The organism is Bacillus sp. AF62, from assembly GCF_050312695.1.
Classification (GTDB): domain Bacteria; phylum Bacillota; class Bacilli; order Bacillales; family Bacillaceae_G; genus Bacillus_A; species Bacillus_A cereus.
Genome location: NZ_JBNPJZ010000071.1, coordinates 1 through 46,586, shown reverse-complemented (window position 1 = coordinate 46,586; position 46,586 = coordinate 1). Strand labels below are relative to the sequence as shown.

Sequence of the window (46,586 nt, the reverse complement as noted above, 5' to 3'; positions counted from 1 at the left end):
CATCTCAAAGATAAAGGGCTGGAACAGCCACGTTGGTATGGTCAAAATCGCTATCTATTGCATGTTCAGCTAGTTTTGCTGATTCATAACATTGCATATTTATTTTAGTTTTGCAACACCCTCTTTCTTGTTAACCTGAGTAATTTATACACCTCTTTTAATCTATTACACTCCTCCATTTAAATATAAAGGTGACTTCTCGTTCAAATAATAAAGTGAAACTTTAATCCGTCCGATTCCCACCTAACTTCTTTGCTTTCATTGAATTTTTGAGCGGGAGTCTTACTCCCCAAAAATAGTTGGATATATTATGCAATATTGCATTTGATAATCATTTTCATTGTAACTATAATGATTACAGGGTTACTATTAATCCAATATTCTACATGGAGGTTTTATTATGTTTAAAAAAATTATTGTATCTTCTATGGCGCTTACTATGTTCGGTGGAGCTGCAACTATGCTAGAGGCACCTACTGCTCAAGCAGCTTCTAATAACTCAACGTCATCCTCTTACTTTGATGTCACTCCTGAAGAGGCCGTGGCTTTTTATCAATCTCAAGACTATAAAAAATTAAAAGTATTTTTGGATGACTTTGAAGCTAGAAACCCTTATACTCCAGGTGGAGGGTACGCTCAAGGGAGTGTACGTATGCAAAAATTCAACGATGCTCTTAGAGATGCCAAATTAACAAATGTCTACCAAGAATTTATTAGAATCTCATACTACAATCATTATCCAGAACCAAAATAATAACAACGGATTAAATGTTTATTATTTCTATAACTTAGCCTAATTTTAAATGTATAACCTAAAAATAATTACTAAAAACCACTCATATAAGAGTGGTTTTTCTATTTCCCCATATAATTTAGCGGAATGTTACATCACCTTTATTTTAATATCTTTTATAGTAGACATTCTCTAGTTGACACAATCTAGTAGGTTAGCAATGGGAATATCAAAATATATTTATAATTATTTTCTGTTTAATAGCAAAAAACGAACACCCTCTCACAATTAGATAAGGTGCTCGTTTTCATTTTTATCGGTAATTCTCAATTCACTTTAGCTTCTTTCCAATAAGTAAAGATTAAATTAACTTAAAAACAAAGCGTTTTACATTTAATTCATAGATCTTACTGAAACTTGGAATTGCCCCTTAGAACCATCATCATTTGAAACGTAAATTTTATATGTTCCATTCGGTAATGGAGATAAAGCATTCCGTACATTTGTAACATTAATTTGTTGTTCTCCAGGTTTTATATAACCACCAACAATTAGCTCTGTATTTGGACCTTTTACACTATATCCCATTGTATTTTGACCATTATTTTTCATAGAGAAGCTTAAGTCAGTACTCCCATCATATATGAAAGAAGTTACAGCCTCACCACTATAATCCATTGTTTGAGTTAATAATAAGTCTGCAGAAACGTGTTCAACTACATGAATTGGATCATTCGTTTTGTGCACTTCTTCAGCATAAGTATTATTCCCTAACACACCAAGTGTTAATGCTGAAACTACTCCACAACTAAGCGCTAGTTTATTTAACTTCATTTTAAGTTCCCCCTTGATGTTTGTATTCTATTACCATCATACATCCTTTTCCAAGTGCGTTTTTATGTAATAATTCATATCTATAAACCTATATATCTTAACTTTTCACCTTAATAGTTATTGAGAAACCCACATAGATAAAGCTACAATATTACGCTTCATAAAAAACTTATAAATTTTAAAGTCTTTTTCTAACAAAGTTTTATACGATTAAGTACCAAAATACTCAAATAAATAGCATTTCTATTTCAGATAAAATGTACTAATAAAATTTTTCTAAAATTTCACTTTGTAATTTGATATGTTCCATGTTAATATAACGAAGGCTACAAAACAGGCGTCACCATACATATCATTTTCACAGAATATTCATACTTAAAGAACCTTATTTTATCAGTAACTCAATCCCAATTTTACCTATACAAAAGTTAGTTTATAATTTCATATGCACATAAATTTAAATAGATTTCTTCTATTTTCCTTATCAATTTTAATACGAGTAATATAACAGTATTTTTCAAGTACCCTTCCTTTTTTAGATAAAAAGTCTACTAATACTAAACATCTATGTCCAACTCATACATAATTCTACTTACAAACTATTGGAGATGCAAAACTATGGGAATTTCTACTCTTTTATTAAATACCTTTATTATAATAATTTGTATCCTTAGCTATCACGTATTTTGGCTAGAGTTTAAAGAAAAAACAACATGTAATAATATATTATTTTCTATCCTTTCCTCCATTGCTATTATTTTTTGTATGACTTTTCCTTTTCATTTACATGTGGGATTTATTTATGATTTACGTTTTATTCCTATAATATTAGTTTTTCTATATGGAAATACAAAAAACATTGTTTTTATAGGAATTTTATATCTTTCTTATCGGTTTTACTTAGGCGGAAATGGCGTTCTTCCATCATTTATTATCTTCACTATTATTTTTGGTATAACAATGCTCTTTCGTTACTTATTACCTATGTATGTTAAAGAAAAAAAAGTATTATTAAGCTTACTCCTTATTTTAGTATGTACAACTTCACTTTCTATTTGCGGTATTGTAACTCAAATACATACAGGAGGGAAAATAGACTCTACTCTCATAGAATTTTTATTAAATTACATAATCATTAATATTTTCACAGTATTATTATCAGTTTATTTAATAGAGGGAATGATCGAGAAATATAAAATGAAAGAAAAGCTACAACGGGCTGAAAAATTTTATATAGCTAGCGAACTAGCAGCGTCAATTGCACACGAAATCCACAATCCACTAACCACGGTACATGGATTCACTCAATTATTAAATGAAAAACATGCCTCTAAGCTATCTCAGGATCAATACTTAGAAATCATGTTAATTGAAATGCAGCAAATACAATCTACTATTAATAACTATTTATCTTTAACCAAACCACAGAACACCCTAAAAGAGAAAATAGATATTAATCACATTTTAAATCAGGTGAAAGATACTATTTCACCACTCGCTCTATCATACAAAGTTGAAATCAAACAAAATAGTACAGATTCCTTTTATATAAATGGGGACCCCGAAAAATTCAAACTCTGTCTAAACAACATCATCCAAAACGGAATTGAGGCTATAAAAATGGTGGATTATTACAAATAAATATACAAAAAGTAAAAGGAAATATCATAATTGATATTATTGATTCAGGAATTGGGATGTCATCTCAACAAATAAAACGAATTGCTTTGCCATTCTATTCAACAACAGAAAAAGGAACTGGGCTTGGTACTATGATTGCTTATAGTATTATTAAAGAATTAAACGGAGATATAGAGATAGAGAGTAACTTAGGTAAAGGGACACGCTTTTCTATTAGTATCCCTTACTAATGCGATAAAAATTTTCTGTTTAATTAATTACATAAATGAATTTTAAGAATCCCGCTAGCGCTAGCTTACTTATTAATTATCTTAAATTCATGTGTATTAATTAAAAATAATAAGGATCAGAGCTTATCTATTGTTACAGATATACTCTGATCCTTTAGTTTAATTCAATTAAAAACACTTAATATTTATAACTTTTCTTACATCGTGATGAAATACTAGTTCATCGACTTTATCTCATTTACTGATTAGATTGGTTTAATGTAAATATAACATCTCTCGACACTTAATTTGTTATTATCATTATAGACATTTCCTACAGTTGTTTTTCCATTAAAGTACAGACCTTGTGCCATTCATTGAAAAAGACAACTCCCTTTTTACTACTTCACTTCCACCGTATAATTCCCTGTCCCCCCGCCATACTGATACACATGTAAATAATACTTCCCTGGATACGTGTAGTAACTACCTACTAGTTTATTCCCTTGCTGCTGAGCATACGTAACATAATTATTTAAATCTGCTTCAGAATAAAGTACCCAGTTCATTCCGATATTATTTTCATTCGTTACGTTAATTTGAAGGTTTTTAGCAGTCTCCACATTAATTTCAAAGAAATCACTTGTATCGCCATTTCCTAAACTAGCACGTAAGACTTGATTTAACTGCAGTTTGTTTGCTGTTTGGAATGAGTTATTCGGTTCTTTTTCTACACTGTTATCTTCTTTCTTTTGAACAGTTACAGTCGCTGTAGCAGTATTAGTTGCTCCTTTATCGTCTGTTACCGTTAATTTCGTTGTATACGTTCCTTCTTTTGTATATACGTGAGTTGGATTTTGCTCATTACTTACTGCTCCATCACCAAACTCCCATTTATACGAAGTAATTTTCCCGTCTTCATCTTTTGATCCGTCGCTTTTAAATGAAATTGCTTCATTTACATTTCCACTATACGGACCGTTTATAACTGCAACTGGTGCTTTATTCTCTGCACCTTCTTCTGTATTAATACCGTGGAACACAACATCATATTCAAATTGTCCTGATGCATTCACGCGATAATTTACGAAGTATGCTGTTACTGTTTTATAGCCTGTCCATTCCTTTGCACTTAAACGTTTTAACGTATCATTAACGTTTTGTGTAATTGTTTTCCAATCTTCATATTCTCCTTTTGCTGCGGTTCCTGTATATGTACCTTGTAGTGTGAATGTATTAAAGAACTGTGATTTATTTTTCTTCACTGATACATTTTTCAATTTTGCTTCCGCCGTTATTTCTGCCGCAATATCTGAAACTGGCTTTGATGCATGATTCGCTAAATAATCGTCTGATACTAATGGCACATTATATTTCTCACGATTATCAACTAGCATTTGCATATAGTCTTGATATTCTTTATTTAAATTCACATCTTTACTTAATGTAGAGCGATATGCATCATATGCTGTTACATCATTTTTCCTAATAAGATCATGTATTTTATCGAACATATCATATCTCTTATTGTACATATAAGATTGTAAAGCAAAGGAATAATTATAGAAATCCCACGTTCCATACTTTGCATTTAACGTTCGCTCTGCCGTATAACGCTCCGCTGGGTTTGAAGATAATCCTCCTATAATACTCTTTCTCGGTACAACATTATCCGTTCTCGTTGCCCCTGCAAAAAATTCAGCATTCCCTTCTTCAAACCAAGATAATCTTTCATTTTCATATATTTTCCCTTGTCCCCATAACCCTGGTACTTCATATCTACCTTGTAAATAATGCGTGAACTCGTGTCTTAATAATTCTTCTAAACTATAAATACTTTCTTCTGGCGTACGCTCATAAGTAAAGAACGTACCTGTTCCTTCTATATAAAGACCACCGTTATTCGTTTCATAACCGTACAATTGACGATTAAATTGATATTCTGCTGGGCTATTATAAATAGCCATCGTTAGTACATCATCAGGATTTCCTTTTTCTAAAGGTTGATCACTTTCAACCGTACGATGGAATTGTGCCTTCACTTCTTTTGCCGCCCAATATAAACGTTTTACTTTTTCTTCTGTCACTTTATCTCCAGCTTTTAAAACAATTGCTCCATCATCAAACGTATACGTTTTTGGCAAATATTTTTTCTTTCCATCTTCTCTTATTTGATCTAAATTCACCTCTTTACCATTTGCATCTTTTCCGCCATAATTCGTTGCGATTTGCTCAGCAGCTACGAAATATTGCTCCCCTAAATACGGATAAATTTTCATCGCATCTGTTACAACTTGTAACCCTTTCGTTCCTGTACTATGGAACGTACCGAGTCTACCTGTATAATAAATGCCATTATTAATAAGCCAACCGTTTTTTGCTGTAATCGTTCCCATTAATGCAAAACGACTTAGTTCATTAATATAACTATCTATTTTCTGATACCATACTGTATCTTTCGGTGCTTTCCTCGTATCGTACAAATACGATTGAATGTCGTAATCAACACCTTGCATAATATCGTAAATAGCATTTCCAGCTGAAAGATTATCTACTAATGTAGAAAAATTATCATTATATTGTTTAAAAATTTTTGCAGCTGATGTTATCGTTTCCACATCACTCGAAGCGTTTCCTATTAACTTTCCGTATGATGATACCACTCTATTTTGCTCTAATGTACCCAGCTTGAAATTTGAATTGTTAGCTATCGCTTTTAATGCAGGTAAGCATTTATCATGATAACTCCGTTCATTTAATTTACTAAGTTCCGAATTATAAAATCCTAAATAAAATCCTGAACGTAATACCTCCACTAATGTCTCAATCCCTTTTGAATCATCCTTCGTATAGGCTTGTCCTTGCTGCTTCAATTTATCAATAATCGCCTGCATCCTACTATCATTTTGATAGAATGCTAGACTGTCTGTATTAAACTGAAATAGCCCCGTAATTTGCTCCCAATCAATTGTTACAAGTAAATCTACTAACTGCTGATTGCTTAATTGATTTAATTCAGCAATTGTATAAGTTTTCGCTACAGCTAATTGCTTACTTTCTTTTTTCACCTCAGGTGGTCTTTGTGATAAATCGGCAAATTGTAGCCTTTTCTCAAAAGACTTGCTTTCGAGCACTTTCGATGAATGAGCTAATTCTTGTACTGGTAGTTGTACACCGACTGGCTCCATTTTGAGCACATTTCGATAAGAAACTTGCTCTCCCTTAGTATCTTCTGCCAAACTGCCCCCTTGAAAACTCCCTAACATTAAACTAGCAAAACTTACCCCTACTAACATTTTCTTTGAATAGCCTTTCATACTCTCCCCTACCTTACATTTTTAGTGTCCCGCTCCATTATTTTACTATTTTTACTTTTTGTCCTGTATTGAGAAAAAATAAGGTAACGTTCACACATATATTCATTTCATGTAAAGTTAACGCTTGACTTTCCGTGCATTTTATATCAAAAAAGATAGATAATAGCAAAATTCCTGCTACATCTATCCTCGTTTTCAACACTATGATTTTAACTTTATAAACGTAACTTCCGGTAATGTTTGCATATGCTGAATAAACTCATTCTTTTCTTCTGACGATATATTTTTCAGTTGCATCCCTACCTTATAAACAGTTTCTGTACCTTGCTGTGAAGCTTCCACCTCATATGAGAGTATTGGGATGCCTTTCACTTGTAGTGTTTCTAATATTTGTTGTATCGCTTCATGTTTATTTACAAACATTTGCACTGTTATATTTTGTGGAAATAAAAATTGTACCTTAAAAATACGACTTACAATTTCTAAACCAATTAAAACGAGAATCGTCGCTCCAATGCCTACTACATACATTCCCGCTCCAATTGCTAATCCTATGCCGGCAGTAGCCCATAAACCAGCCGCGGTCGTTAATCCTTTCACCGCCTGTTTTTGAATAATAATTGTGCCTGCACCTAAAAAGCCAACTCCACTAACGACTTGTGCTGCAATCCGACTTGGGTCTAGAGACATATGCTCTTCATACACAATATCTGAAAAGGCATATTTCGAAACAACCATTATTAACGCACTTCCTACCGCTACGAGGAAATGAGTCTTTAATCCAGCTTCTTTCGATCGAATTTCTCTTTCAATACCAATCATTGCTCCTAACAAGCCAGCAACACCGATTCGTATAATAAAATCAAAATCTACACTCACGGGCACTTCCCCCTTTCATTCATTATAGATAGATAAAACAAAAATTATCACAAACATCCATTTATCGATACGAAAGAATACCACTAAAATAAACTTAATACTCCGACCGTTTTATGTTAATATTTTAAATATTAACATAAAATAAATAACTTCTAATTTTAAACCTCCACTAATTTTCTAAAAAAACAAAGGTGAATTACATGAAATTAGGTTGAGAAAGTTTAGAAAACGCTTTCACTTTGTGTCATAATTTTTTATAAAAACTACATAACTAAAGGAGCTTACTAACAATGAACGTCTCGTTACTTACACCTACTACTGATTTACAAGAAGAATACTTAGATTTCTATAACGAATGGAAAGATAGCGGTGAAACAATGATCCCGTGGGTTATCACAAAAAATCCTGCCAACTTCCCAGCTATGGTTCAAGAACTTCTCGATGCGCATAACGGAATAAATATCCCTGAAACTTGGGTACCAGACTCTACATATTGGCTTGTTACAGATGAAAATAAAATTGTGGGAGCTGTTAATATACGTCATAGTTTAACTGAACATCTATTTAACGCTGGCGGTCATATCGGTTATGGCATTCGCCCTTCTGAAAGAAGAAAAGGTTATGCTACGAAGTTACTAGCATTATCATTAGAAAAAACGAAGGAATTAGACATCACGAAAGTACTTGTCGTTTGCGACGCAGTAAATACCGCTTCTGAAAAAACGATTTTACATAACGGCGGGATTCGTGATGATGATTTCACTGAGGAAGATGGGAATATAGTAAGAAGATATTGGATTGAGCTATGAATGATCAAAAATAAGCGAGAAAGTGATTATACACTTTCTCGCTTATTTTACACTGCTTCTATTTCAAACTGCACTGTAATACCACTTGGATCTACTACCGCAAACCCATTTGTAGTTTCATTTATTTCATGTTGTTTTTCTATTAATCTTTCTTTCACTTCATCTAATGCTTCTTTATGCGGTAGTACAATCGTATACACCTTTAGTCCAGTTGCATGTACTGGCGGGTGTGGATTGTTTACTCCGTTCCACGTATTTGCACCAATATGGTGATGATATCCCCCTGCTGAAATAAATAAGCAATCCTCTTCACGCTGTTGTACTTCAAAACCTACTGTTTTCACATAAAATTCATGTGATTTCTCTACATCAGCTATTCTTAAATGTACGTGCCCAACGACAGTATTAGCAGGCAAACCATCAAACTCATAATCAACGAATGTTGCCAATTCTTTTAAATCAAGTGGTGTACTTCCTCCTGGCCCTTCTCCCCATCGATCGCGCGGACGGTCTGCATAAATTTCAATACCATTCCCCTCTAAATCTTGCAAATAAAAAGCTTCGCTATATGTATGATCACTTGCACTATTAAACCTTGAAATTGGTAAAATTTCATTTGAATACGTATAACGCCCTTCTTGCTCAGCCGGGCTGTCAATTACATTCTTATTACGAAGAACCCCAAATAGCGCAGAAGCAAAAGCTTCACGAGTCGGAACTAAAAAGGCTACATGATATATACCAGTCGTACGCGGTTCTTGCAGTACCCCGTCCTCTAACTTTTCAAGAACAAGTAACGCGTTCTTTCCACCTTTTCCAGATAAATATGCTTTATTCCCCTCTTGCTTAATTACCTCTAATCCTACAACATTCTCATAAAAAGCAATTTGACGCTCTAAATCTTTCACTTTAAATTCAACATGACCAATACGTGTTTTCGGATGAATTTGTACCATGAATAACTTCATCTCCTTATCCCTATATTTTCCCATTACATATAACCGTTACTATGAAGGATACAACTAAAATCATCCTATGTAAATAAGAAAAGTCAGAATTTACATACATTTTTATTTTCATAATAAAAAAGCCACCTTTTCTAACTTTTAGAAAAGGTGGCTTTATAACTCTTATCTCATTTTATGTACTTCAGCAACTAGCTTTCCACCCTGAATGCCCATATAAAGCTTCACAGGTGCATCATTCGTATTTTCAAATACTAAATCTAAATATGGATATGCAATTGTAGCATCTCTTCCTTGTGGAACATAACCTACCGTTTTAGAATGTGTAGTTCTCTCCACCATTTTCAGGCCAGCTTGATCTGCTGCATTGTATAAAGTTGAAGATGTTTGACAAACACCACCGCCATATCCATCTACTAATTTACCATCAACTATTTCTTTCCCTAATTGATATCCTTTATCTGGTGTCGTATCACCGATTAATGAATTAAAAGAGAAACGGTCTCCTTTTGCTAACACAACTCCATTTATGCTCGCTGCTGACAAACGAATATTCTCAATACGGCCACCTGTTGAACCACCTAAGTTCGTTTCATATCTACCAATTACCGTACCATTTCCTTGCGCATCACTTAATGTTGCGACTGGTTTTTTCTCCACAATCGGCAACTGATACGTAGCATCCCACATACCAACGTTTAACAATTTATCTACTAATTCTTTTTCCATTAATTCATAAGAAGGTTTTCCTTCTTGCCAACTTCCATCAGGTGCTATACGTGAAGGAACCATTTTTTTGTCGACGCTTTTTCCAACCTCACCAACAACCTTTGTTACAGACTTTTTAAATTTCGCTTCATCTTCAAAATAGCCTAAACCAGATAAATCTAATTTTTTCACTTCAGTACCAGTTCGACCATCAACTAAACTAATAGTATCTTGCACTTCTGCTTTAGCCTCTACAGTGTGCCCACCAATATCACTTACCAATGCAACATCACTTACTTTTGCACCACAGCCACTCACTACAGCTACACATAACACCCCAACTAATATACCCTTTACTTTACGGAACAATATACTCTCTCCCTTTCCCCAACATCACTATTATGTATTTATTTCATTTTTATGTATGTTTTGTTACAATCATTTTACAATATGTTTATAAAATGTTACAAGTTATTTTTCACTCTATATAAATTACTCTTTTCTTTTATAAATGTCTATACATATTTACATAAAAGTTTGAGTTTGATAGAATTGTAACTTTTATGTAAACTCTCTCTTTTATCCAGTATATACCATCAGACAAAAGAAATACAAATCAAAAACCCTCAAGCTATTTTTTATAAAGTGAAACTTTAATCAGTGGGGTCTTACTGCCCGTTAATGCGGAATAAAGAGAAATCTCGTCAACATAAATAGGTATTTGCCGTGCCACCGCTCCGCTTTTGCACATACATTATGGTGAATTCAACCTATTTTAAAGAAATGGAGGATGTTATTATGTATCCCTACAATCCATATGATCCATATAATCAATATGCGTACCAACAACCACAGTATGACTTACAAGCACAATATCAATCTTATATAGATCAAGCAGAGCAAACGAATCCATATGACCAAAATAGACAATTCCAACTTCCAATCTCTTTTCCTGGCACTGGAAATCGTCAATTAGAAAGACGCGTAAATGAGCTTGAACAAAGAGTACGTCAACTAGAAAATACAGTTGAGCGCCATACACGTAGACTAAACCGCTTAAACCAACGTTTACGTACAGTAGAAAACAGACTAAACATTCCATTCGCAGCATTAGAAGACGGATTTTAATCGAGAAAATAAAAATTATATAAGGAAGGGGCTCCCCCTTCCTTATATAAATTGACGAAAGTTTTTTCCATCTCTATACTGATAAGAGTTAATGAAATGAAACAAGGTGATAAATATGGATTTTGAAATAAATTATCTTTCCTTTTATGTTGTACAAGTAGAAGGAAAAGGTGAAGCAGTTGATAAACGCTACAAACATTTTCAAACTTTAGACGCTGAAGAATATGAAGATAGCTCCTTAAAAGAATTTTTGAATGGTGAGTTATTAAAAATATCGAAGCGAAAAGTAGAACGTCATGCAAAAACAGAACAAGCCCCAACAAAAATTGGTCGCTTTATTGTAGAGGAGGGGCACGAACTTGATTCAAACCCTCATTACAACCTTTTTAATCGTATTCGCTTTGCAGAAACAAAGGACAACTTTAAAGATATGAGCGAACCTCTCGTTTATACATATCTTGACACAAGCGCTGTACGCGGTGGTGTATTTTTAATTGCTCAGGCAAAACTACGCAAATACTTTGATGACCCATTCGTATTCGTAATGAAATGCGACTTCGAACCAAAGGTTGCTTCTATTTCTGATGAATCCACACTGATTCGTAACGTTGAAATGGCCATCACAACAAAGAATATGAAATCTATCCAGTATCCATACATGCCTGAAGAAGGTATGGTTGAAGTAGGCGAACTAAAAATACACCAAGCATCACATGCCCGCTACTTTGAAGACTTCTTAAAATTCGTCGAATATGAACGCTCTATGCCTGAAATTATGAAAACACAAGTAATGGACATGGTATACGACCAAATTGAAGATGTATTTGAAGAAGGTACGGAAGAACGCGAACAATTCGACCAAGCGATGGAAGTATGGGCTGCCAGTCCGAAACGCGAAATTATGGAACAATTTTCAACCGAAGAAGTAATGGAAGCAACTGCCCAAATCGTCGAGCACGCTCCTGAAGTGGAATTAAAACTAAAAGCAGATCATATCTCTGTGAAGGCGTTACTTGCTGATTTCGGGGATCAAATACATATTGCGAAGGTAAATGACCGATACGTATTAATGATTGAGGCTGATACACTTACGTTTGAGAAAGGCTTCTCTCCTATTGAATTCCTGAAGCCGGATGAGTTGCAAGATGTGATTGAGCGGATTGAGAATAAGCAGCAATATTCTTATGATCCGAACGGGATTGAATAAATCCTTCCATATAACTATTTTTACCGAGCGCTTTTAATAAGCGCTCTTTTATTATGGACATATTTTATAGTTATATAAAAAACCGATTCTACTAAGAATCATTTTTTCTGCTTTATAACAAAAATATTTATTTTCAATCCAAGATAACACTTGTTGCAGAATCCAGTAAATTCCTTCCTTGTTGTACAAGCGTATTTCCATTAGAGTAGTCACTATGTATGTTGGTAAAATGAAAACTTCACTTCACTACCTCAAATTTATTATACTCGTAAAAAGATAATTGAAAACGATATTCCGGATGCTCTCTCACCCAATCGTAGGCTTCTTCTAAAATTCCCATTTTGTTTTGTAGGTCATTAAGTTCACTACATTTGTCCTTTTTCTGTTTGCACAGAGGGCAGAATCCATTTACTATGTCGGCACTTGTCGCCCTAATAGTTTTACTTTTTAAGTCAACTACTAAACGAAGAAGAAGAGAATACTCAGCTTTTGTAGTCACCGTCATTTCAGCAACCCCATCCTCATTCCAAAAGACACCGTTTAATTCCATCTGTACGGTGACATCTTTAATATCCAAGTCTATCACTATCACACCTCCCTTGTATAAAACTCATATTTTACTCTTCGATTTTAACCTTTAATACACCACGCTTTAAAGATATATTAAGCTTTTTCCAATTCTTCTTCTTTGCTATGAAAGGAAGTATAATTACTGCTGATAGCGTGGCAAATATTATCCCCAAAACTAAAACTGTTACAATGTTAAAGATTGCTTCCATTTAACTCTACCCTCTTTCATTTCTATGGGCTCTAATTTTATGAATGTATTTAAAAATTCTTACCACCCCTTAATTTTCAAAGCAATTATAATGGCCCAATCACAACAAATCAATTCCTATTTAATATGAATACTTTATTCATCCATCAGTATAATGATGTTAAATTTATGTAGCTAGAAATAGAGGAGAATGTCATTTAACCTCTACATTCTCCTCCATCTCAGCCAAATACCTAATCTGTCGTTCCGCTTTTCTCACTGCCGTACGAAAATGTTTTTTCAGGAGTTCTACTGTATTTTCACTTATATAATATCTTTCCGTTATACTTTCCCACGTGTCACTACTTTCAAATGTACTCCATTCAAAAGGGCGTTCTGTATTTTTCTTTAGTTCTTTAAACACCCATTTCCGCATCTTTTTTTTCGCTTTTTCTGTTAGTTTTCCGTTTTTTACAAGTTCAAGTTCACCATGTCTTTTGTATCGCTTATTAATATCTCTCTCGCTATACACTTTAAGAAGTATATTTGCTGTATTTTCGGCATCTGCTAAAGCACGGTGCTGTTTCCCTTCCCACGTTAAAGCGAGCTGTTCTACCGCAAATTGTAAACTTGGCGTATGTTCAAACAATTCCTCATATGCTTGGAAAACAAATTTTTGCAAATCAATTCTACTTTCTTTTTCTATAATGGGGCATTCAACACCATGTAATGTACAATCATGAGATAGAAAGCGATAATCTTCTTTTCCCCATGAAACAAATATAGAATCTTCTCCGATAAACTGAATAAATTTCTCTATAATTTGAGGGAATTTGTCTACAGCCATTAAATCTTTCTTCGTAATACCGGTTAATTTTGTTGTATGACGAGTTAATCGTGCACTTGGTTTTACTAACTCCGAAAATTCTTCAATTATCTTCATTGTACCTATTTCTATTTTTACAGCTCCGATATCAACTATTTCTGACGGATCTTCTGATTTATACGGTCTGAAATTCCTCTCAATATCAAACACAATGAAATGTGTAGCGTTTTTCAATTTATTTACCTCTTTCTAAATTCCTTTTTCACACAAACACTCTATTTTCAGTATTTATTTATTCATGTACTTTATACAAAAATCCTTCGAATAAATAAATGAAAATTCAGTCTTATTATGATATGTAAGTAGGAGGACATCTATAAAAATGCAAAAAAAAAGAAGGGCGAGCCCTTCTTTTTTCAAAAATTACTTCTTGTTTACGTTAGTAGCTTGAGGTCCACGGTTACCTTGTTCTACTTCGAAAGTAACTTCTTGACCTTCTTCTAAAGTTTTGAAGCCTTCGCCTTGGATAGCTGAGAAATGAACGAATACGTCTTCTCCGCCTTCAACTTCGATGAAACCGAAACCTTTTTCTGAGTTAAACCATTTTACTTTACCGTTTTGCATGAAAAAAATCCTCCTACAATGTACCTATATGTACATATTCATTTTCAACCACCTTACAATAATAAGCCAGATATTAAAAAACTGCAACCCCTGAGGAGATTTAACATTGCTATCCTCCTCGGAAGTTACAGCTCATTTAAATCTCTATATTATTAAAAGTAAAATGGTTTAAACATACTATATCATATCAATATAATAAAAGTAAAGTTTTTTCTTAAATTATTTTTTGTTCCCACTGCATTGCTTTTAATTCACCTGATCCAGCTACTACATAACCATCTTTTTGATTAACAATGCGCCATCCGTGCCCTTTAACTGAATCACATACTGTAACAATACCTTCGTCAAGAAGTACACGGCACACACTACTAATACCCGCCTTATTTTGTGTTGAAGTTGTATATAAGACATGTTGGTCTACACTTAAGTCTAAATAACTACTTGCTTTCTGCTCACTTTGACATGTATGCCAATATATTTTTTCACTCGCAATACTGTCATCTATTTTACAATAAGAAATATTCCCGCTAACTCCCTTGCACGATCCACTTGCCGCTACTAAATAAGAATTGTGTAAAGTCAACGCAGAGATCATTTGATTCATCGTAATTTTAATCCTCTTTAATTTACGTGTCTTCAAATCAAAGAGCCAAACACCACCATACTTAGCATGTATTTTCGTACCAATAAATAAGTAATGTTTATATAAAAATAATGATCGAATAGACGGTGCCGCACTGCCATACTCAAGAAACGGATGAATAGTCTCCCATGTCGAACCGAAATTATTAGAAAGATACAGCGTTTTTTCTCCATGAGCAACAACAGTTCCTTGTACATTGCTACATACATTCCAACTTGTTGCTTTTGTTGGAAAACGCTGAATTGTCCAGTTCTCTCCACTATTCATACTACGAATAAAAATCCCTTCGTCACCTACACCATAAACTACATTATCTTCGCTATGTAAATCCCTAATTCGTTTTTGAAAACCATTTAAAATTCGTTTCCATTCTCCGTCTTGTTCAACAAATAAGCCATTATATGTAGTAGCTAACAACAGTTTTCCATCTCTTAACTTTGTAATAGCAGTTGCACTTAACATCGTCTCCACGTTGACACTCCCATTCTTAGAACTTCTCAGCAAATGCAATTGCAAAATTACTGCATTTTTCAACATCCTCTTGATCTTCTGGAGCTAATTCAATTTTCAGCCCTTCTTGTACAAGCTCTGCACCTCGTTCTACAAGGCGTTCTTCAAATATCGTTACCGCTTCACAAAACAGTTCATACGCCGTATCACCTGATCCGAATACCGCTACCTTTTTCCCAGCTAAATCTATATTTTCTAAGTCCTCATGAAAATCTTCTGCTTCAAATGGTAATTCACCATCGCCCCACGTATAAGATCCTAAAATGATTCCATCATAAGCTAATAATTCTTCAGCATCCATGCCTTCCATCTCTTGCAACACTACTTCATGATCAAAAGCATCTAAACTAACTTTAATTAAATCAGCAATACTCTCTGTATTTCCTGACATACTTGCATAAGCTATTAAAATTTTTGCCACTTTGGCATCCCCCTCTAACAATAAATGATTCTCATTCTCATTATATTAATAATGAGAATCAATTTCAATTGATTTTTTCTACTTTTATTTACATTTCACATTACTTATTTCAAATAAAGTGAAACTTTAATGAGTCCTCACCAATCAGGATTTTTCAGACAGCCCACAAATAGAGGAATAAATAAAAAAAGCACAGATGACTATACAATCATCTGTGCTTTTTTATTACTTTTTAAAAATACCAAAAGGCTTCCCTACTGGTAAAACAACTTTTCCGAAGTGTGTGTTTAACACTGCTGCTGCTGAACCATAGAAAGATAATAATGAAATAAGAAGTTCAGAATATGCTGCTAAATTATGCATTGCGTGCGGCATAACACCTAAAGTACTTAATGAAAGACCAATAAATAAGAAATCAATAAGGACGAAGATCATAAATAATACTTTATGTGTTTCCATTGCACCAATCGTCATAAAGATTGTGAAAATCAAATATCCGATAAAGGCTACACCAAGCTGTTTTGAATCTGCAACTTGTGCTAATTTTTCGCCAAATACTCCAAGTTGAATTAACCAAGTCATTCCAACACCTAACCAAAATAGGCCGTACGCACCAAATGCTGTCGTACCGAATGTATTGTTATGCTTTGCATCGTGAATGCAAGCAAAGATTTGTGCAAATCCTCCTAAAAAGATTGCCCATGGTAATACAAGTGAAACGCCATCTGTTAAGCCTAACTTTTGAGATGATGCTACAAGTGTTACCATCGCTAATCCAAATAGACCAATTCCAGATGGATCCGCTGTTGTCATTTTCACATGATGTGTAGTAGTTTGATTGCTCATATAAACCTCCTGATTATAAACATACTCGAATACAATACTTAAATCAGAAGCCTATGTCAATGGTTTTTTTTGTATGTTGTCAGACGTTATATTTTATAATAATTAAATATATTTCCGACCACTTCATAAGGTTTTATATTCACTTTTTCCAACTCGTTTATCGGTAGCCATAACGGAATATAACTCCCTCTACCTTCCCGCTGAAATTCCTCACCTGTTCCGCTTCCGAACACTCCGCCTGTAATATAGGCGCCATAATAATATTCATTTCCTTTATATTTTAACTTTGCAATAAGGTGCTCCACTTGTATATATACCCCTAATTCTTCGTATACCTCTCTTTTCGTTGCTTCTTCAGGCGTTTCACCTTCCTCAATCCCTCCGCCAGGAAAAACATAATATGTTTCCTCTTCTCGAATACGTTTTATAAGAGCGATTTTTCCTTCCTGTACAATGATGGCCGCCCCGCGATTTCTTATCATTTTATTACCTCAATACGAATCGCAACTGTTCCCCACTCTTTTTCTTGTTCTTTCGTATATATTTTGTATGTACTTTCTAACATTTCCTCTAAACTATCATTTTCACAATCCAATAATTTTTTATCAATTTGTTCATACATAGATTTAAAGCTCTCGTATCGCTTTATTTCCGTTACTTTTACCGTCATCATTTCTGTTGTCGTAAGATTCGTAAATACGATTTCATCGTCTTTGTTTATTAGTTGACGTTTTTTATCGTATAGGCGTACTTCATATACTTTTTTCCCTGATTGAATTGACTGAAACGGTTTATTATATAAACCCATTTCGTATCGCATATATCCCACTCCCTTTTGTTCATTTCACCTATTAATACAGTTCACATTACTACATCTTGCATATAATATTCCATACGTATCGCTTAATTGAGAAAGGAGGCTGAAGAAGCATGTTATATTTAAATCAAAAACCTGAATATAATAAATATGATATTGGTGATTATACTTATAGTAAAGTAGGGCCAACCATTTTTTCTTGGAACGATGAAACAAAATTAAAAATAGGTAAGTTTTGTTCATTAGCAGAAGAAGTCGTTTTCATACTTGGCGGTGAACATCGCGCAGACTGGATAACGACTTATCCATTTAATGCACTTTTTGATGAAGGAGCACATATTACTGGTCACCCTTCTTCAAAAGGTGATATCGTAGTCGGCAATGATGTATGGATTGGTTATCAATCCTGTATTTTATCTGGTGTTACAATTGGTAACGGGGCCATTATCGGCGCCAGGAGCGTTGTTACAAAAGACGTACCCCCGTATGCAATTGTAGCTGGTAATCCTGCAAAATTTGTTCGATATCGTTTCCCACAAGAAACGATTGACAAACTAGAGAATCTCGCATGGTGGGACTGGGACATTTCTGTTATAAAAGGAGCCATTCCATTACTACTCTCCGACAAAATCGACGAATTTTTCACCTCGCCTGAAAATGAATCTATATGATTAAAACAAAAAGAGCATCCAATTATTTTTCAGGATGCTCTTTCTGTTTTTATTTTTTATGTCCATGCAAATGATTACACGGAGAACATTGAAATGGAATCTTATCTAAGCAATTAAAGTTTGTTTCGCAAATTTGTTCAATCGTTGGAACAAATGGAATAACAACTATGTTACTTTCTACTATTTGTGTAACAGGTGGCAATACTGTGCCTACTTGATGTTCAAAACGAATACTCGCTTGATTTATATAATTTCCTGAACCATTTGGCGCGCTCTGTACTGCTACTTGGAACGAAACTGTCCTTGCTTCACCAGGATTTAAACTTCCGATAAGAAACCCTACTGCCGGGCTTACATTCGGCACTGGCGTATTATCAACCGTTACACTTCCAGGAACAAATCGAACACTACTATCTAACATATCTTGAAAACGAATATTTTGCATTACAGTATCACCCGTATTTGTGATGACTGTCGTAAACGTAATGACATCTCCAATTGTTGCTACCTGTAAATCTGCCGTTTTTACGACTGTCGTTGAGACATTTTGAGGAATAAACGGGATAACAACTGTATTACTATCACCTTCAACTACTACTGGCGGCTCATTCGGATTTACAGTTGCGAGCCCATTCGCTGTAGCGGTATTTGTAACTAAATTATTTACTTGCCCTCCTGTTATTACAACTTGGAAATTAATAATTGCTGCATCATTTGGCTGAAAATCACCTAACGGAATACCAGTATTCGGATTAGCAAATGGAAGAGGTACATCATTTACCGTTACCGTACCATTTATAAATAGCGTATTCGGATCAATGATATCTGTTAACACAATATTGGTCACAGGAACTGTACTATCATTTATAACAGCGATTCCGTAAGTGACAACATCCCCTATCATTGCTACTTCAAAGTTTGCTCCTTTTGCAACAAATAAGATTGCAGTATTTACCGTTACAATAACTGTATTGCTCGTGTCCATCACTGTAACTGGCGGCTCTCCTGGTACTAAAATATATTCTGCTAACGCTCCAGCAACGTTTACTACTGTTCCACCATCCGGAAAACTTGTAATCGTAGCTTCATATGTTACAAGTGCCGTCTCACCAATTGGTATATCAGGTATCGTAAATCCAATCTGCGGATTTAACCCCGGTTGCGGAACCCCATTTATCGTTACACTATTTGGAACGAAATCAGCTTCCTGAGATAGCACATCGATAAATTGAACATTCATTGCATCAGCAGTACCAGTATTTAATATACGAACAGTATACGTTACCGTTTCTCCTACACCAACAACTGAATGGTCTACTTCTTTTAGCATATCTAAGCTGCCTCTATTTACCGGCGTAACCGTCGTATTACTTGAATTTGTAATTGTAGACGGAGGTTCTCCTGGAATCAATTCAAAATCACCCGTTACTCTTGCTGTATTCATAATGCTACTAGAAGGCGGAACTGCGATTACATTTACTTCAAATGTAATTAATACACTATCCCCTACTGCAAGATCAGGCAATGCAAAGCCTACAAATGGATCTAAACCTACTTGCGGAATCCCATTTATTTGTACACTTCCAGGAACGAATTCTAAACTAGGTGATGGAACATCGATAAACTGAACATTCGTTGCTGTTACCGTTCCCGTATTTGTAACTTGCACACTATACGTTAACGTATCTCCTAATCGTGTCGCTTCTTTATTTATAGATTTTATAACGCTGAATCGTCCTCTATTCACTCTAGTTATCGTCGTATTACTCGGCTCTGTTACTACAACTGGTGGTTCTCCTGGCACTAAAGTAAAGCTTCCTGTTATATTTGCAACGTTCGTAATTGTTCCTGATGACGGGATGTTTGTAACTGTCGCTTGAAACGTCACTATAACTGTTTCACCTACCGGTATATCTCCAACTCCAAATCCAGTAATTGGATTTAAGTTTGGTTGCGAGGCTCCATTTATCGTTACACTATTTGGTACAAATGACGCCCCTGCTGAAATGGTATCAACAAACTGAACAGCATTAGCTGTTACTGTTCCTGTATTCGTTATTTGAACCGTATACGTTAATATATCTCCAACGAGAGTAGCAACCCTATTTACTTGTTTAATAACATTAAATTGCCCTCTATTTACAGTTGTAAGTGTTGTATTGCTCGGCTCTGTTACTATAACTGGTGGTTCTCCTGGTACTAATACAAAACTTCCAGTTACATTTGCCGTATTGGCAATTGTTCCGTTTGATGGCGCACTAACAACGGTTACTTGGAAGATGACTTCTACACTTTCACCTGGATTTATATCTGGAAGCGGGAATCCGTTATTCGGATTGAATCCAGGTTGTAACACACCATCTATCGTTACACTGTTCGGCACGAATGCTATAGAGGAAGGTAATACATCACTATATTGAACATTCGTTGCTGGCACTGTTCCTGTATTTTGAACTACTGTTGTATATGTGATTGTATCGCCTACTGCAACAACCGGCTGACTCACTGATTTTAAAACATTCAAACCAGGCTCATTGATTTCTGTTAATGTCGTATTACTTGTCGTTGTTTCCGTAATAGGCGGTTCTGTTTCACTTACAGCAAATGTAGCTGTAACGTCTACAAAATTAACAATCGTTCCACCTTCTGGTATGCTTGTAACCACTTCCTGATATGTGACAAGTACAAAATCATCGACTGGTATATCTGGAACTGTAAAACCAATGAAAGGATCTAATCCTGGTGCTGGTACCCCGTTTATGCTCACACTTCCTGGTACAAATGCTACACCCGCGGAAGTAGTATCGATAAATTGAACATTCGTCGCTGGCACTGTTCCGAAATTAAAAATCAATACATCATACGTTAATATTTCTCCTACCGTCGCTACTTCTTTATCTACTAGTTTCAATGGAAAAATAAACGCTATATTAATTGTCGTAACGACTAAATTTGTTAATATCGTTTCCGTAATCGGTGGTTCCTGCGGATTTGGTTGTGAAGTAAATGTAACATCTGCATCATTTAATATGACTTCATTATCTGGAATTTCTGTAATCGTCACTTGGAATGTGACCTCAATACTTCCACCAGCGATTAATAATGGAGTAACTGTAAATCCTATTTCTGGATTTAAACCAAGTTGCTGCACTCCACCTATCGTTACACTATTGTCAACAAACGTCGTTCCTTCTGGTATGACATCTTGGAAGAACACATCTGTAACAGGGATAATTCCTACGTTTGAAATGAGCACAGTATACGTTAATACATCCCCAACGGCCCCAGTTGCAACATCAACTGTTTTTGTTGCAGTTACTTCACCAGGAGGAGGTAACGGTATTGTAACTACCGTTGTATTACTTGAATTCGTTGTTGTTACAGGTGGCTGTAAAGGATTTAATAAGAAAGTGGCTGTAGCAGATGCTGTATTTAATACTGCTCCACGTGTAGACGGTGCAACTACCGTAACTTGGAACGTTACTGTCAATGATGTTCCAGCTGCAATATTAGGAAGCGGGAAACCAACATTTGGGTCAAATCCAGGTTGTGGCGTTCCATTTATCGTTACACTATTTGCTACAAAAGTTGTTTCTAAAGCAATTGAATCAAGGAAAGAGACATTCGTTGCTGTTACTGTACCGTTATTTCGAATGACAACAGAATACGTGTAAGTTTCTCCAAGTGATGCTTGTTGTACAGATGAAGATTTTTGTATATTTAACTGTGCTGTGTTTACTTGCGTCACTACAAAATTACTATTTGTAACAGTCGTTATTGGAGGGTTTGCTGGATTTATAAGAAAACTTGCAGTAACGTTCGATTGGTTTCTTATATTTCCACCGCTCGGAACACTCGTCACTGTAACTTGAAACGTAATCGTAGCCGTTTGCCCGACCGGAATATTTGGTACCGGGAAACCTAGCATAGGATCCGCGCCTTGCTGTACGACTCCATTTATCGTCACACTATTTGCTACAAAGGCAGTACCAGACGGAATTGGATCTTGAAAAACAATATTCGTTGCAGGAACAGTTCCTGTATTTTGAATAAGAATCGTATACGTTAACGTATCTCCTACACCGGCTTGTGGTGTATTTACACTCTTCATTACATTAAGTGATCCTACATTCACTCGCGTCACAACAATATTACTAATCGTTACAATTGTAATTGGTGGCTGGAGAGGACTTACCTGGAAATCAGCAGTGACATTCGCATTATTCGGAAGAACTCTATTTGGTGGTACACTCGTGATTGTCACTTGAAAAGTGACCGTCACCGTACCTCCTACTGGAATATTAGCAAGTGGAAATCCAGTTGTCGGGTTTAAACCTGGTTGAGGTGTCCCGTTTATTGTTACACTATTCGCTACAAAAGTGGTTCCAACTGGAATCGGATCAAGGAATGATACATTTGTCGCTGTCACCGTTCCACTATTTTGTATACGAACTGTATACGTTAACGTATCTCCTACACCGGCTTCAGTAGCACTTACACTTTTCATTACATTTAACCCTGAAGAATTCACGATCGTCATAACAGTATTACTTGGTACTGTTACAGTAATCGGTGGCTCTGTTGGATTTACAAGGAAATCTCCAGTTACATTCGCATTATTTACAACATTATTTCCTTGGGGAATTTCATCAATTAATACTTCAAATGTAACAATAACACTGGCGCCAGTAGGCAAATTATTTAATGGGAATCCAAGTTCTGGATCTGCCCCTTCTTGTAAAACACCATTCACAACTACACTATTTTCAATAAATAATGTCCCTTGGGGAATTGAATCTTGGAAAAATACATTCGTAGCTGGTACACTACCTGCATTTATGACTTCTATTGTATATACTAAAATATCCCCTACTGTTGCAACATCCGCATTCACTGATTTCACAACTTCAAAGTTCCCTGATTGTACAGTTGTATTCACAATGTTACTCGGAACATTGATTGTTACTGGTGGTTCACTCGGATTCACTTGAAAGCTTGCTGTTACATTTGCTTGATTTAAAATATCTTCATTTTCTGGATTCTGTACAATTACTACGTCAAATGTGACTACAACCGTTTGAGCCGCAGGAATATTCGGAAGAGAGAATCCTGTATTCGGATTTAGTCCATTTTGCTGTACTCCATTAATTGTTACAGAATTTGCAACAAATGAAACAGCAGAAGAAATAGGGTCTTGGAAAAATACACTTGTTAACGGAACGTTCCCTGTATTTTGGACGGCAATTGTGTACGTTAAAGTATCCCCTACCGCCGCTTGCGTTGTATTTACTTCTTTTATTACATTTAAACCGCCTGTATTAACTTGTGTCACAACTGTATTCGTTTGTCTATTAATTGTTATCGGTGGCTGATTCGGAATAACGACGAAATTAGCAGATACATTTCCGCGATTCGCAATCGTACCTCCCGATGGTGTAGATGTTACTCGTACTTGAAATGTAACAGTCCTACTTCCGCCAGGAGATATATTAGCTACTGTAAACCCAGTCGCTGGATTTACCCCAGGTTGTGAAACCCCATCCACAGTCACACTATTTGCGATAAATGTCGTTCCAATTGGGATCGGATCTTGAAAAATAACGTTCGTTGCAAGTACATTTCCTGTATTTTGAATTGTTACCGTGTACGTAAGAACGTCGTTAACCGTTGCAAAAGCTTTATCCACTGTTTTTCTCGTTGTTATATCAGCTATATTAATTGTCGTAACTACAGTATTACTTGTCGCTTGCCCTGAAACTGGTTGTTGACCAGGCACTGGAGTAAAGTTAAATGTTACACTCGCACGGTTTGGAATTGGATTGACAAGAGGGTTCGATGTTACTCGTACTTGAAAGCGCACTACAGTCGTTTGCGATGCATTAATACTTCCAAGATTAATACTACTTGCTGGATTCGCTCCTGGACGCGCTACTCCATTTACCGTAACGCTATTTGCGACAAATGTTGTTCCAGCAGGGATACTATCAACAAAAATAACATTGTTCGCAGTGACGTTTCCATTATTTGTGACATTAACTGTGTACGTTAATACATCATTAAGCGTTGCCGTCTGTAAATCTACAGATTTCTGCATACTTATAGTTGCTTGATTCACTGTCGTTTGTACTGTGTTTGAAGAAGACGTACTTGTAATAGGAGGACTACCAACGAAGGGACGGAATTGATATGACACCATTGCACGATTTAAAATAGGATTGAGATTCGGGAATGATGTTATTCGAACTTGAAATGTAACAATTCTTTGCGTGTTATTTGGGATTGTGCCTAAATTAATTCCATTAGCAGGGTTTGCATTCGGCTGTGTTACTCCCCCTACCGTAACACTACCTGCAACAAACGTCGTTCCGTTCGGAATACTATCACGTAATACAACGTTTTCTGCACTTCCTGTTCCTGTATTTGGGACCGTAATTGTATAAGTGAGAGTATCCCCTACCCCCGCGACTGTTCTATTAACTGATTTAACAGGATTAATAATTGGACCTGTTGCATCAATTTGAACACCAAAACCAGCTGCAGCGTATCCATCTCCATTTGTAACAAATCGAACCGTTGCTGATGTTTGACTGTTTACTAAAGATGAGGAGGCATCTACATTCGTAATATCCCACCCCTGTCTTCGGACGGCCAAAGCTACCCCTAACGGCTGATTCAAATCTCCAAACGTGCCGCTCGTATCTAAATTTCCACTGTCATTACAAATTTGTGACTGAAAGAAATTATTCGCAGGATTTCTCGGTCCGAATAATGCAACTGTAGCATTTGCATTCGGCCCAAAGCGAAGTTGATCTCCAACAATGTTAGAATCACCTTCTTGAGCAGTTACGAGCACTCTTCCTGTAACAGCTCCTGTTGCCGGCGTAGCAAAACCTGAAATTGTAGCATCAACTGGTGGGGATGAAGCATCGATAATTTCTTGACCTGCATATACTGACAAATTTCGAAGTGGTAAACTTGCATTTTGATACACAACCTCAAGCGTCCATCCAGCTGAACGACTGATTGTTGGGTCCGCTGAAGTTCTTGCAGCTGGCACAGCACCCGTTGTATATGTGCCTGCCCCACCTGCACTAACAAGATTCGTTACATTGGCAGAGCGAGCATAATAAAACTGATTTCCTACTGAACCTTGCTGCGCGGTAGCAGGATCTGGCGTAACAGAAAACGTCCCTGCTGGCGTTGTAAATGTAATGTTATCATTTAAAAATGGTAACACATCTTCCGTATCAGTCCGGAAAGTACCAGCCCAAACTAATTCTGCATATAATACACTGCTTCCCGCTGGAAGATTTAAAATTGCACTTGAAGAATTCAATTGCCATTCATCTGTTGTCCCTGCTGGGAACCCTGGTACTTGCAATGCTGTATTTACTGTCGTAAACACAGCAAGTGTACCAAAAATATTACCTGGTGCAGGTGATGTAGGGCTAAGTCCCAGCGTATTCCCAGTAAACGTGACGGCACCAGGTACTGTTGTCGTAAACCTATTTATAAAAGGCACACAATCATCTCATTTCAATTATAGTAAAAAGTGCTCTATACTATAAAATGTAGACAAACTATACAATGTACGTTGTCCAACAAAATTCCGCACATATGAGAGGGGTTTATAAAACTATGCGCTACGTTATCATAACAGGAACTTCACAAGGTTTAGGTGAGGCAATCGCTACGCAATTATTAGAAAAAAATACAACTGTCATCTCTATTTCTAGAAGAGAAAATAAAGAGCTTACGAAACTTGCAGAACAATATAACAGCAATTGCATTTTTCATTCCCTAGATCTTCAAGATGTACATAACTTAGAAACTAACTTTAAAGAGATCATTTCATCTATTAAAAAAGACAATGTATTCTCTATTCATTTAATTAATAATGCGGGTACAGTTGCACCTATGAAGCCAATCGAAAAAGCTGAAAGCGAACAATTCATTACGAACGTTCACATTAATTTACTTGCACCTATGATTCTTACATCTACATTTATGAAACATACAAAAGACTGGAAAGTAGATAAACGCGTTATTAACATTTCATCTGGTGCAGGAAAAAATCCTTACTTTGGCTGGGGCGCTTATTGTACAACGAAAGCTGGTGTAAATATGTTTACACAGTGCGTAGCAACTGAAGAAGTAGAAAAAGAATATCCAGTAAAAATCGTCGCTTTTGCACCTGGTGTTGTTGATACTAATATGCAATCACAAATTCGTGAAACAAATAAAGAAGATTTCATAAACTTGGACCGCTTCATTGCATTAAAAGAAGAAGGAAAACTATTATCACCTGAATATGTTGCGAAAGCTATTCGTAACTTACTAGAAACTGAGGACTTCCCTCAAGGCGAGATTATTAGAATTGATGAATAACAAAAAGGTGTGCTAAAATAGCACACCTTTTTGTTTTACTTCTCTAAAAATATAAGCACAGACTCCGCAATTTTCTCATAACCAATTTCTTGATAAATTTTATTCGATATCGGATTCGCTAAATCAGTATATAACGTAGTCGTCTTGTACCCTTCATCTAACATACGTTGACTAAGTGCCGCTACACAATTAGATGCGTATCCCTTTTTCCTTGCTTCTTTCGGCGTGTATACGAAATTAACTGTTATATTATTTTTAGTTGGTCTCGTTTTTGCAGCTACAGAAACAAGTTTCCTATCTACTTCCAAACCAAACAGTCGATTTGTAGTTATTAATGTATGCGCAGTTTGTTTTGCTTCTTCTTTCGTAGTAGGAAGCTTTACGTCTTCACAAAATTGATATATCCACTGTTCTATTAATGGTAATTCATCATTATTTACCGCCCGGAAAAGTCCGTTCGCATTACACTTCTTCTTTACTCTGTTCAGCTCATACACCCCTTGCTCCATTGCAACATTCATTTTCTTATTTTCTAATACCGCAATCTCTTCCGCTAATTTCTGTACAATTTTCTTATTACCGATCAATCCAGGAATATCTGGATATACTTTCGTTAACTCTTTTGCAAGTTCCTCAATAGCTACTCCCGAAATTTCAGAAGTTGCAACAATGATTTGTTTCTTCTCTTCTGTTTGCAGAAATACAACCGCAATCTCTTCTCCTTGTTTCGCTATCCCCATAAATATTGGTTGTTGGATCATTTGTAATACACCTAATATGAGATTGTTTTCCTGCTCATTCTTTTCTAGAAATGGTGTAACATCTTCTTTAAAATGAAAAATCTCTTCATATACATGTAATTGAATCATCGACAATCTCTTCTCTCTATTTATATTTTAATTAAGTATTGGCGATTAATTCATTAAATCCCTCTTTTACGATTCAATAATATTCAAAACTAATGTATTTAAAGCATTTTCAGCTTGTAAAATTCTCTGTCTTTCCTTTTCAAATACATCTTCTTCTTTTCGAAATGACTCTTTTCGATTTTTAATCATACGATTCATTTCTTTTTTACTCGGTCCACCGTATACATTTCTTTTTTGAATAAAAGCTTCTGGCGATATAATTTCTTTCCACTCTTTTTCTAATAAATTTATTTTAAAATGTTCTTGCAAGTACATATTTATCTCTTTGAAGTGTAATTCATGTAGTTCTTTTTTCTGCTCCAATGACATATTTGCAATAGCACTTGCTGCATGATGAGCATGCCGAAATGGAATTTCATAGTTTTTTGTTAAAACATCGGCGAAATCCGTTATCGTTATTGCATGTTTATAGGAACGACTTTTTAACGTTTCTTCTTCTACTTTCATCGTTCGGATCACTGCATTCATCATACAAAAAACACGAATTGCCTTTTCAATTCCTTTATATAAATATGGCTGCAAGTCATCTTCCGTATCGACAATATCACCAAATGGTGTATTATGAATCATTTGAAATACTGTAAATGATTCTCCTAAAGCACTACTCGTAATTGCACGAGCGTGTTCAATTGAAACCGGATTTCGTTTTTGCGGCATTATACTACTGATTTGTACATATGGCTTTGCAACAGTAATACCGTCATATTCTTTCGTTGCTAACAACAAAAAGTCATGAATCCATCTACTCGTATTCGTCATCATTACCATAAGTAGCGAGCTAACTTCTAATAAATAATCCGCTCCGGCAACAGCATCATATGAGTTCTCAATTACAGTTGTAAATCCAAGTAGATGAGCAACTCGTTCTCGTTTAATCGGGAAACTTGTTGTAGAGAGTGCAGCTGCCCCCATTGGAGACTGATTTAAAAGCTGGTACGTTTTTTTCATTCGTTCTAAATCTCTTTGCATCGTATCGTAAATTGCTAAAGTATAATGACCAAATGTTGTTGGCTGTGCCGGTTGTGTATGTGTATAAGCTGGCATGATCGTTTCCTTATGATCATCAGTAAGTTGCAGTACACTTTCTTGCAATAGCAAATGATGTTCCATTAATCGTAATATATACCGCCTTAAACTCATGCGATACATCGTTACACCCATATCATTTCTACTTCTACCAATATGCATATTACTTACAAAATCGCATTTCGCTTCTTGAGAAATTAAATGTTCGATTAAAAAAAAGAGGTCTTCATGCTGCTCTGTATATACCAATTTACCTTTTGGTATTCGCTCTACTTTTCTAAGTGCGTTTAATATAACTTTAGCTTCTTCTATTTTCATTAAACTTTCTTCAGTCAGCATCGTAATGTGTGCTTTATGCACTTGAAACATATCTTTCAATAAGTAATTTCGTTGAAAATCAAATACATGTTGTAATACACAATCCACATATGTTTTTCCAGGGAAATCAGCGCCTTCACTCTTTATAAACTCTTCCTTACTCTGTTTCATCACCTTTTCCCCTCTCGCCTAAGTATTACTACCCATCATACCCAGAGATAGAAAAAAAGTGCCTGTACATAAAAATAAACTCGGTGCTCTCTGCACCGAGTTTATTTAATAAAAGTCGCATCATACTTATCGCTTTGCAACACTTGGAAATGTAAGTTTGCTAAATGTTTCCGTATTTCTGCACTATCGTCTTCATTTAAATTGTTCGCCAAAAACACAATTTCTGTACAGTTTCCACGTTTATCCATAGCGTAAACCGCTTTTGTAACCGTCCATGGTGTGTAACCATTCTTTTGTCCAGCATGTCTAAATGTTTTACGGTATTTCTTAGCACTCATGTCTGTTTCAACGATATTTGCCCACACTTTTTCTTCAGCTTCTGTCAAGCCACCTTTATGGTTTGCCTTTTGAAGTAATACCATATAATCATTTGCAGAAGCTGCTGGTAATCTATCTGACCAAATTTTGTCGTAACGTTCCTCTAAATAAAGCGGAATTTCCTTCTGTAATAATGGTCCCTTCTTCTTTAAGCGTTCATGAATAATCATCGAATATTCACGATATTGCTCTTGAGACATTTCTTTTAACTTTTTCTCTATTTTATATTTTGGAACATGTAATTCTTTATGCAAATATCCCGGGATATACAAAGATGAAACGATTGGAAATAGTGGTTGATGTGCAGGAAGTGATAAACTTTGTAAATTTCGATTGATGTTATCTAATCCTAACAATTCCATTAAGTATTCAGCATTTGCATTCGAACTAAACTTAACCATTCCTTTTGCCACTTCTTCTAAAGAAACCGCTCCTTCAGTTATCTTGCCCGTCTTCTCCAAATACTTTTGCCATCTATCTTGTGCACCACCATCTGTATTCGGCACATAATAGCGATTCACATCGTTAATCGACACGAAACTAGACGAATCAATTTTCCCTTCAGTAACTTGTTTCGTATATTCAAGCGCCACAATTAATTTCATCGTACTAGCAACTGGCAATACAACATTTGGGTTTACAGAATAAACAACTTTATCATTTCTCTTTACTAGAAGCGCACTATTTTTTTCATCTTTATGTTCTTCAATAAAAGATGCAATATACTGTGCATCATCATTATTTGAACTCCACACTTTTTTCACTAAAAAGTTACCCGATATTAGCAAAACAAAAATACCCACAATTACTGCGCATACTATAGTTTTTTTCAAGTAAAATTCCTCTCCTATTGTCTAACTCTTCTCTATTTATCATTAAAAAACAAAATAATGGAGATGGTCATTTAAATAACCATCTCCATTATTTTAACTTGTATGCTCCTATTATGTCTACGTCATAAATTTCACAAAATCCTCAAGAAACTTTTTATAATGTAACGACCAACCAATTCGCACCCAATTTTTTAATGCTTTTGCATCAGGTTGAGGTCGAAAATCAGCAATACTCTCTCCTTTTGCAATTCCAGCTGTATCTACATCGACACGACGATATACATAGTCTAAAAGGGATGGATTTGCCGCAACCATCATTGTAACGACGTCATGTACTGGGCTTCCTTTTATTTTCGGATTTAACTTTCTATAAGCTTTATAATAATACGTAAATATCGGCTCGATTAACTTATTAAAACTCGTTTTAGAGTGTTTCGTAATATATTTTACCATTTCCGGCGTAATAATTGCTTCAGATGTAACGTTAAGTGGTACTAATGTCACATTTTTAGCATTTTGCATAACTAATTGCGACGCAATCGGATCACCATGAAAATTCGCCTCTGCGACTGGTGTTACATTGCCAGGCATTAAGAAAGCACCGCCCATTATATAATATTCTTTCACATACTTCATCATCGGCTTTTCTAAAATAAATGCCGTCGCTAGTGTTGTTGATCTACCAGCATCGACTATTATTAATTCCCCTTTATATTTTTCAAGAAGATCAAAAAATGCACAAAAAGGCTTTATATTTGGCGAAAAAGTTTTTGGAGGTTTAATTGGCCCTAAACCGTCTGCCCCATGAATTTCTGGATAATACGTTGTAACATCTCCGGATAAAGGAATTTTCGCACCATTAATAACAGGTATATCTTCCCGTCCTGCCATTTGCAATAAATATGCGGCATTACTTGTCGCCTTTTCTTGTGTTACATTTCCATATCCCGTTACTACCCCAACAATATCAATATTAGGATGCAACAATCCATACATAATTGCTAAAGAGTCATCAATGCCTGGGTCTCCTAAAAATAACACTTTTTTCATCGACCTCAACTCCATCCCCTCAGTTGTTATTAATTTATGAATAAACGTGGATATACAGAATAAAAAAGAACAAATTCATACGAAAAAACGCAGTCTTATAAGGACTACGTTCTTCAGCTAACCTATACTGTTTTTTTTACAGCACTCATACTTCCAATAACATAAGCGATAAACGCAAAACAAATTGGGAAGACAACTGTATGTATACCGAACGGATTTGGATAGAAAAGATGAATACACATATATGAACCTACTCCAACGAAAATGGAAGCAAGCGCTCCTGTAGCATTTCCTTTTCTCCAATATAACCCTAATACGATTGGCCAAATGAATGCTGCTTCTAATCCACCGAAAGAAAATAAATTTAGCCATATTAAAAAATCTGGTGGTTTAATCGCCGCTGCATAAACGAGTAGCCCTACAATACCAGTAATCCACAAACTTCCTTTTTTTATCGTACTGTCTGCTGCATCTTTATTTATGTAATTTACGTATATATCTTTAATAATTGACGAGCTTACAAGTAATAATAAAGAGTTTACTGTAGACATAATCGCCGCCATTGGTGCAGCTAAGAAAACTCCAGCTAACCAAGGTGGCAACACTTCCATCGCGAGTAGCGGCATTACTTTATCTGGTACCGTTATACCTGGAAGTACTACTCTTGCAAATACACCTGTTAAATGCATACCAATCATAATTGTACCAACGACAACTGTTCCAATTATTAAAGCTTGGTGCATAGCTTTTGAATTTTTATAAGACATGGCACGCACGCTAATTTGCGGTAAACCTACAACGCCAATTCCAATTAAAATCCAAAATGATGTAACATATGATTTCGTTAAACTGCCATCTGCTCCGAATGGTGTAATTAAATTTGGATTAATTTGAACAAGTTCCTGCATAATCTTTTCAATTCCACCACCAGCAATGACAGTAGCAATTAAAATGATTGTCGTTCCAACTAACATAATGATTCCTAATAATGTATCTGATAGCGCGACTGCACGAAATCCACCAATTAATACGTACACAAGTACAGAAAAAGTAAATAAAAATAGTGCTGTTGTATACGATAGACCCGTTAGTGACTCGATTAATCGTCCACCGCCGACCCACTGGGCTACTGTCGCTGAAAATAAAAAGATAATAATACATAACGCAGAGAGTATAACAACTGCTTTATTATTGTATCTCCCTTTTAAATAATCGATAAGAGTAATTGCTTCCATCTTCCTAGCAATAATTGCAAACTTTTTACCGATAACCGTTAAAACGATATATCCTGTTACAACTTGAATCGCAGATAATAGTACCCATCCAAGCCCCATATTGTAAGCAATACCGGGACCACCAATAAAGCTACTTGCACTACCGTACGTAGCAATCATTGTCATCGCTAATAATAAACCGCCTAACTCACGCCCACCAAGAAAATATTCTTGTAAAAATTTATTATGTGCTGTTGCTTGCACGCGTCTTGAAGCATATACACCAATTAAAAATACAACGATAAACGAAATTATCATTGGAATGATTACATACCAATTCATCTATTATTCCTCACTTTTTTCTTCCTCATCGAGTGAAATATCTTGAAATACAAAACGAACAACTAAACTAAGTAAAATAACCATAACGATAAATCCAACGATACAGCTATAAAAAAACCATGCGGGAAAACCTAATACATATGTATATTCACTCGGATCTTTACTACCAAGCCCATAAGCAAATCCGTACCATATTATAAAATTAATAATAGCAAGTCCAAGACCAATTAACGCTTCTCTATGGGCTATTCGAAAGCGTGGATCATCATGATAATCTTTCATTTTTCCCCCTCCTCTCACGATGTATTATTGTACCATTGTTCTTCTAGTTTTTCCTACTAGAAAGCAAAAACAAGCAGGATTTTTTATAATCATATAGAAGCTTCTCTTACATTACATATTTTTTACAATTGTAACACAAATGAAATTTGAATTTTCAGTATTTATTAATTATGATTTTAATTAGAGGCTTTCCATCTAGTTTCCACATCCTTGATTTCGGAATAAGCGCCGTCTCGTACTGCGTTTACATTATATTTTCAAGGGGGTTATACAATGAGTCAACTAGCTGTAAATCTTCATGAAAAGGTAGAAAAGTTTCTTCAAGGTACAAAAAAGTTATATGTGAATGGATCTTTCATTGAAAGCGCTTCCGGTAAAACATTTAAAACACCTAACCCAGCAACTGGTGAAACACTTGCCGTCGTTTCTGAAGCTGGTCGCGAAGATATTCATAAAGCTGTAGTCGCAGCTCGTATGGCTTTTGACGAAGGTCCTTGGTCTCGTATGAGCACTGCTGAGCGAAGCCGTCTCATGTACAAGTTAGCTGATCTAATGGAAGAACATAAAGAAGAGCTTGCACAGCTTGAAACATTAGATAACGGAAAGCCAATCCGTGAAACAATGGCAGCAGACATACCACTCGCAATTGAACATATGCGCTATTATGCCGGCTGGGCCACGAAAATCGTTGGTCAAACAATCCCTGTTTCCGGTGATTACTTTAACTATACACGCCATGAAGCTGTTGGTGTCGTTGGTCAAATTATCCCTTGGAACTTCCCGCTTCTTATGGCAATGTGGAAAATGGGGGCAGCGCTTGCTACAGGATGTACAATCGTATTAAAACCTGCAGAACAAACTCCACTATCTGCTCTATACTTAGCTGAATTAATTGAAGAAGCTGGATTCCCGAAAGGTGTTATTAATATCGTACCTGGATTCGGTGAATCAGCTGGACAAGCTCTCGTTAATCATCCACTCGTTGATAAAATTGCATTTACCGGCTCTACTCCTGTCGGTAAACAAATTATGCGACAAGCATCCGAATCATTAAAACGCGTTACACTTGAATTAGGCGGTAAATCACCAAATATCATCTTGCCAGATGCTGATTTATCTCGCGCGATTCCTGGTGCACTTTCTGGTGTTATGTTTAACCAAGGACAAGTATGCTCTGCTGGGTCACGCTTATTTGTTCCGAAGAAAATGTATGATAATGTCATGGCTGATCTCGTCCTCTATTCTAAAAAACTAAATCAAGGTGTCGGTCTTAACCCTGAAACAACAATTGGTCCTCTCGTTTCTGAAGAACAACAAAAACGTGTAATGGGCTACATTGAAAAAGGGATTGAAGAAGGAGCTGAAGTACTATGCGGAGGAAGTAATCCATTCGATCAAGGCTACTTCGTTTCTCCTACAGTATTCGCTGACGTAAATGATGAAATGACGATCGCAAAAGAAGAAATTTTCGGTCCAGTTATTTCTGCAATACCATTTAACGATATTGATGAAGTAATTGAACGTGCAAATAAATCACAATTCGGCTTAGCAGCTGGTGTGTGGACAGAAAATGTTAAAACAGCACACTATGTTGCAAGTAAAGTACGTGCTGGTACAGTATGGGTAAACTGTTATAACGTCTTTGATGCAGCATCTCCATTTGGAGGATTTAAACAATCCGGTCTTGGTCGTGAAATGGGATCTTATGCATTAAATAACTATACAGAAGTGAAGAGCGTTTGGCTTAACTTAAATTAATGAGAAAGAACCTGACCTATCCGGTCAGGTTCTTTTCATTATGTATTCCTTTAAACTTGCAGTCCTCCGCTCACATTTAATACTTCTCCTGTAATATAGGATGCGTATTCTGATGCTAAAAAAGCTGCTGCGTTTGCAATATCTTCTGGCGTTCCAATTCTACCAACTGGAATCGCGCCAACCATCTTTTCTTTCACTTTATCTGGTATCGTTTTTGTCATATCTGTATCCATAAACCCTGGACAAATCGCATTACACGTAATACCGAAACTTCCAACTTCTTTCGCTGCCGTTTTCGTTAAACCTACAACGCCTGCCTTCGTAGCCGCATAATTTGCTTGACCTATGTTTCCTTCTCTACTAATTGAAGATATATTAATAATGCGTCCATACCCTTGTTGTCTCATGTAAAGAAGCGCTGGTTGCATACAATAAAAAACACCAGTTAAGTTCACTTGTAATACTTGTTCCCAAGCAGACTTCTCCATTTTATGTAACATTGCATCTCTTGTAATCCCGGCGTTATTCACCAAAATATGTAATGTACCGAATTTTTGAACCGCATATTCAATTAACGACTTCGCTTCATTTTGATTACTCACATCACATCGATATGAGCATACTTCATATCCTTCATCTGATAATTCACGTGTCGTTTTTTGTAGCTTCTCTTCATTTACATCGCTAATTAATACTTTCGCCCCCAGCTTTGCATAAACCCTTGCAATCTCTTTTCCAATTCCCTGTGCAGCTCCTGTTACAACAGCTGTTTTCCCATATAAAAACTCCATTCCTATCCCCCATTTCTATTACTTATACTGTATATTTCGGCTTTTTACTTTCCAATTCCTCTTTGTATAAAAAAGTCTATTTGTGTCAAACTAACTTTGCAACGTCGCATAAAGTGCAAGGAGATTATGTCGAATGAACAAAAAGAATTTCAAACAAAGCAAAGCAACTGATGGCATTGATGTTGAGTTCTCTCGCGAACTCGCTGACCACAATGACTTAGAAGCAAACGCACGTGCAAATGCCGCTGATGCACGTCAAAAACGCCAATCAACCGAAAAATAAGGTACATCACAACCTTATTCTTTTCAAAAGGGACCTACTACCCAACAAAATAAACCGAGAGACATCTCTCGGTTTATTTTCTATATTTTTTTGCATAATGAGCCAAAGTAAGCAACGGATATATATGAGCATAACTATGATAACAAATATAAAACCCACCTGGTAAACCTGTTCCAGTAGGATATTTTTCATTTATATAAGGGTTGGAGAGCAAATATGAAATACCTTTTCGAATGACTGGCGTTTCTTTATCATAGTAAGAAATGAGGGCATCTAACGCCCATGCTGTTTGGGATGGTGTACTAAATGGTAAAGTAACGAACCTTTTCTCCACACTACTGTGGCAAGATTCTCCCCAGCCACCATCTTCATGCTGTATATGTTCAAGCCATAAAGCGGCTCGTTTTAATGATGGGTTGCTAGATGGAGTTCCTAGTGACCGTAAACCAGTCATAACCGCCCACGTACCATATATATAACAAATCCCCCATTTCCCATACCATGATCCATTTTCCTCTTGTGCATTCGTTAACCAATTTATCGCACTTTGTTTTTGTTTCTCAGGCAATTCGTTTTGTCCATACGTCCCGAAAAACTCTAGCACTCTCCCTGTAATATCTGGTGTAGAAGGATCTGTAATCATATCACTCGCATTTTCGATTGGTAAATTTGCTAATATACGGCTCGTTACCCCTTTTTCAAAAGCTCCCCAACCACCATCATTATTTTGCAATCCTTTAACCCAATTAACCGCTCGCTTCCAAGCATTGTCTACATTTTCGTTCCCTCTACTTCGCGCCAATGCTCTTAACACAGCAGTTGTATCATCAATATCTGGAATCGTCGTATTCACATCCGAAAAGCCCCAACCACCTGGGAAGAGATCCGGTGCATGTACACTCCAATCTACTTTCTTTGTTTGCTGTTTTCTTAGTAAATACGCTGATGCATTTTGAATCACTTTACTTGCTTTCGGAACTTGAGCTTCTTGCAAAGCATAACTGAGTAAAGCTGTATCCCATATAGTTGACGGAGAGTTTTGCAAATGGCTCCCTCTTTCCATCTTCCATATATAAGATGTAATTCCCATTATAGCCTTCTCAATAATTGGTGATTGAATAGAATGTCCTAATGCAAGTAAAGCATAAATCATATAAAACGAAGCAGTTGCGTAACTATATAATGTTCCATTTTCATCAATACGCTCTTTCATAAAACGTTCTACTTCCTCATATCCTTTATGATGCAAAGAAAGTGGATACGTTATAATTTTCTTCACGTCACTTGCTAACGTTTGAAAAACTGGAGACCGATCCTCTCGAAACCATTCTCCGCCCCCGCCTGCAATGTGATTTAAATTTGGCAATAACTTTTTCCCTACTCGAAACCTTTTATTTAAGCACAGCATCATCGGAATTAAATGGATACGTGCTGAGCTACTCAATTCAAATATACTGAGGGGGGAATCATTCTGTAGAAACATGATTGGTGTTGGTAAATGGAAGAGTGAAGGATATTCATATTCTCCATGAATTGCTAATAAAAACTTCGTCATAAAATGAGCACGCGCCACGCCTCCGCGTTCCTTAATAAAATTTTCCGCTCGCTTCATATTCGCATCTTCTTTTGTATATTTTTTCGATGCAAGTAAGGCGGCATAAGATTGAATGGTAGCTGATAAATTACCTCCCACTTCATCTTCATACAATTTCCATGTTCCTTCATTTGTTTGAAGTGATGCTAATCTTTTTACAAACGGTTCTATCTCTTTATCTCTACCTAATAATTTTAATAAAAAAATCATATGGCAATCTGTTAATGGAGCTCCTTCAAAACAAAATCTCCACGTACCATCTTGCCGTTGCATCGATTGAAGTGCAGTTGCTCTTCTCGCTATTTCTTCATGCACTTTTTCATATAATAACAAGTTATTCACCCACCCTTTCGAAATCCGTATAACGATATTCAAAAAGGTAGCTGAATATGTATAAAAACAAAGAAAAGCAGAACATATAAAATGTTCCGCTCATAAACAATATCCTACTCCGACAATAATCCCTAATAAAGCACCAACTACTACTTCATACGGTGTATGCCCAACAAGTTCATTTAACTTCTTATATTCTGTTTGTCTACCGTGAAAAAACTCATTCAATATTTTTGCTTGTTTACTTACTGCAAGCCTTACTCCTGAAGCATCATACATAACAATAATGGCAAAAATAGTAGCAACCGCAAACATCGAGCTTTCCACACCTTCTACTACCCCAACTCCTGTAGCAAGTGCTGTAACAGTTGAAGCATGAGAACTCGGCATCCCACCTGAAGCGAAAAACTTTGCAAAATCAAATTCACCCGTTTTGACTAATTTAAAGACTACTTTCGTTAATTGTGCTAAAAACCATGAAATTACAGCGGCCATAAGCGGATCATTATGTAAAATTGTTTCCACGTTCTCAGCTCCCTACTAGCTATGATGGAAATCCTATATAGTATCAGTATAAAGAAAAATGCGTAGAAAATACTACGCATTATGATACTTTTGCTGATTTATTTTTTATAAATTTCGGTTGTTTCTGCACTAAAAACTTTGTCTTCGCTACCGAGAATATAAATAAAGCAACCCATATACAGAAAAATGCAATCATATGTGTAGATGTGAAATGTTCACCAAATACAAATACACCTAAAATTAAGCTAATTGTTGGCGCAATATATTGTAAAAATCCCACCATATAAAGCGGAATAAGTTGTGCTCCTTTTGCAAAATAAAATAGTGGTAATGCCGTTACAATACCTGCTCCTATTAAAAGTAACGTTGATAACATTGAAATAGATCCAAATGAGCCGAAACCATGTGCTCCTGTCATAACAAGATAAATGATTGCAAACGGCGTCACTAACATCGTTTCCATCGTAAGTCCAATTGTGGCATCATAGTTTAACAGTTTTTTCGTTAATCCGTATAATCCAAATGAAAAGGCAAGTGAAAGAGAAACCCACGGAATAGATCCGAAACGTACTGTTAAAATGACAACCCCTACTCCTGCTAAACCAACTGCAACATATTGCCAAAAGTTTAACTTTTCCTTTAAAACGACTGTACCAAGTAAAATACTAATAAGCGGATTAATATAATAGCCAAGACTCGCTTCAATAACATGATTATGATTAACGGCCCATATGTAAACAAACCAGTTTCCGCTAATCAAGACTGAAGCTATTGTTAATGACATTAATAATTTAGGTCGTTTAAAAAGATTCACAAATTCCCCAATAAACTGGCGAAACCTCTTCGTAACACCTAATACAAGTAACATAAAAACAAATGCCCAAACGATGCGGTGTGCTAATATTTCATCTGCTGGAACTTCCTCAACCCATTTCCAATAAATCGGTAGAATTCCCCACATCGTATAAGCACCAGCCGCATATAGTATCCCTTTTTTTTGCTCTGCTGATTGACTCCCCATCTTCCTTTTTCTCCTCTTCTCATTTTTTCTCCATTATACGGTCTCACATGCTCACTTTACCAATAATCAATCTGCATTTCTTTCGACATTTCTCATACAACGAATAATAAACATACCGTTATTACAACAAGTAACGGTATGCCGAAAACAAATTTCTTTTTATGAGTTTTATGATGAAACATATACATACCGATCCAAGCTCCAACTGCTCCCCCAGCTGCCGCTGATAAAAACAGCGTACTTTCTGGCGTTCTCCACTGTTTCTTCTTTGCTTTTCGTTTATCAAGCCCCATAAGGCTAAAAGCTATAACGTTAATAATAAGAAAATAAATCCATTTCATCGCTTTCTCTCCTTATGAAAAATTCGCTTAATGGTAACACGAAAAAACGCCGGAAACAACTGAAGAACTCTTTTTATCAAACTAGTTTCATTCCTTTTTCTTAATTAGTTACCTTCATATTTACAAAACCAACTAAAATCGCAATTAAAGCATTTAAATAGAAAAATGTTATGAGCAGAATCTTATATTTCATTACATTCACCCACTACCATATCATCAAAAAAACTGCTCTCAATCACTTTCTCCTCAAAATGAAGAACTACAATTAGCCCTACATATAAAGAAACCAAATTTAGAAACCATTCCCCATTCTCATCTTTCTTAGCTAAGCATTTAAATATCTCTTGAAATTGCATACGCTCGTCTGCAGCAACAATCGGACGCACACCAAAATATTTCAATACGAGATTCAGCTTCAACTGCACGGATAATGATAAAATATATTTTAATAGCTTCGTATACTCTGTACTATCTTTTTGACTATACAACTTCACAAGCTTTGGATGTAAATTCGAAATCGATAATTCCTCGTCAGTCACTCTAGTTACTTCTATCGTTTCAATCATCTTTTTCATATCCATCACATTCACCCCTTCTGAAAAAATTCTAAAGCCAAAGAGTACTTAATTCAAAATGTGCAATAATTGTGCGTTTCTCGTCTCTCGTTCTTCCTCACTGACTAAATCATACTTTTTTAGAAGGTGAAAAATATCATTTAATAATTTCTGCGAATGATTACCTTGTAAAAAACTCTTTAACTCTTTAAAGATCCCTTCAGGTAAAGAATTCTTTTGACTTTCGAGCTTATTCATCACATCTTCAATAGAATGATCAATGTTACACGCCATACTAAACTTCCCCCTCTATCCTCTATAAATAATATCCTCAGCTAACGATGTAAACACTTCTCCAACAAGAGAATCTTCATCATATACAGATGAACCGCTATTTTCTTCACGTTTTGCAAAAGGTACTTGTGCGATTACTTCTGTTTGCAATTGTTCTGCTAACATTTCGCCACCGCCTTTTCCGAAGAGATAATTTTTCGATCCATCTTGCTCTTCATAATAAGCCATATTTTCCACAATACCTAAAATCTCATGCTTCGTATGTTTTGCCATTACACCGACTCTTGAAGCAACGAATGAAGCTACATTGTGCGGAGTTGTAACAATTATTTCTTTCGCTTGCGGAATCATCGCTGCAACATCAATCGCAACATCTCCTGTACCTGGTGGTAAATCAAGTAATAAATAATCTAATTCTCCCCAGTGCGTATTCGCAAGGAAATTTTGAATCCATTTATTTAGCATCGGACCGCGCCACATAACTGGGTTATTTCCTTCTGTAAAAAATCCCATCGACATGATTTTAACACCGTGACTAATGACTGGAATTACCGTTTGATCAATCATCGTTGGTTTCGTATTCGTTTCCATCATAGCTGGAATACTAAAACCATATATATCCGCATCTAATATCTCCACTTTTTTCCCCATACGAGCTAGTGCAGTTGCAAGATTAATTGTCACCGTTGATTTTCCAACTCCGCCTTTTCCGCTCGTTACAGTAATAAAACGTACTCCTGAATCCGGGCGAAGCATGCTCGGCATACCAGTTTCTGTTCTAGTATTTTTCTTTAACTTCTCTGTTAAAGCTGCACGTTCTTCTTGTGTCATAGAACCAAATGTTATCTCCACTTTAGAAGCACCAATTGCGTGAAGTGATTCTTCAATATCTTGTTGAATTTTTGCTTTTAACGGACAACCTTGGATTGTTAGTACTACTTCAAGTTTAACCTCTGTTCCGTTCATTTGTATATTTCTAACCATATTTAATTCTACAACACTTTTGTGTAACTCTGGATCCTCTACATGTTTTAATGCATTCATTATTTGTTCTTGAGTAAGCATGGAACTCATCCCTTCTCTTATTCTAATTTATATACAACATCTTCTTGGCGCTTCATCTGGTGAAAAAGCTTATTACCCGCCGCTAACGGGCGGGATTAATGCGACTATATCTCCAGCCTTTATCATCTCTTCATTCATTACAAACTCCTCATTAACAGCCACCATCACTTTATCCAGCGATTGTAAACAATAGCTGACTTTGAGCCATTCTTTTAATTGCTGCACTGTCATTTCTTGCTTTTCTGAAATTACTAATCGATCCGATCCAACTTCCTCACGCAAATTTGCAAATAATAAAATTGTAATCATTTTCTCATTCTTCCTTCTTTGGTTTTCCTTCTGGATATGGTGTGTTTTCAAGTTGATCTCCAATCCACATCGTTCCATCTTCCCAAAATTCTTTTTTCCAAATTGGAACAATTCGTTTTATACGTTCAATCGCGTACTCATTCGCTTCATAAGCTACTTTACGATGCGGTGATGAAACTGCAATGACTACCGCAATATCCATTATTTCTAGCCGCCCTACACGGTGCGTAATTGCTACTTTTGCATCCGGCCATCTTTCACTAATCTCTTCACCAATTCTCATAAGTTGTTTTACTGCCATCGGTTTATATGCTTCATACTCTAAATGTAGCGTTCGTTTTCCTTTTGTTAATTCTCTCACCGTACCAATGAACGTTGTAATCGCACCTGCTTCCCTTCTTGCGACTTTATTCGTTACTTCTTCAACTAAAATCGGATTATCTACAATTTCAAATAGCGCTTGTCTCATTAGAACCACCTCTCACTTTATGAAATGTCCAAGGCCATTCACTACCTTCGTTATCTTCTAATAATAGAACATCAACAAACATATCTTTTTTATATCCTCTTGTCCCGCCCGGCAATACGATAAACGCATTTGATTCTGCCAATGAAGAAACTGAGCTAGATTTATCAAACCCTGATGGATAAGCGATTAATTTCCCCTCATCATATTGCAATTTTGCTCGTACAAATCTTGTAAATGGATTCGGTTTTAGAAAATCTTCTCCTAATAACGCTTTTTCTCTTTTTAAATGTACTTTTTCACTAAACATATACGTCCGAATACACGGTCTTACGAATAATTCAAACCCTACGTAACAAGCGGATGGATTTCCTGATAAACCAAATAATAACTTGCCATTTAATTGTGCTACAGTCGTAACACTTCCTGGTCGCATTGCAACTTTATTAAAAAGAACAGATGCACCTAACTTTTCGTAAATAGCTGGTAAATAATCATAATCTCCTACTGATACACCGCCCGTTGTAATTAACATATCTACTTGGCCAAGCGCTTCTTTCACAGCTGTAAAACACGTATTAAAATCATCACTAAACTTCCCAAAATATTTTACTCTGCCGCCCGCTCTTCGAATTTGAGACAATATCATATACGTATTACTGTTTCGGATTTTCCCTGGCTGTAATGAATCATCGACATCAAGCAATTCACTCCCAGTCGCTAACAGTCCAATTACAGGCTTTCTCGCAACTGGCACTTCACTATAACCGAATGTAGCAAGAAGAGCTGAAATACCTGGATTAATGTACGATCCTTTCTTTGCAAGAACCGTTCCTTTACGAGCATCTTCACCTTGAAAAGAAATATTGTCGCCCGTTTTGAATGATCGCTTCACTTCCATATAATTGTTGCCATTCTTCTCATATTGACGAGTCAGCTCTAACATAACAACCGCATCACACTCATTCGGAATTTGTGCTCCCGTCATAATTCGAACTGCTTGAAACGGACCTACTTTCTCATGGAATAGCGATCCTGCACCAATTTCACCCACTACTTCAAATACAATTGGCGTTTCATAACTTGCTAAATTAGTATCTTCTGCTCGAATAGCAAATCCGTCATACGGCGAACGATTAAATGACGGTACATCATGGTCAGCTACTAAATCCTCCGCTAATATACGTCCATAAGCTAATTCAATTGGTAATAGCTCCTTTAAGCCTTTATCAGCAAATCCCATCACTTTACGAACAGCTTCTTCAACCGTAATTGGCACTCTTCTTTCCATTGTTGACACCCTCTCTATTAACCGAATACGCGATAATATAGTTGTTTCGCTTTCGAAATATCATTTGTACCATGAATAAAAACACGACCATCTCGAAAAACAACCACGCGGTAATCATCGAATTGGCAAGATAGTAAATACGGATTCCGATCTACTTTCCCCAGTTTTTGTAATACTTTTTCTATATCATCAAAATTGTATTTCCTATTGTCTACTGTTCTAATTTGAACTGTATTTCTTCCGCATAAAACAGCTACTTTCGTTTGATTTTCGTATGATAAATAAGGATAAGTTCGATTCAAACCGCATGAGAGACAAGTGTCTGTTTTTATTTTCCCTAATTTTATAAAATGATTTTGATTACTCCATATATCAAACATGAAAAATGTTTTTCTAATTGCTGAGAAATCTTCCACTAAAATTTTGAGTGCTTCTGCCACTTGATATGCTGCGACGATTTGAACAGTCGGGCTAATAATTCCAGCGGTATCACATGTCACACCTGTAACAGGAATATTTTTCAGCATACAATGTAAACACGGTGTCTCTTGCGGAATAATTGTATAACTCATACCATACGATCCAACACAAGAACCATATACCCAAGGAATATTATGTTTTTGTGATAAATCATTTATTACAAATCGAATATCAAAATTATCTGTTGCATCAATGATTACATCTACATTTTTTAATAGACCTTCCATATTTTCTGAAGTTGCATCCATTACGAAAGCATGTATTTGTACTTCCGAATTAATTTGTTCTAACCGATTTTTTGCAGCAATTGCTTTCGGCATTTTCTCTCTCGCATCTTGTTCAGAGTACAATTGTTGCCTTTGTAAATTACTCCATTCAACGTAGTCACGATCAATAATCGTCAACTTGCCAACACCTGCACGTACGAAACTTTCGGCACTTGCACTTCCTAATGCGCCTGCCCCTACAATTAACACATGTTTATTTCGAATTTTTTCTTGTCCTTTACTCCCAATTGGTTTGAACAACTGTTGTCGTGAATACCGATCAGCCATTACATACCCTTCCTCTCAAGAACTCTATTTCATATCAGAATGTTGTTTCTGATAACAAGCAAAGTAAGCAAAACCAACAAACCCAGCTCCTCCAATTACATTTCCGATAAAAACAGGAACAAAATTTTTAGCCAAATCCATCCACGTTAGATGACCAGCAAAAATAACAGCGGAAATGACAAACATATTTGCTACTACTTGCTGAAATCCAATCACTACAAATGCCATAATTGGAATCCAAATTCCGATGATTTTTCCGACAAAATCACTCGTCCCGTAAGCGAGCCAAAGAGCAAGACAAACGAGCCAATTACAACCAATTGCTAAAATTAAAGTTCTTCCAAATGATTCATGTAACTTCCCTTCCGCTATCGCTACCGTTTTATTTAAATACTCTCCCTCTGTTAATCCGCCAAGATGCCCAAAGCAATACGCAACGAAAATTGCCCCAATAAAATTCATGAGAGTAATCCAAACCCAGTTATTCAGTACACTTATCAATGTAATTTTCTTTGCATAAAGCGCCATAGACAGTGACATCATATTTCCCGTAATTAATTCTCCTCCTGCTAATACTACGAGCATGAGTCCAACAGGAAATACTGCTCCTCCTAAAACATTCACTAGACTTCCCCAGCGCTCAGGTAAATTCCCTAAAACTCGAATGTTAAGTAAAAAACCTATCGCAATAAACGCTCCTCCTAAAAAACCGAGAATAAGCATCGCTGGCAATGTCTGTCTTACTTTTTGAACACCGGCCTCAATGACAAGCTCAGCAATTTGTTCCGGCTTATAAAATGCCATTACCCATTCCTCCATTTTCTCCAAATAAAAAAGCAGCTTCAAAAAACCTCCTCAAAATAAAGGTTTTTGAATGCTGCTTAATTTCTCTGCACATCTTTTACAGAGATATCAATCATCACTTTTACTATAAAATAGAAAATCCACAACTCTTGTAAATTTTCCATTTTTCACTATGAAGCTAGCTTTATATATTAACCACCGATATGTGACATTTCAATTTTAGGTATTGTTTTCTTATTTGTATGATTTAAGCGTTCATCTGAATAACGATCTTCCCTATTATTCCATATATCGCGTACTACATCTGTAATGTCCTCATCTGTATGTTCAGAACGAAGCAATTCTCTTAAATCATTTCCTTTAGAAGCAAATAAGCAAGTATATAATTTTCCTTCTGCAGAAATACGAGCTCTCGTACATGATGAGCAAAAAGATTCTGTTACTGATGAAATAATACCTATTTCCTCATCGCTTCCTATATAACGATACCTAGTAGCCACTTCACCAGAATAATTTGCTTCTATCCGTTCTAACGGCATAACTTGATGAATCGTATCTACTATTTCTTGTTTAGAACCTGTTTAAAATCTTTTTAATAAAATCGCTACACCTGCCAATAAGCAACTCTGTCTGCTATTTTCAAGTGT

General features: G+C 35.9%; 42 protein-coding genes and 3 pseudogenes. 10 read left to right on the top strand and 35 right to left on the bottom strand.

Annotated features, from left to right (window positions below; all coding sequences use genetic code 11):
- Positions 1-108 (top strand): annotated as a pseudogene (locus ACQRBL_RS17260) (ISNCY family transposase); the annotation flags it as partial.
- Positions 109-400: 292 nt separating this feature from the next.
- Complete coding sequence (locus ACQRBL_RS17255; protein WP_023522681.1) at positions 401-754, top strand: hypothetical protein; 354 nt, start codon at positions 401-403, stop codon at positions 752-754.
- A gap of 372 nt (positions 755-1,126) precedes the next feature.
- Here ACQRBL_RS17255 and ACQRBL_RS17250 read toward each other — a convergent pair whose 3' ends face one another.
- Entirely contained in the window at positions 1,127-1,567 is a 441-nt protein-coding gene (locus ACQRBL_RS17250; RefSeq protein ID WP_023522682.1) for a hypothetical protein, read from the bottom strand.
- A gap of 618 nt (positions 1,568-2,185) precedes the next feature.
- Here ACQRBL_RS17250 and ACQRBL_RS17245 point away from each other — a divergent pair.
- Positions 2,186-3,438 (top strand): annotated as a pseudogene (locus ACQRBL_RS17245) (ATP-binding protein).
- Positions 3,439-3,818: 380 nt separating this feature from the next.
- Here ACQRBL_RS17245 and colA read toward each other — a convergent pair.
- Positions 3,819-6,734 carry a collagenase ColA gene (gene colA / locus ACQRBL_RS17240; RefSeq protein WP_065484771.1) on the bottom strand — a complete coding sequence of 972 codons (2,916 nt, stop codon included), beginning with the start codon at positions 6,732-6,734 and terminating at the stop codon, positions 3,819-3,821.
- A gap of 201 nt (positions 6,735-6,935) precedes the next feature.
- Positions 6,936-7,613 (bottom strand): MgtC/SapB family protein, encoded by a 678-nt coding sequence (locus ACQRBL_RS17235; protein ID WP_000109724.1) that lies wholly within the window; start codon positions 7,611-7,613, stop codon positions 6,936-6,938.
- A 290-nt stretch (positions 7,614-7,903) separates the two neighbouring features.
- On the opposite strand from ACQRBL_RS17235, the gene ACQRBL_RS17230 reads away from it, so the two are divergent.
- On the top strand, positions 7,904-8,422 hold the full coding sequence (locus ACQRBL_RS17230; RefSeq protein ID WP_063548278.1) for a GNAT family N-acetyltransferase: 519 nt from the start codon (positions 7,904-7,906) through the stop codon (positions 8,420-8,422).
- A 47-nt stretch (positions 8,423-8,469) separates the two neighbouring features.
- Here the strand turns inward: ACQRBL_RS17230 and ACQRBL_RS17225 are convergent, their stop codons facing one another.
- Positions 8,470-9,378 (bottom strand): VOC family protein, encoded by a 909-nt coding sequence (locus ACQRBL_RS17225; protein ID WP_023522684.1) that lies wholly within the window; start codon positions 9,376-9,378, stop codon positions 8,470-8,472.
- A gap of 174 nt (positions 9,379-9,552) precedes the next feature.
- On the bottom strand, positions 9,553-10,464 hold the full coding sequence (locus ACQRBL_RS17220; RefSeq protein WP_000488980.1) for a VanW family protein: 912 nt from the start codon (positions 10,462-10,464) through the stop codon (positions 9,553-9,555).
- A 429-nt stretch (positions 10,465-10,893) separates the two neighbouring features.
- On the opposite strand from ACQRBL_RS17220, the gene ACQRBL_RS17215 reads away from it, so the two are divergent.
- A complete protein-coding gene (locus tag ACQRBL_RS17215; protein ID WP_000283711.1) occupies positions 10,894-11,223 on the top strand; it encodes a hypothetical protein in 330 nt (109 codons plus the stop codon).
- Between the two features lie 115 nt (positions 11,224-11,338).
- A complete protein-coding gene (locus ACQRBL_RS17210) occupies positions 11,339-12,430 on the top strand; it encodes a DUF3900 domain-containing protein (RefSeq protein WP_000345035.1) in 1,092 nt (363 codons plus the stop codon).
- A gap of 238 nt (positions 12,431-12,668) precedes the next feature.
- Here the strand turns inward: ACQRBL_RS17210 and ACQRBL_RS17205 are convergent, their stop codons facing one another.
- The 9 genes from ACQRBL_RS17205 to ACQRBL_RS17165 all read right to left on the bottom strand — a co-directional run bounded on the left by ACQRBL_RS17205 (position 12,669) and on the right by ACQRBL_RS17165 (position 17,877).
- A complete protein-coding gene (locus ACQRBL_RS17205) occupies positions 12,669-13,016 on the bottom strand; it encodes a hypothetical protein (RefSeq protein ID WP_000566112.1) in 348 nt (115 codons plus the stop codon).
- Positions 13,017-13,047: 31 nt separating this feature from the next.
- Positions 13,048-13,209, bottom strand: coding sequence for a hypothetical protein (locus ACQRBL_RS17200; RefSeq protein WP_000387293.1), 162 nt, complete (start codon positions 13,207-13,209; stop codon positions 13,048-13,050).
- A gap of 192 nt (positions 13,210-13,401) precedes the next feature.
- A complete protein-coding gene (locus ACQRBL_RS17195) occupies positions 13,402-14,247 on the bottom strand; it encodes an exonuclease (protein ID WP_016512466.1) in 846 nt (281 codons plus the stop codon).
- 189 nt (positions 14,248-14,436) lie between these two features.
- Positions 14,437-14,637, bottom strand: coding sequence for a cold shock-like protein CspB (cspB, locus tag ACQRBL_RS17190; protein ID WP_001179150.1), 201 nt, complete (start codon positions 14,635-14,637; stop codon positions 14,437-14,439).
- A 214-nt stretch (positions 14,638-14,851) separates the two neighbouring features.
- Positions 14,852-15,751 carry a WD40/YVTN/BNR-like repeat-containing protein gene (locus ACQRBL_RS17185; protein ID WP_000449499.1) on the bottom strand — a complete coding sequence of 300 codons (900 nt, stop codon included), beginning with the start codon at positions 15,749-15,751 and terminating at the stop codon, positions 14,852-14,854.
- Between the two features lie 16 nt (positions 15,752-15,767).
- Positions 15,768-16,211, bottom strand: coding sequence for a flavodoxin (locus tag ACQRBL_RS17180; protein ID WP_001062759.1), 444 nt, complete (start codon positions 16,209-16,211; stop codon positions 15,768-15,770).
- A gap of 225 nt (positions 16,212-16,436) precedes the next feature.
- The gene (locus ACQRBL_RS17175) at positions 16,437-17,057 is read right to left on the bottom strand and encodes an acetate uptake transporter (protein ID WP_000070945.1); all 621 of its coding nucleotides are present in this window, start codon (positions 17,055-17,057) and stop codon (positions 16,437-16,439) included.
- 86 nt (positions 17,058-17,143) lie between these two features.
- Positions 17,144-17,539: an NUDIX hydrolase gene (locus ACQRBL_RS17170; protein WP_000620832.1), complete on the bottom strand. Its 396-nt coding sequence runs from the start codon at positions 17,537-17,539 to the stop codon at positions 17,144-17,146.
- The gene (locus tag ACQRBL_RS17165; protein WP_001268359.1) at positions 17,536-17,877 is read right to left on the bottom strand and encodes an ASCH domain-containing protein; all 342 of its coding nucleotides are present in this window, start codon (positions 17,875-17,877) and stop codon (positions 17,536-17,538) included. Before ACQRBL_RS17165 ends, ACQRBL_RS17170 begins: the two co-directional genes overlap by 4 nt.
- Before the next feature lie 110 nt (positions 17,878-17,987).
- On the opposite strand from ACQRBL_RS17165, the gene ACQRBL_RS17160 reads away from it, so the two are divergent.
- Entirely contained in the window at positions 17,988-18,545 is a 558-nt protein-coding gene (locus tag ACQRBL_RS17160) for a CatB-related O-acetyltransferase (protein ID WP_000966308.1), read from the top strand.
- A gap of 49 nt (positions 18,546-18,594) precedes the next feature.
- Here ACQRBL_RS17160 and ACQRBL_RS17155 read toward each other — a convergent pair whose 3' ends face one another.
- Positions 18,595-26,067: a DUF7507 domain-containing protein gene (locus tag ACQRBL_RS17155; protein ID WP_411996474.1), complete on the bottom strand. Its 7,473-nt coding sequence runs from the start codon at positions 26,065-26,067 to the stop codon at positions 18,595-18,597.
- A gap of 116 nt (positions 26,068-26,183) precedes the next feature.
- On the opposite strand from ACQRBL_RS17155, the gene ACQRBL_RS17150 reads away from it, so the two are divergent.
- On the top strand, positions 26,184-26,933 hold the full coding sequence (locus ACQRBL_RS17150; protein WP_063548294.1) for a (S)-benzoin forming benzil reductase: 750 nt from the start codon (positions 26,184-26,186) through the stop codon (positions 26,931-26,933).
- A 35-nt stretch (positions 26,934-26,968) separates the two neighbouring features.
- On the opposite strand, the gene ACQRBL_RS17145 is transcribed toward ACQRBL_RS17150, so the two are convergent.
- From ACQRBL_RS17145 to ACQRBL_RS17120, 6 genes are all read right to left on the bottom strand, one after another.
- The gene (locus tag ACQRBL_RS17145; protein ID WP_023522690.1) at positions 26,969-27,802 is read right to left on the bottom strand and encodes a GNAT family N-acetyltransferase; all 834 of its coding nucleotides are present in this window, start codon (positions 27,800-27,802) and stop codon (positions 26,969-26,971) included.
- 66 nt (positions 27,803-27,868) lie between these two features.
- The gene (argH, locus tag ACQRBL_RS17140; RefSeq protein ID WP_097920559.1) at positions 27,869-29,377 is read right to left on the bottom strand and encodes an argininosuccinate lyase; all 1,509 of its coding nucleotides are present in this window, start codon (positions 29,375-29,377) and stop codon (positions 27,869-27,871) included.
- A 101-nt stretch (positions 29,378-29,478) separates the two neighbouring features.
- Positions 29,479-30,588, bottom strand: coding sequence for a serine hydrolase (locus ACQRBL_RS17135; protein WP_000751368.1), 1,110 nt, complete (start codon positions 30,586-30,588; stop codon positions 29,479-29,481).
- A 117-nt stretch (positions 30,589-30,705) separates the two neighbouring features.
- Complete coding sequence (locus ACQRBL_RS17130) at positions 30,706-31,638, bottom strand: nucleoside hydrolase (protein WP_411996473.1); 933 nt, start codon at positions 31,636-31,638, stop codon at positions 30,706-30,708.
- 122 nt (positions 31,639-31,760) lie between these two features.
- Positions 31,761-33,194: a sodium/pantothenate symporter gene (panF, locus tag ACQRBL_RS17125; RefSeq protein ID WP_001104824.1), complete on the bottom strand. Its 1,434-nt coding sequence runs from the start codon at positions 33,192-33,194 to the stop codon at positions 31,761-31,763.
- Between the two features lie 3 nt (positions 33,195-33,197).
- Positions 33,198-33,476 carry a YhdT family protein gene (locus ACQRBL_RS17120; protein ID WP_000656237.1) on the bottom strand — a complete coding sequence of 93 codons (279 nt, stop codon included), beginning with the start codon at positions 33,474-33,476 and terminating at the stop codon, positions 33,198-33,200.
- A gap of 273 nt (positions 33,477-33,749) precedes the next feature.
- Here ACQRBL_RS17120 and dhaS point away from each other — a divergent pair, with 273 nt between their 5' ends.
- Positions 33,750-35,234 (top strand): aldehyde dehydrogenase DhaS, encoded by a 1,485-nt coding sequence (gene dhaS / locus ACQRBL_RS17115; protein ID WP_000080279.1) that lies wholly within the window; start codon positions 33,750-33,752, stop codon positions 35,232-35,234.
- Positions 35,235-35,284: 50 nt separating this feature from the next.
- Here the strand turns inward: dhaS and fabG are convergent, their stop codons facing one another.
- Complete coding sequence (gene fabG, locus ACQRBL_RS17110) at positions 35,285-36,025, bottom strand: 3-oxoacyl-ACP reductase FabG (protein ID WP_000395352.1); 741 nt, start codon at positions 36,023-36,025, stop codon at positions 35,285-35,287.
- A 133-nt stretch (positions 36,026-36,158) separates the two neighbouring features.
- Here fabG and ACQRBL_RS17105 point away from each other — a divergent pair, with 133 nt between their 5' ends.
- Complete coding sequence (locus tag ACQRBL_RS17105) at positions 36,159-36,308, top strand: YfhD family protein (protein ID WP_001035815.1); 150 nt, start codon at positions 36,159-36,161, stop codon at positions 36,306-36,308.
- 73 nt (positions 36,309-36,381) lie between these two features.
- On the opposite strand, the gene ACQRBL_RS17100 is transcribed toward ACQRBL_RS17105, so the two are convergent.
- The 13 genes and pseudogenes from ACQRBL_RS17100 to ACQRBL_RS17040 all read right to left on the bottom strand — a co-directional run.
- Positions 36,382-38,235 carry a terpene cyclase/mutase family protein gene (locus ACQRBL_RS17100; RefSeq protein ID WP_023522693.1) on the bottom strand — a complete coding sequence of 618 codons (1,854 nt, stop codon included), beginning with the start codon at positions 38,233-38,235 and terminating at the stop codon, positions 36,382-36,384.
- 99 nt (positions 38,236-38,334) lie between these two features.
- The gene (locus ACQRBL_RS17095) at positions 38,335-38,760 is read right to left on the bottom strand and encodes a divergent PAP2 family protein (RefSeq protein WP_000447822.1); all 426 of its coding nucleotides are present in this window, start codon (positions 38,758-38,760) and stop codon (positions 38,335-38,337) included.
- Positions 38,761-38,839: 79 nt separating this feature from the next.
- Positions 38,840-39,781 (bottom strand): EamA family transporter RarD, encoded by a 942-nt coding sequence (rarD, locus tag ACQRBL_RS17090; RefSeq protein ID WP_097920560.1) that lies wholly within the window; start codon positions 39,779-39,781, stop codon positions 38,840-38,842.
- A 92-nt stretch (positions 39,782-39,873) separates the two neighbouring features.
- Positions 39,874-40,122, bottom strand: coding sequence for a DUF1294 domain-containing protein (locus ACQRBL_RS17085; protein ID WP_000871349.1), 249 nt, complete (start codon positions 40,120-40,122; stop codon positions 39,874-39,876).
- Positions 40,123-40,304: 182 nt separating this feature from the next.
- A complete protein-coding gene (locus tag ACQRBL_RS17080) occupies positions 40,305-40,703 on the bottom strand; it encodes a hypothetical protein (protein WP_000367304.1) in 399 nt (132 codons plus the stop codon).
- Positions 40,704-40,745: 42 nt separating this feature from the next.
- The gene (locus tag ACQRBL_RS17075) at positions 40,746-40,970 is read right to left on the bottom strand and encodes a hypothetical protein (protein ID WP_000752378.1); all 225 of its coding nucleotides are present in this window, start codon (positions 40,968-40,970) and stop codon (positions 40,746-40,748) included.
- Positions 40,971-40,985: 15 nt separating this feature from the next.
- Positions 40,986-42,035 carry a P-loop NTPase gene (locus ACQRBL_RS17070; RefSeq protein ID WP_411996472.1) on the bottom strand — a complete coding sequence of 350 codons (1,050 nt, stop codon included), beginning with the start codon at positions 42,033-42,035 and terminating at the stop codon, positions 40,986-40,988.
- 72 nt (positions 42,036-42,107) lie between these two features.
- Positions 42,108-42,344, bottom strand: a complete 237-nt coding sequence (moaD, locus tag ACQRBL_RS17065; protein ID WP_000628502.1) for a molybdopterin converting factor subunit 1 — start codon at positions 42,342-42,344, stop codon at positions 42,108-42,110.
- Between the two features lie 4 nt (positions 42,345-42,348).
- The gene (gene moaE / locus ACQRBL_RS17060) at positions 42,349-42,813 is read right to left on the bottom strand and encodes a molybdopterin synthase catalytic subunit MoaE (protein WP_001248111.1); all 465 of its coding nucleotides are present in this window, start codon (positions 42,811-42,813) and stop codon (positions 42,349-42,351) included.
- Positions 42,794-44,101, bottom strand: a complete 1,308-nt coding sequence (locus tag ACQRBL_RS17055) for a molybdopterin molybdotransferase MoeA (RefSeq protein WP_063548302.1) — start codon at positions 44,099-44,101, stop codon at positions 42,794-42,796. Before ACQRBL_RS17055 ends, moaE begins: the two co-directional genes overlap by 20 nt.
- Before the next feature lie 17 nt (positions 44,102-44,118).
- Positions 44,119-45,135 carry a molybdopterin-synthase adenylyltransferase MoeB gene (locus ACQRBL_RS17050; RefSeq protein ID WP_097920561.1) on the bottom strand — a complete coding sequence of 339 codons (1,017 nt, stop codon included), beginning with the start codon at positions 45,133-45,135 and terminating at the stop codon, positions 44,119-44,121.
- 24 nt (positions 45,136-45,159) lie between these two features.
- Positions 45,160-45,939 carry a formate/nitrite transporter family protein gene (locus ACQRBL_RS17045; protein WP_063548304.1) on the bottom strand — a complete coding sequence of 260 codons (780 nt, stop codon included), beginning with the start codon at positions 45,937-45,939 and terminating at the stop codon, positions 45,160-45,162.
- Positions 45,940-46,130: 191 nt separating this feature from the next.
- A pseudogene (locus ACQRBL_RS17040) lies at positions 46,131-46,514 on the bottom strand (GTP 3',8-cyclase MoaA); the annotation flags it as partial.
- Positions 46,515-46,586: the final 72 nt, after the last annotated feature.

Bases quoted from the DNA above. Each gene is read 5' to 3' on its own strand.
- ACQRBL_RS17230 (WP_063548278.1), top strand. From the start codon at position 7,904: ATGAACGTCTCGTTACTTACACCTACTACTGATTTACAAGAAGAATAC.
- ACQRBL_RS17165 (WP_001268359.1), bottom strand. From the start codon at position 17,877: ATGCGATACGAAATGGGTTTATATAATAAACCGTTTCAGTCAATTCAA.
- panF (WP_001104824.1), bottom strand. From the start codon at position 33,194: ATGAATTGGTATGTAATCATTCCAATGATAATTTCGTTTATCGTTGTA.
- ACQRBL_RS17105 (WP_001035815.1), top strand. From the start codon at position 36,159: ATGAACAAAAAGAATTTCAAACAAAGCAAAGCAACTGATGGCATTGAT.
- rarD (WP_097920560.1), bottom strand. From the start codon at position 39,781: ATGGGGAGTCAATCAGCAGAGCAAAAAAAAGGGATACTATATGCGGCT.
- ACQRBL_RS17225 (WP_023522684.1), bottom strand. From the start codon at position 9,378: ATGGTACAAATTCATCCGAAAACACGTATTGGTCATGTTGAATTTAAA.
- ACQRBL_RS17130 (WP_411996473.1), bottom strand. From the start codon at position 31,638: ATGAAAAAAGTGTTATTTTTAGGAGACCCAGGCATTGATGACTCTTTA.
- ACQRBL_RS17210 (WP_000345035.1), top strand. From the start codon at position 11,339: ATGGATTTTGAAATAAATTATCTTTCCTTTTATGTTGTACAAGTAGAA.
- ACQRBL_RS17080 (WP_000367304.1), bottom strand. From the start codon at position 40,703: ATGGATATGAAAAAGATGATTGAAACGATAGAAGTAACTAGAGTGACT.
- ACQRBL_RS17045 (WP_063548304.1), bottom strand. From the start codon at position 45,939: ATGGCATTTTATAAGCCGGAACAAATTGCTGAGCTTGTCATTGAGGCC.
- ACQRBL_RS17215 (WP_000283711.1), top strand. From the start codon at position 10,894: ATGTATCCCTACAATCCATATGATCCATATAATCAATATGCGTACCAA.
- ACQRBL_RS17150 (WP_063548294.1), top strand. From the start codon at position 26,184: ATGCGCTACGTTATCATAACAGGAACTTCACAAGGTTTAGGTGAGGCA.
- ACQRBL_RS17070 (WP_411996472.1), bottom strand. From the start codon at position 42,035: ATGCTTACTCAAGAACAAATAATGAATGCATTAAAACATGTAGAGGAT.
- cspB (WP_001179150.1), bottom strand. From the start codon at position 14,637: ATGCAAAACGGTAAAGTAAAATGGTTTAACTCAGAAAAAGGTTTCGGT.
- ACQRBL_RS17050 (WP_097920561.1), bottom strand. From the start codon at position 45,135: ATGGCTGATCGGTATTCACGACAACAGTTGTTCAAACCAATTGGGAGT.
- ACQRBL_RS17160 (WP_000966308.1), top strand. From the start codon at position 17,988: ATGTTATATTTAAATCAAAAACCTGAATATAATAAATATGATATTGGT.
- ACQRBL_RS17175 (WP_000070945.1), bottom strand. From the start codon at position 17,057: ATGAGCAATCAAACTACTACACATCATGTGAAAATGACAACAGCGGAT.
- ACQRBL_RS17055 (WP_063548302.1), bottom strand. From the start codon at position 44,101: ATGGAAAGAAGAGTGCCAATTACGGTTGAAGAAGCTGTTCGTAAAGTG.
- colA (WP_065484771.1), bottom strand. From the start codon at position 6,734: ATGAAAGGCTATTCAAAGAAAATGTTAGTAGGGGTAAGTTTTGCTAGT.
- ACQRBL_RS17085 (WP_000871349.1), bottom strand. From the start codon at position 40,122: ATGAAATGGATTTATTTTCTTATTATTAACGTTATAGCTTTTAGCCTT.
- moaD (WP_000628502.1), bottom strand. From the start codon at position 42,344: ATGATTACAATTTTATTATTTGCAAATTTGCGTGAGGAAGTTGGATCG.
- ACQRBL_RS17170 (WP_000620832.1), bottom strand. From the start codon at position 17,539: ATGATAAGAAATCGCGGGGCGGCCATCATTGTACAGGAAGGAAAAATC.
- ACQRBL_RS17120 (WP_000656237.1), bottom strand. From the start codon at position 33,476: ATGAAAGATTATCATGATGATCCACGCTTTCGAATAGCCCATAGAGAA.
- moaE (WP_001248111.1), bottom strand. From the start codon at position 42,813: ATGAGACAAGCGCTATTTGAAATTGTAGATAATCCGATTTTAGTTGAA.
- ACQRBL_RS17255 (WP_023522681.1), top strand. From the start codon at position 401: ATGTTTAAAAAAATTATTGTATCTTCTATGGCGCTTACTATGTTCGGT.
- ACQRBL_RS17075 (WP_000752378.1), bottom strand. From the start codon at position 40,970: ATGGCGTGTAACATTGATCATTCTATTGAAGATGTGATGAATAAGCTC.
- ACQRBL_RS17250 (WP_023522682.1), bottom strand. From the start codon at position 1,567: ATGAAGTTAAATAAACTAGCGCTTAGTTGTGGAGTAGTTTCAGCATTA.
- ACQRBL_RS17145 (WP_023522690.1), bottom strand. From the start codon at position 27,802: ATGATTCAATTACATGTATATGAAGAGATTTTTCATTTTAAAGAAGAT.
- argH (WP_097920559.1), bottom strand. From the start codon at position 29,377: ATGAAACAGAGTAAGGAAGAGTTTATAAAGAGTGAAGGCGCTGATTTC.
- fabG (WP_000395352.1), bottom strand. From the start codon at position 36,025: ATGGAGTTTTTATATGGGAAAACAGCTGTTGTAACAGGAGCTGCACAG.
- ACQRBL_RS17200 (WP_000387293.1), bottom strand. From the start codon at position 13,209: ATGGAAGCAATCTTTAACATTGTAACAGTTTTAGTTTTGGGGATAATA.
- dhaS (WP_000080279.1), top strand. From the start codon at position 33,750: ATGAGTCAACTAGCTGTAAATCTTCATGAAAAGGTAGAAAAGTTTCTT.